The organism is Bradyrhizobium sp. CCGE-LA001 (assembly GCF_000296215.2).
Taxonomy (GTDB): domain Bacteria; phylum Pseudomonadota; class Alphaproteobacteria; order Rhizobiales; family Xanthobacteraceae; genus Bradyrhizobium.
Genome location: NZ_CP013949.1, coordinates 113,761 through 168,673, shown reverse-complemented (window position 1 = coordinate 168,673; position 54,913 = coordinate 113,761). Strand labels below are relative to the sequence as shown.

The 54,913-nt window shown below is 64.9% G+C and carries 56 protein-coding genes and 1 tRNA gene (2 of these 57 running past the window's edge); 33 read left to right on the top strand and 24 right to left on the bottom strand.

The window, feature by feature from the left end; translation table 11 throughout:
• Positions 1-6 carry the 5' end (the start) of a ribonuclease PH gene (rph, locus tag BCCGELA001_RS00775; protein ID WP_008539796.1) on the bottom strand. It extends 708 nt beyond the left edge of the window, so the window shows 6 of its 714 coding nt (coding positions 1-6); it begins with the start codon at positions 4-6; the stop codon falls past the left edge of the window.
• A gap of 169 nt (positions 7-175) precedes the next feature.
• On the opposite strand from rph, the gene hrcA reads away from it, so the two are divergent.
• Positions 176-1,264: a heat-inducible transcriptional repressor HrcA gene (hrcA, locus tag BCCGELA001_RS00770; protein ID WP_060734390.1), complete on the top strand. Its 1,089-nt coding sequence runs from the start codon at positions 176-178 to the stop codon at positions 1,262-1,264.
• Positions 1,265-1,358: 94 nt separating this feature from the next.
• On the top strand, positions 1,359-1,976 hold the full coding sequence (grpE, locus tag BCCGELA001_RS00765) for a nucleotide exchange factor GrpE (protein WP_060734389.1): 618 nt from the start codon (positions 1,359-1,361) through the stop codon (positions 1,974-1,976).
• Between the two features lie 140 nt (positions 1,977-2,116).
• Here the strand turns inward: grpE and pncA are convergent, their stop codons facing one another.
• A complete protein-coding gene (gene pncA / locus BCCGELA001_RS00760; RefSeq protein WP_060734388.1) occupies positions 2,117-2,839 on the bottom strand; it encodes a bifunctional nicotinamidase/pyrazinamidase in 723 nt (240 codons plus the stop codon).
• A 284-nt stretch (positions 2,840-3,123) separates the two neighbouring features.
• Entirely contained in the window at positions 3,124-4,062 is a 939-nt protein-coding gene (locus tag BCCGELA001_RS00755; protein ID WP_060734387.1) for a hypothetical protein, read from the bottom strand.
• A 394-nt stretch (positions 4,063-4,456) separates the two neighbouring features.
• On the opposite strand from BCCGELA001_RS00755, the gene dnaK reads away from it, so the two are divergent.
• The 8 genes from dnaK (at position 4,457) to BCCGELA001_RS00715 (ending at position 11,835) form a co-directional block, all read left to right on the top strand.
• A complete protein-coding gene (gene dnaK / locus BCCGELA001_RS00750; RefSeq protein ID WP_008539807.1) occupies positions 4,457-6,358 on the top strand; it encodes a molecular chaperone DnaK in 1,902 nt (633 codons plus the stop codon).
• Between the two features lie 242 nt (positions 6,359-6,600).
• On the top strand, positions 6,601-7,728 hold the full coding sequence (dnaJ, locus tag BCCGELA001_RS00745) for a molecular chaperone DnaJ (RefSeq protein WP_060734386.1): 1,128 nt from the start codon (positions 6,601-6,603) through the stop codon (positions 7,726-7,728).
• 88 nt (positions 7,729-7,816) lie between these two features.
• Positions 7,817-8,416 carry a class I SAM-dependent methyltransferase gene (locus BCCGELA001_RS00740; RefSeq protein WP_060734385.1) on the top strand — a complete coding sequence of 200 codons (600 nt, stop codon included), beginning with the start codon at positions 7,817-7,819 and terminating at the stop codon, positions 8,414-8,416.
• A gap of 57 nt (positions 8,417-8,473) precedes the next feature.
• Complete coding sequence (locus tag BCCGELA001_RS00735; protein WP_008539820.1) at positions 8,474-9,052, top strand: NADPH-dependent FMN reductase; 579 nt, start codon at positions 8,474-8,476, stop codon at positions 9,050-9,052.
• Between the two features lie 6 nt (positions 9,053-9,058).
• Entirely contained in the window at positions 9,059-9,769 is a 711-nt protein-coding gene (pyrF, locus tag BCCGELA001_RS00730; RefSeq protein ID WP_008539821.1) for an orotidine-5'-phosphate decarboxylase, read from the top strand.
• A 23-nt stretch (positions 9,770-9,792) separates the two neighbouring features.
• Positions 9,793-10,104 carry a DUF1330 domain-containing protein gene (locus BCCGELA001_RS00725; RefSeq protein WP_008539822.1) on the top strand — a complete coding sequence of 104 codons (312 nt, stop codon included), beginning with the start codon at positions 9,793-9,795 and terminating at the stop codon, positions 10,102-10,104.
• Between the two features lie 210 nt (positions 10,105-10,314).
• The gene (gene dapB, locus BCCGELA001_RS00720) at positions 10,315-11,130 is read left to right on the top strand and encodes a 4-hydroxy-tetrahydrodipicolinate reductase (protein ID WP_008539823.1); all 816 of its coding nucleotides are present in this window, start codon (positions 10,315-10,317) and stop codon (positions 11,128-11,130) included.
• Between the two features lie 81 nt (positions 11,131-11,211).
• Positions 11,212-11,835: a 2,3-bisphosphoglycerate-dependent phosphoglycerate mutase gene (locus tag BCCGELA001_RS00715; protein WP_028139417.1), complete on the top strand. Its 624-nt coding sequence runs from the start codon at positions 11,212-11,214 to the stop codon at positions 11,833-11,835.
• 132 nt (positions 11,836-11,967) lie between these two features.
• On the opposite strand, the gene BCCGELA001_RS00710 is transcribed toward BCCGELA001_RS00715, so the two are convergent.
• Both BCCGELA001_RS00710 and BCCGELA001_RS00705 read right to left on the bottom strand, forming a co-directional pair.
• Positions 11,968-12,864 carry a methylated-DNA--[protein]-cysteine S-methyltransferase gene (locus BCCGELA001_RS00710; RefSeq protein WP_008539833.1) on the bottom strand — a complete coding sequence of 299 codons (897 nt, stop codon included), beginning with the start codon at positions 12,862-12,864 and terminating at the stop codon, positions 11,968-11,970.
• A 56-nt stretch (positions 12,865-12,920) separates the two neighbouring features.
• Positions 12,921-13,454 carry a DUF2244 domain-containing protein gene (locus BCCGELA001_RS00705; RefSeq protein ID WP_008539834.1) on the bottom strand — a complete coding sequence of 178 codons (534 nt, stop codon included), beginning with the start codon at positions 13,452-13,454 and terminating at the stop codon, positions 12,921-12,923.
• A gap of 22 nt (positions 13,455-13,476) precedes the next feature.
• Between BCCGELA001_RS00705 and nth the strand changes: the two genes are divergently transcribed.
• Genes nth through BCCGELA001_RS00690 form a run of 3 tightly spaced genes read left to right on the top strand, consistent with a single transcriptional unit; the run spans position 13,477 to position 17,015 of the window.
• A complete protein-coding gene (gene nth / locus BCCGELA001_RS00700; RefSeq protein WP_060734384.1) occupies positions 13,477-14,229 on the top strand; it encodes an endonuclease III in 753 nt (250 codons plus the stop codon).
• A gap of 31 nt (positions 14,230-14,260) precedes the next feature.
• Positions 14,261-15,397, top strand: coding sequence for an HlyD family secretion protein (locus BCCGELA001_RS00695; RefSeq protein WP_060734383.1), 1,137 nt, complete (start codon positions 14,261-14,263; stop codon positions 15,395-15,397).
• Positions 15,384-17,015 (top strand): MFS transporter, encoded by a 1,632-nt coding sequence (locus BCCGELA001_RS00690; RefSeq protein ID WP_060734382.1) that lies wholly within the window; start codon positions 15,384-15,386, stop codon positions 17,013-17,015. Before BCCGELA001_RS00695 ends, BCCGELA001_RS00690 begins: the two co-directional genes overlap by 14 nt.
• 6 nt (positions 17,016-17,021) lie before the next feature.
• Here BCCGELA001_RS00690 and BCCGELA001_RS00685 read toward each other — a convergent pair whose 3' ends face one another.
• The 3 genes from BCCGELA001_RS00685 to BCCGELA001_RS00675 all read right to left on the bottom strand — a co-directional run bounded on the left by BCCGELA001_RS00685 (position 17,022) and on the right by BCCGELA001_RS00675 (position 20,963).
• Positions 17,022-17,762 carry a sulfate transporter family protein gene (locus BCCGELA001_RS00685; protein WP_008539845.1) on the bottom strand — a complete coding sequence of 247 codons (741 nt, stop codon included), beginning with the start codon at positions 17,760-17,762 and terminating at the stop codon, positions 17,022-17,024.
• Positions 17,763-18,001: 239 nt separating this feature from the next.
• Positions 18,002-18,448 carry a nickel-responsive transcriptional regulator NikR gene (nikR, locus tag BCCGELA001_RS00680; RefSeq protein ID WP_008568340.1) on the bottom strand — a complete coding sequence of 149 codons (447 nt, stop codon included), beginning with the start codon at positions 18,446-18,448 and terminating at the stop codon, positions 18,002-18,004.
• Between the two features lie 55 nt (positions 18,449-18,503).
• Positions 18,504-20,963, bottom strand: coding sequence for a heavy metal translocating P-type ATPase (locus BCCGELA001_RS00675; protein ID WP_060734381.1), 2,460 nt, complete (start codon positions 20,961-20,963; stop codon positions 18,504-18,506).
• 59 nt (positions 20,964-21,022) lie between these two features.
• Here BCCGELA001_RS00675 and BCCGELA001_RS00670 point away from each other — a divergent pair, with 59 nt between their 5' ends.
• Positions 21,023-21,298, top strand: coding sequence for a metal-sensitive transcriptional regulator (locus BCCGELA001_RS00670; RefSeq protein WP_007598521.1), 276 nt, complete (start codon positions 21,023-21,025; stop codon positions 21,296-21,298).
• 228 nt (positions 21,299-21,526) lie between these two features.
• Here the strand turns inward: BCCGELA001_RS00670 and BCCGELA001_RS00665 are convergent, their stop codons facing one another.
• Positions 21,527-22,492, bottom strand: coding sequence for a YiiX/YebB-like N1pC/P60 family cysteine hydrolase (locus BCCGELA001_RS00665; RefSeq protein ID WP_060734380.1), 966 nt, complete (start codon positions 22,490-22,492; stop codon positions 21,527-21,529).
• A gap of 192 nt (positions 22,493-22,684) precedes the next feature.
• On the opposite strand from BCCGELA001_RS00665, the gene BCCGELA001_RS00660 reads away from it, so the two are divergent.
• Positions 22,685-24,076 (top strand): flavin monoamine oxidase family protein, encoded by a 1,392-nt coding sequence (locus tag BCCGELA001_RS00660; protein ID WP_060734379.1) that lies wholly within the window; start codon positions 22,685-22,687, stop codon positions 24,074-24,076.
• 147 nt (positions 24,077-24,223) lie between these two features.
• On the opposite strand, the gene BCCGELA001_RS00655 is transcribed toward BCCGELA001_RS00660, so the two are convergent.
• The 5 genes from BCCGELA001_RS00655 to rpmI form a co-directional block, all read right to left on the bottom strand.
• Positions 24,224-24,994 carry a sulfite exporter TauE/SafE family protein gene (locus BCCGELA001_RS00655; protein WP_060734378.1) on the bottom strand — a complete coding sequence of 257 codons (771 nt, stop codon included), beginning with the start codon at positions 24,992-24,994 and terminating at the stop codon, positions 24,224-24,226.
• A gap of 16 nt (positions 24,995-25,010) precedes the next feature.
• A complete protein-coding gene (gene pheT, locus BCCGELA001_RS00650; RefSeq protein ID WP_008539873.1) occupies positions 25,011-27,419 on the bottom strand; it encodes a phenylalanine--tRNA ligase subunit beta in 2,409 nt (802 codons plus the stop codon).
• Positions 27,416-28,498: a phenylalanine--tRNA ligase subunit alpha gene (pheS, locus tag BCCGELA001_RS00645; RefSeq protein WP_060734377.1), complete on the bottom strand. Its 1,083-nt coding sequence runs from the start codon at positions 28,496-28,498 to the stop codon at positions 27,416-27,418. The genes pheT and pheS overlap by 4 nt, the downstream gene beginning before the upstream one ends.
• 213 nt (positions 28,499-28,711) lie before the next feature.
• The gene (gene rplT, locus BCCGELA001_RS00640; protein ID WP_008539880.1) at positions 28,712-29,071 is read right to left on the bottom strand and encodes a 50S ribosomal protein L20; all 360 of its coding nucleotides are present in this window, start codon (positions 29,069-29,071) and stop codon (positions 28,712-28,714) included.
• A gap of 81 nt (positions 29,072-29,152) precedes the next feature.
• The gene (gene rpmI, locus BCCGELA001_RS00635; protein ID WP_008539890.1) at positions 29,153-29,353 is read right to left on the bottom strand and encodes a 50S ribosomal protein L35; all 201 of its coding nucleotides are present in this window, start codon (positions 29,351-29,353) and stop codon (positions 29,153-29,155) included.
• 273 nt (positions 29,354-29,626) lie between these two features.
• Here rpmI and BCCGELA001_RS00630 point away from each other — a divergent pair, with 273 nt between their 5' ends.
• The gene (locus tag BCCGELA001_RS00630) at positions 29,627-30,022 is read left to right on the top strand and encodes a hypothetical protein (RefSeq protein ID WP_008539892.1); all 396 of its coding nucleotides are present in this window, start codon (positions 29,627-29,629) and stop codon (positions 30,020-30,022) included.
• Between the two features lie 63 nt (positions 30,023-30,085).
• On the opposite strand, the gene infC is transcribed toward BCCGELA001_RS00630, so the two are convergent.
• Positions 30,086-30,625: a translation initiation factor IF-3 gene (gene infC / locus BCCGELA001_RS00625; protein ID WP_080648110.1), complete on the bottom strand. Its 540-nt coding sequence runs from the start codon at positions 30,623-30,625 to the stop codon at positions 30,086-30,088.
• A gap of 261 nt (positions 30,626-30,886) precedes the next feature.
• On the opposite strand from infC, the gene BCCGELA001_RS00620 reads away from it, so the two are divergent.
• Positions 30,887-31,687 (top strand): alpha/beta hydrolase, encoded by an 801-nt coding sequence (locus BCCGELA001_RS00620; protein WP_008539896.1) that lies wholly within the window; start codon positions 30,887-30,889, stop codon positions 31,685-31,687.
• 143 nt (positions 31,688-31,830) lie between these two features.
• Positions 31,831-32,298 (top strand): nuclear transport factor 2 family protein, encoded by a 468-nt coding sequence (locus tag BCCGELA001_RS00615; protein WP_008539898.1) that lies wholly within the window; start codon positions 31,831-31,833, stop codon positions 32,296-32,298.
• Positions 32,299-32,309: 11 nt separating this feature from the next.
• Here BCCGELA001_RS00615 and BCCGELA001_RS00610 read toward each other — a convergent pair whose 3' ends face one another.
• From BCCGELA001_RS00610 to BCCGELA001_RS00600, 3 genes are all read right to left on the bottom strand, one after another.
• A complete protein-coding gene (locus BCCGELA001_RS00610; protein ID WP_008539900.1) occupies positions 32,310-33,110 on the bottom strand; it encodes an acyl-CoA thioesterase domain-containing protein in 801 nt (266 codons plus the stop codon).
• A 202-nt stretch (positions 33,111-33,312) separates the two neighbouring features.
• Positions 33,313-34,449, bottom strand: coding sequence for a tRNA epoxyqueuosine(34) reductase QueG (gene queG, locus BCCGELA001_RS00605; protein WP_442855163.1), 1,137 nt, complete (start codon positions 34,447-34,449; stop codon positions 33,313-33,315).
• A gap of 118 nt (positions 34,450-34,567) precedes the next feature.
• Positions 34,568-35,260 (bottom strand): glutathione S-transferase family protein, encoded by a 693-nt coding sequence (locus tag BCCGELA001_RS00600; RefSeq protein WP_008539907.1) that lies wholly within the window; start codon positions 35,258-35,260, stop codon positions 34,568-34,570.
• A gap of 169 nt (positions 35,261-35,429) precedes the next feature.
• Between BCCGELA001_RS00600 and BCCGELA001_RS00595 the strand changes: the two genes are divergently transcribed.
• The 3 genes from BCCGELA001_RS00595 (at position 35,430) to BCCGELA001_RS00585 (ending at position 38,407) form a co-directional block, all read left to right on the top strand.
• Positions 35,430-36,236, top strand: coding sequence for an undecaprenyl-diphosphate phosphatase (locus BCCGELA001_RS00595; RefSeq protein WP_060734375.1), 807 nt, complete (start codon positions 35,430-35,432; stop codon positions 36,234-36,236).
• Between the two features lie 101 nt (positions 36,237-36,337).
• Entirely contained in the window at positions 36,338-37,663 is a 1,326-nt protein-coding gene (locus BCCGELA001_RS00590) for an FAD-binding oxidoreductase (RefSeq protein WP_060734374.1), read from the top strand.
• A gap of 3 nt (positions 37,664-37,666) precedes the next feature.
• Positions 37,667-38,407 carry an SDR family oxidoreductase gene (locus BCCGELA001_RS00585; protein ID WP_060734373.1) on the top strand — a complete coding sequence of 247 codons (741 nt, stop codon included), beginning with the start codon at positions 37,667-37,669 and terminating at the stop codon, positions 38,405-38,407.
• 191 nt (positions 38,408-38,598) lie between these two features.
• On the opposite strand, the gene BCCGELA001_RS00580 is transcribed toward BCCGELA001_RS00585, so the two are convergent.
• Positions 38,599-39,564, bottom strand: a complete 966-nt coding sequence (locus BCCGELA001_RS00580; protein ID WP_008539914.1) for a complex I NDUFA9 subunit family protein — start codon at positions 39,562-39,564, stop codon at positions 38,599-38,601.
• Between the two features lie 151 nt (positions 39,565-39,715).
• Between BCCGELA001_RS00580 and BCCGELA001_RS00575 the strand changes: the two genes are divergently transcribed.
• From BCCGELA001_RS00575 to BCCGELA001_RS00570, 3 genes are all read left to right on the top strand, one after another.
• Positions 39,716-39,802: transfer RNA gene (locus BCCGELA001_RS00575), tRNA-Leu, on the top strand.
• A 388-nt stretch (positions 39,803-40,190) separates the two neighbouring features.
• Positions 40,191-40,508 carry a hypothetical protein gene (locus BCCGELA001_RS36670; protein ID WP_144441075.1) on the top strand — a complete coding sequence of 106 codons (318 nt, stop codon included), beginning with the start codon at positions 40,191-40,193 and terminating at the stop codon, positions 40,506-40,508.
• Between the two features lie 87 nt (positions 40,509-40,595).
• Positions 40,596-40,940 carry a hypothetical protein gene (locus BCCGELA001_RS00570; RefSeq protein ID WP_060737431.1) on the top strand — a complete coding sequence of 115 codons (345 nt, stop codon included), beginning with the start codon at positions 40,596-40,598 and terminating at the stop codon, positions 40,938-40,940.
• A gap of 57 nt (positions 40,941-40,997) precedes the next feature.
• On the opposite strand, the gene BCCGELA001_RS00565 is transcribed toward BCCGELA001_RS00570, so the two are convergent.
• Positions 40,998-42,269: an MFS transporter gene (locus BCCGELA001_RS00565; RefSeq protein WP_060734372.1), complete on the bottom strand. Its 1,272-nt coding sequence runs from the start codon at positions 42,267-42,269 to the stop codon at positions 40,998-41,000.
• A gap of 273 nt (positions 42,270-42,542) precedes the next feature.
• Here BCCGELA001_RS00565 and BCCGELA001_RS00560 point away from each other — a divergent pair, with 273 nt between their 5' ends.
• From BCCGELA001_RS00560 to BCCGELA001_RS00520, 9 genes are all read left to right on the top strand, one after another.
• Positions 42,543-43,865 carry a UbiA family prenyltransferase gene (locus BCCGELA001_RS00560; RefSeq protein WP_060734371.1) on the top strand — a complete coding sequence of 441 codons (1,323 nt, stop codon included), beginning with the start codon at positions 42,543-42,545 and terminating at the stop codon, positions 43,863-43,865.
• A 115-nt stretch (positions 43,866-43,980) separates the two neighbouring features.
• Positions 43,981-44,595: a ribonuclease D gene (locus BCCGELA001_RS00555; RefSeq protein WP_060734370.1), complete on the top strand. Its 615-nt coding sequence runs from the start codon at positions 43,981-43,983 to the stop codon at positions 44,593-44,595.
• A gap of 140 nt (positions 44,596-44,735) precedes the next feature.
• Complete coding sequence (lptC, locus tag BCCGELA001_RS00550; protein ID WP_008539923.1) at positions 44,736-45,476, top strand: LPS export ABC transporter periplasmic protein LptC; 741 nt, start codon at positions 44,736-44,738, stop codon at positions 45,474-45,476.
• Positions 45,477-45,481: 5 nt separating this feature from the next.
• Positions 45,482-46,201 (top strand): LptA/OstA family protein, encoded by a 720-nt coding sequence (locus tag BCCGELA001_RS00545; RefSeq protein ID WP_060737430.1) that lies wholly within the window; start codon positions 45,482-45,484, stop codon positions 46,199-46,201.
• A gap of 217 nt (positions 46,202-46,418) precedes the next feature.
• Complete coding sequence (gene lptB / locus BCCGELA001_RS00540; RefSeq protein ID WP_008566157.1) at positions 46,419-47,405, top strand: LPS export ABC transporter ATP-binding protein; 987 nt, start codon at positions 46,419-46,421, stop codon at positions 47,403-47,405.
• Positions 47,406-47,495: 90 nt separating this feature from the next.
• Positions 47,496-49,115 carry an RNA polymerase factor sigma-54 gene (rpoN, locus tag BCCGELA001_RS00535; RefSeq protein ID WP_060734369.1) on the top strand — a complete coding sequence of 540 codons (1,620 nt, stop codon included), beginning with the start codon at positions 47,496-47,498 and terminating at the stop codon, positions 49,113-49,115.
• A 192-nt stretch (positions 49,116-49,307) separates the two neighbouring features.
• Positions 49,308-49,913 (top strand): ribosome hibernation-promoting factor, HPF/YfiA family, encoded by a 606-nt coding sequence (gene hpf, locus BCCGELA001_RS00530; protein ID WP_008539951.1) that lies wholly within the window; start codon positions 49,308-49,310, stop codon positions 49,911-49,913.
• A gap of 214 nt (positions 49,914-50,127) precedes the next feature.
• A complete protein-coding gene (ptsN, locus tag BCCGELA001_RS00525; RefSeq protein ID WP_008141251.1) occupies positions 50,128-50,589 on the top strand; it encodes a PTS IIA-like nitrogen regulatory protein PtsN in 462 nt (153 codons plus the stop codon).
• Between the two features lie 488 nt (positions 50,590-51,077).
• Positions 51,078-52,001, top strand: coding sequence for an outer membrane protein (locus BCCGELA001_RS00520; RefSeq protein WP_236840808.1), 924 nt, complete (start codon positions 51,078-51,080; stop codon positions 51,999-52,001).
• Between the two features lie 36 nt (positions 52,002-52,037).
• Here the strand turns inward: BCCGELA001_RS00520 and BCCGELA001_RS00515 are convergent, their stop codons facing one another.
• The 4 genes from BCCGELA001_RS00515 to BCCGELA001_RS00500 all read right to left on the bottom strand — a co-directional run.
• A complete protein-coding gene (locus tag BCCGELA001_RS00515; RefSeq protein WP_008539958.1) occupies positions 52,038-52,664 on the bottom strand; it encodes a GNAT family N-acetyltransferase in 627 nt (208 codons plus the stop codon).
• Positions 52,665-52,809: 145 nt separating this feature from the next.
• Entirely contained in the window at positions 52,810-53,082 is a 273-nt protein-coding gene (locus tag BCCGELA001_RS00510; protein WP_007598581.1) for a DUF1150 family protein, read from the bottom strand.
• A 50-nt stretch (positions 53,083-53,132) separates the two neighbouring features.
• Positions 53,133-53,558, bottom strand: coding sequence for an Hsp20 family protein (locus tag BCCGELA001_RS00505; protein WP_008539959.1), 426 nt, complete (start codon positions 53,556-53,558; stop codon positions 53,133-53,135).
• A 329-nt stretch (positions 53,559-53,887) separates the two neighbouring features.
• A protein-coding gene (locus BCCGELA001_RS00500; RefSeq protein WP_008539960.1) for a sn-glycerol-3-phosphate import ATP-binding protein UgpC crosses the window boundary here: on the bottom strand, positions 53,888-54,913 show its 3' portion. Its footprint extends 63 nt past the window's final position; only the last 1,026 of its 1,089 coding nucleotides appear in the window; the start codon falls outside the window, past its right edge — the gene reads right to left on this strand; it ends in the stop codon at positions 53,888-53,890.

Below are 54,913 nucleotides of genomic sequence, written 5' to 3'. Positions count from 1 at the left end.
CCGCATGGGAAATCCTCCAAAACTCGCAGGGGGTAGGCTGTTCGCGGTGCTTGTAGGGGGGGTGAGGGTGGGCGGCAAGGTTTTTTCACCCCCTGATAAGGAGCTCGCCAACGTCACGCTTGTCAGATGCGTCCGGGATGGACAAATTGTCAGTATCTGAGAGGAGTTGCCGTCTGTGGCCCATCACGATCCGATCAATCTGATCGCGCCGCGCGCAGGCCTTGCCCAGCTCAACGAGCGTTCCCGCGACATCTTTCGTCAAATTGTCGAAAGTTACCTCGCGACCGGTGAGCCCGTCGGCTCGCGCAACATTTCCCGCCTGATCGCCATGCCGCTGTCGCCGGCCTCGGTCCGCAACGTCATGGCCGATCTGGAACAGCTCGGCCTGATCTATGCGCCCCATACCTCCGCCGGCCGGTTGCCGACGGAACTGGGCTTGCGCTTCTTCGTCGACGCCTTGATGCAGGTCGGCGACCTCAACGAAGCCGAACGCGCCGCGATCCAGAGCCAGCTGTCCTCCGTCGGCGAGGCGCAGTCGGTCGAGGCGGCGCTGGACCAGGCGCTGATGCGGTTGTCGGGCCTGACCCGCGCCGCCGCCGTCGTGCTGACGCCGAAATCCAATGCGCGGCTGAAGCACATCGAGTTCGTCCGCCTGGAACCGGAAAAGGCGCTGGTGATCCTGGTCGGCGAGGACGGCCAGGTGGAAAACCGCGTGCTGACGCTGCCGCCCGGAGTTCCCTCCTCGGCGATCACCGAGGCCGGCAATTTTCTCAATGCGCGCATCCGCGGCCGCACGCTGGCCGAGGCACGGCTCGAGCTCGAGACCGCGCTCGCCGAAGCCCGTGCCGAGCTCGATCAGCTGACGCAGAAGGTGATCTCAGCCGGTATCGCGAGCTGGTCCGGCGGCGAGAACGAGGACCGCCAGCTCATCGTGCGCGGCCACGCCAATCTGCTGGAAGATCTGCACGCGCTGGAGGATCTGGAGCGCGTTCGCCTGTTGTTCGACGATCTCGAGACCAAGCGCGGTGTCATCGACCTGCTTGGCCGGGCCGAGACCGCCGAGGGCGTGCGCATCTTCATCGGCTCGGAGAACAAGCTGTTCTCCCTGTCGGGCTCCTCGACGATTATCTCGCCCTACCGGGATGCCGCCGGCCACATCGTCGGCGTCCTCGGCGTGATCGGTCCGACGCGGCTGAATTATGCCCGTGTGATCCCGACCGTGGACTACGCCGCCCGCATCGTCAGCCGCCTTCTGGGGGGCTGACCGGCGTTTCCGCCGATCACGGGCGCTTGATTTTCGTAAGCTAAGGCACGATATCCGGGCCAACATCCCTGAAACGAGTTCGAGATTAGAGCCGATGACCGAGCAAGACCGGCAACCTCAAGACACGACTGCAGCGACCGGCGAGCCCGTGGTGTCGAAACCCTACATCATGCCCGATGATCCGGAGCCGGGTTCGGTCGAAACGTTGCAGAAGGAAGCCGCCGAAGCGCGTGACCGCATGCTGCGGACGCTGGCCGAGATGGAGAATCTGCGCAAGCGCACCACCAAGGAAGTCGCCGACGCCCGCCTCTACGGCATCACCGGCTTTGCCCGTGACGTGCTCGACATCGCCGACAATCTCCAGCGGGCGCTCGATGCCGTACCAGCCGAGACGCGTGCTGCGGCCGATCCCGGCCTCATCTCGCTGATCGAAGGCGTCGAGCTCACCGAGCGTTCGCTGCTCAATGCGCTGGAAAAGCACGGCGTGAAGAAGTTCGATCCGCAGGGCCAGAAGTTCGATCCGAATTTCCAGCAGGCGATGTTCGAGGTGCCCGATGCGTCGGTGCCGTCGGGCACCGTGGTGCAGGTCGTGCAGGCCGGCTACACCATCGGTGAGCGCGTGCTGCGTCCTGCGCTGGTCGGCGTCGCTAAGGGCGGCGCGAAGGCCGCACCTGCGGCCAACAACAACGAGTCGAGCGGCGCGCCAAATTGATGGATCCTCATGGTGAGGAGGCGCGCCAGCGCCGTCTCGAACCATGCGGGCCCGGCTGCATCAGCTCGGCCTTCATCCTTCGAGACGCGCGCGAAGTCGCGCGCTCCTCAGGATGAGGGTTTAGCAGCGTTGCGCGCCGCCTACGCACTCACCGCGATATCTGCAGACTGAATCCGCTTCACGCCGGCCTTGCCCATATCGGCCCAGGCCTTTGCCAGCGAGCCCTGCGTGTCGATGCCGCGGCAGGCGTCCTCCACCACGTAGACCTCGAAGCCCGCCTTGCGCGCGTCGAGCGCCGTCCAGGCCACGCAGAAATCCGTCGCCAGCCCTGCGACGAAGACGCGCTTGATCTTGCGCCCCTTCAGATAGCCGGCAAGGCCCGTCGAGGTCTTGCCGTCGGCTTCGAGGAAGGCCGAGTAGCTGTCGACATTCTTGTGAAAGCCCTTGCGGATGATGAGCTCGGCATGTGGGATCGCGAGGTCCTTCGACAGCGCGGCGCCCTCGGTGCCTTGCACGCAATGGTCCGGCCACAGCACCTGCTTGCCGTAAGGAAGATCGACGGTCTCGAACGGTTTCTTGCCGGAATGCGTTGACGCAAACGAGACATGGCCGGGCGTGTGCCAGTCCTGCGTCAGCACCACGTTGGCGAACGCTTTCGCGATCTTGTTGATGACGGGCACCACCTGCTCGCCCTCCTTCACCGCCAGGCTCCCGCCGGGCAGGAAGCAGTTCTGCACGTCGATCACGAGCAGCGCGGACGCATCGTCCGGCTTGATCGATGAAGCTGCAAGCAACGCGGTGGGCGCGAGAGTTGCCATCGCCGTCGTTCCAAGCACTGCCAAGATTTGTCGCCGATCGAGCATCGTTCACCTCCCCTTGCGAGCCAATGGAGGCGAAGCCTAGTTCTGCGCGGCCGCGAACAGAAGCCCGAAAATGCAGCCGGGTCTGGTGAGGGGTGGGCTCGCGAAGCCAAACTCCCTGTCGTCCCGCACAAGCGCGCCCTTAAGGCGCGCGCCGATCCGGGATCCATCCCCCAGGGAGAGGTTTGGCGAAGACTCTTCGTGGGATTGCGACCAACCGCAACCTTGATATCACACGGTATGGATCCCCGCCTTCGCGGGGATGACACCGAATGTGTTCTTCGCACCTACCCCTTCGGCTGAATCCCGTCCCGCACGGCGCGGAAGCGGGCGAAGGCGGGCAGCCACTGGTCGCGCGGGGCGCTGGCAATGATGCGCAGCGAGGCGCCGCCGCTCGAGAAGCGGATCCACTGCACCACCGTCACCGGGACCTTGTCCTTGCCGCTGACGCCGTCGATCCGGGTCTCGAAACCCTGCTGGCCGTTGATGCGGATCGGTTCGGACATGGTGACGCGCGACTCGCGCACGCCCGGAATCTGAAGCGCCGCCTCCTGGGCGAAGCGGGCGCGATCGTCGGCGGCTTGCGGGGTGGCGCCGATCAGCCCGAGGATCATGAACGGCTTCGACTCATAGCCCGCGCTCTCGTCGCCGTCGGCCAGGATGATGCTCGAGCCCGGCGCCAGCGTGCGGATGTCCTTGAACTCGGCGAGATCGGTGATCTTGAACGGCATCAGCCCGATCTGCTCTTCGGCCGAGACCTGCTTGCGGGTCACGGTGCTCGCAAACATCTGGCGCACCGCCTCATCGGTGTAAATCTTGGTCGCGTTCTCCGGGATCTGCACCGCGACATAGCCGGAGAAGCCGGCGCCCGGCACAATCATCGAATAGCGCCGCACCGGGGTCTCGCCGGCCTTGCCGCTTTCGGTGGTGAAATAGGCGAGGCCCGCAGGCGTCTCGATCTTGTCCTGCTTGACGCCATTGGCGCCCGCCGGATTGGAATTGAAGGCGCTCACGACCTCGCCATAGGCGGCCGGGGGCAGCTCGGTGATCAGCACCTTGACGCTGCCGTCCTCGCTCTCAAAGCCCGGAAAAGTTTTTGCCGTATTGAGACCGACCAGCGGCACCATGCCAAGGCGCAGGCCGGGCGGGTAGACGGCGTCGGCAGCAAGCGCCGGAAGCGCGGAGGCAATGAGGGCGAGCGCGGCGAGGGGGCGGATCAGCTTCATGGGCACTCTGATTGGTTCACATTGAGGCCGTTCGATGGTCGCAGACCGGGCCGCTTTGTCGCGCGGAGCAGCGTGGTGCGGCTGCCCGGCCGGCCCGCTTTTTAGCGGGTTTGGCCCTGCCGTAACAGGGTGGGGTAGATGGCCGAGGCGGGGCTTGCCGAGGCCCGGACCCGTTAATAATTTCTCACCCGCAAGGCCGGTGGAGCCCGGATATGATGCTCCAAAACCCAATGTTTTCACGGCAGAAACGTTGCTTCGGTCCTTGCGGGCCCCTCCCCCCCTCCTATATGAGCCTCAATCATCGCAATATCGCGGATGTTTGATCTTAGGGGGTTTCGGTTTGGGTGCCTTCTGGGCCCAGCCAACCTGCCGCAAAAAGAAGGATATCAGGACCATGGGAAAGGTCATTGGGATCGACCTCGGCACCACGAATTCGTGCGTCGCCGTGATGGATGGCAAGAACGCCAAAGTCATCGAGAATTCCGAAGGCATGCGCACGACGCCTTCGATCGTCGCCGTCACGGACGACGGTGAGCGCCTCGTCGGCCAGCCGGCCAAGCGCCAGGCCGTCACCAATCCCGAGCGTACCTTCTTCGCAGTGAAGCGCCTCATCGGCCGCCGCTACGACGACCCGATGGTCGAGAAGGACAAGAAGCTCGTCCCGTACAAGATCGTGAAGGCTTCCAACGGCGACGCCTGGGTCGAGGCCGACGGCCAGACCTACTCGCCCTCGCAGGTCTCGGCGTTCATCTTGCAGAAGATGAAGGAGACCGCGGAAGCCCATCTCGGCCAGAAGGTCGACCAGGCCGTCATCACCGTTCCCGCCTACTTCAACGACGCCCAGCGCCAGGCGACCAAGGACGCCGGCAAGATCGCGGGCCTCGAAGTGCTGCGCATCATCAACGAGCCGACCGCGGCCGCGCTCGCCTATGGCCTCGACAAGACCAAGGCCGGCACCATCGCGGTGTACGATCTCGGCGGCGGCACCTTCGATATCTCCATCCTCGAAATCGGCGACGGCGTGTTCGAGGTGAAGTCGACCAACGGCGACACCTTCCTCGGCGGCGAAGACTTCGACATGCGCCTGGTCGGCTATCTCGCCGACGAGTTCCAGAAGGAGCAGGGCATCAACCTGCGCAACGACAAGCTCGCGTTGCAGCGCCTGAAGGAAGCCGCTGAAAAGGCCAAGATCGAGCTGTCGTCGACGACGCAGACCGAGATCAACCTGCCCTTCATCACCGCGGACCAGACCGGTCCGAAGCATCTGACGATGAAGCTCACCCGCGCCAAGTTCGAGGCGCTGGTCGACGACCTCGTGCAGAAGACCGTCGAGCCCTGCCGCAAGGCGCTGAAGGATGCCGGCGTCACCGCCGGCGAGATCGGCGAAGTCGTGCTGGTCGGCGGCATGTCGCGCATGCCGAAGGTCCAGGAAGTCGTCAAGCAGCTGTTCGGCAAGGAACCGCACAAGGGCGTCAACCCGGACGAAGTCGTGGCGATCGGTGCCGCGATCCAGGCCGGCGTGCTCCAGGGCGACGTCAAGGACGTGCTGCTGCTCGACGTGACCCCGCTGTCGCTGGGCATCGAGACGTTGGGCGGCGTGTTCACCCGCATCATCGACCGCAACACCACGATCCCGACCAAGAAGAGCCAGGTGTTCTCGACGGCTGAAGACAATCAGAATGCCGTCACCATCCGCGTCTTCCAGGGCGAGCGTGAAATGGCGGCCGACAACAAGATGCTCGGCCAGTTCGACCTGATGGGCATTCCGCCGGCTCCGCGCGGCATGCCGCAGATCGAGGTGACCTTCGACATCGACGCCAACGGCATCGTCAACGTCTCGGCCAAGGACAAGGCCACCGGCAAGGAGCAGCAGATTCGCATCCAGGCCTCGGGTGGTCTGTCGGAAGCCGACATCGAGAAGATGGTCAAGGACGCCGAGGCCAATGCCGAGGCGGACAAGAAGCGCCGCGAGGCCGTCACCGCCAAGAACGAGGCGGACGGTCTGGTGCATTCGACCGAGAAGGCTCTGGCCGAGCACGGCTCGAAGGTCGCCGAGAGCGAGCGCCGCGCCATCGAGGATGCCGTCAGCGACCTCAAGGAAGCGCTGAAGGGCGACGATGCCGAGGCGATCAAGGCCAAGACCCAGACGCTGGCCCAGGCTTCGATGAAGCTCGGCGAGGCCATGTACAAGCAGCAGGCCGAGGCCGACGCCAAGAAGGACGCGGCCAAGGACGACGTCGTCGACGCGGAATTCACCGAAGTCGACGACGACAAGAACAACAAGAAGTCCGCTTAAGCCCCAAGAGGGTGATCATGCGGACGGCTTGGACCCCACACGCACCAAAGGCCTCCTCCCTCGCGGGGGAGGCCGTCGTGTCGGGAAGGGCGGGCCCGATGCCCGTTACGATCGATCAATTCCCAGCCGTTATGCTGAACGTCGCCGTGCCCTCTTCCGCCAAGAGGCGGAAGGATTATGTCGTTGCGCAGCGGCATCGTTTCGCTCCGACTTGTTTCGCGATTGGATAGACCGAGCTCATCATGTCCACGTCCACCAAGCGCTGCTACTACGAGACCCTCGAAGTCGAACGCGACGCCGACGAGGGCAAGCTGAAGGCGTCCTTCCGCAAGCTGGCGATGAAATTTCACCCCGACCGCAATCCCGGGGACGACACCAGCGAGGTCAAGTTCAAGGAAATCAACGAGGCCTACGAGGTCCTGAAAGACAGGGACAAGCGCGCGGCCTATGACCGTTACGGCCACGCTGCCTTCGAGCAGGGCGGCGGTGGCGCCGGCTTCGGCGCGGGCTTCGCCTCCTCCTTCTCCGATATTTTCGAAGACCTGTTCGGCATGGCCGGACAGCGCGGCCGCGGCGGCCGCGAGCGTGGCGCCGACCTGCGCTACAACATGGAGATCACGCTCGAGGAAGCTTTTGGCGGCAAGACCGCGCAGATCGAGATCCCGGTCTCGGTCACCTGCGAGGCCTGCTCGGGCATCGGCGCCAAGGCCGGCACCAAGCCGAAGACCTGCTCGACCTGCGGCGGTGCCGGCCGCGTGCGGCAGTCGCAGGGCTTCTTCACGCTCGAGCGCACCTGCCCCGGCTGCCAGGGTCGCGGCCAGATGATCGAGGATGCCTGCCCGTCCTGCTCGGGACAGGGCCGGGTCACCCGCGAGCGCACGCTGTCGGTCAACATTCCGCAAGGCGTCGAGGACGGCACGCGGATCAGGCTCGCCGGCGAGGGCGAGGCAGGGGTCCGCGGCGGCCCGCCCGGCGACCTCTACATCTTCCTGTCGCTGGCCCAGCACCAGTTCTTCCAGCGCGATGGTGCCGACCTGCATTGCCGCGTGCCGATCTCGATGGTGACGGCCGCCCTCGGCGGCGAATTCGAGGTGCCGACCATCGAGAAGACCAAGACCAAGGTGAAGGTGCCGGCCGGAACCCAGTCGGGCCGTCGATTCCGCATCGCATCAAAGGGCATGCCGGTGCTGCGCTCGCGCCAGATGGGCGACATGTATGTCCAGGTCGTGGTCGAGACCCCGCAGAACCTCACCAAGAAGCAGCAGGAATTGCTGGCCGAGTTCGACAAGCTCTCGTCCGGCAACACGCAGCCGGAATCCGAAGGCTTCTTCGCCAAGGTCAAGGATTTCTTCGGTAATCGAGCGAGTTGACGCGTCTTGACCGTGCCGCCTTCGGTCTATACGTCTTTATGACCATTTTCTGACACGCCGCGGTCCCGCGGTCCCGTCCGGTCCTGACATGCCCTTGCCATCGTCCGCGCGTGCGTTGAAGAAGCCTCGTCTTGACGACGAGGTGCGGTTTCTCCGGTCGTGGATCGAAAAGCCGCTGCACATGGGCGCGGTGATGCCGTCGGGCAAGCTCCTGGCCCGGACAATGGCCCATTACGTCGATATCGACTCGGACGCCCCCGTGGTCGAGCTCGGACCCGGCACCGGCGCCATCACCTCGGCCCTGATCGAGCGCGGCGTCGACCAGAAGCGTCTCGTCCTCGTCGAATACAATCCCGGCTTCTGTGCGCTGCTGCGCGACCGCTATCCGCAAGCCAAGGTGGTGCAGGGCGATGCCTATCGCCTGCGCGACACGCTGTGGAACGTCTTGAGCGCGCCGGCTTCCGCCGTTGTCTCCGGCCTGCCACTCGTCACGAAGCCGATGCTGACCCGGCTGCGGCTCATCCGCGACGCCTTCACGGCGCTGGCGCCTGGCGCGCCGTTCATCCAGTTCACCTACGCGGTGGTGCCGCCGATCCCGAAATCGCTGCACGGCGTGTCCACAGAGGCCTCGGAACGGATCTGGATGAACCTTCCGCCGGCCCGCGTCTGGGTGTATCGCAAGGACTAATTCTGCCGGCATCTCTCTTTGCCCGGCGGGCTCGTTTCGCCGAACGCATTGGATTGGATGTCAGCTCCCAAGATCCTGGTCATTCCCGGCTCGCTGCGCACCGGCTCGCACAATGCGAAGCTGGCGGCGGTCGCGGCCTATGAATTCGCCCAGGCCGGCGTCGACGTCACCCGCATCTCGCTCGCCGATTTCCCGCTGCCGATCTATGACGGCGATCTCCAGGCCAAGTCCGGCGTGCCCAAGCACGCGATCAATCTCAAGCGCATGATCGGCGCGCATCACGGCGTGCTGTTCGTCACGCCGGAATACAACGCCTCGGTGCCGCCGCTGCTGAAGAACGCGATCGACTGGGTCAGCCGCGTGCACGAGCTGCACGAGGCGCGCGGCGACGTCTTCCGCGACCGCGCCTTCGCGCTCGCCGGCGCCTCGCAGAGCCGGCTTGGCGCCGCCCGCGCGCTCCAGGCGTTGCGCCTGATCCTGACCTCCTGCCACGCCAATGTGATCCCGAGCCAGCTCACGCTCGCCTTTGCCGACCAGGCCTATGACGATATGGACAGGCTCAAGAACGAGGCGGATATCGCCGCGTTGAAGGAGCTGGTGCGGCAGTTGATCGACATTTCCCAACGCATGATGTGAGGTGACATGACGCCAGCCGAGATCGCTCCGAAGGACCGCCTCATCGTTGCGCTCGACGTGCCGAGCGTCGATGCCGCGGAAGCAATGGTCGGCAGGCTCGGCGACAGCGTCACGTTTTACAAGATCGGCTATCAGCTCGCCTATGCCGGCGGCCTTCCGCTGATCGGCAAGCTCGCCGACAAGGGCAAAAAAATCTTCGCCGATCTCAAGATGCATGACATCGGCAACACGGTCACGCGTGGCGTGGAGAGTGTCGCCAAGCTTGGCGCAACCTTCGTCACGGTGCACGCCTATCCGCAGACCATGAAGGGTGCCGTCGAAGGGCGTGGCAGCGCCAGCCTGAAGATTCTCGCCGTGACCGTGCTGACCTCCTACAACGACGACGATCTGCACGCAGCCGGCTACCGGCTCGGCGTCTCCGAGCTGGTCGAGGCGCGGGCGCAGCAGGCACAGGTGCTCGGCATCGACGGCCTTGTCTCGTCGCCGGAAGAAGTCGGCAGCCTTCGCAAGATCGTCGGCCACCAGATGCGCCTCGTCACGCCCGGCATCCGGCCGGCCGGCTCGGCGAGCGGCGACCAGAAGCGCATCATGACGCCGGGCCGTGCCATCAGTGCCGGTGCCGATTATCTCGTCGTCGGACGGCCGGTGATGGAAGCGGCAGACCCCAAGGCAGTCGCGGAAGCGATCCAACATGAGATCGCCGAGGCTCTCGGCTAACCAACAACACAGGGAGAACAACGATGGCAAAAGGCTACTGGATCGGACGCGTCGACGTGAGCAGTGACGAGGGCTACAAGCCCTATGCCGTCGCCAACGGCCCGATCTTCAAGAAATGGGGCGGCCGCTTCGTCGTGCGGGCCGGCAAGTTCACCACCCTCGAAGGTGCCAGCCGTACCCGCAATGTCGTGATCGAATTCCCGGACTACGAGACCGCGCTCGCCTGCTACAACTCGCCAGAATACCAGGCCAACATCAAGGTGCGCCAGCCGCACTCCGTCGCCGACCTCATCATCATCGAGGGCTATGACGGCCCGCAGCCGCAGGACGGTTGAGGCACGACATCGGCCTGCATGGTTCGAGACGCCCGCTTGCGCGGGCTCCTCACCATGAGGGCCTGACATCTCGCCGCGAAACGCGCCCTTATCCTGAGGGCCCGCCGTAGGCGGGCGTCTCGAAGGATGGCCGCGGGCGACCATGCCCGATCCCCCTCGGTTGCCGGAACTGCCTCCCCCCGCTACAACGGCTCCGAAGAGGATCACACCATGTCGGACATGCGCTTGATTGTTGCTGGGGCGGGCGGCCGGATGGGCCGCGCGCTGGTGCGGGCAATTGCCGAGAGCAAAGGCGCGGTGCTGGCGGGTGCGCTGGAGGCGCCGGGCTCGGAGCTGCTCGGCAAGGATGCCGGCGTGCTCGCGGGCCTGCCGGCCAACGGCATCAAGCTCTCAGCCGATCTCTGGGCGATGTCGAAGGAGGCCGACGGCATTCTCGACTTCACCGTGCCCGCGGCGACCATCGCCAATGTCGCGATCGCCGCCGAGCGCGGCATCGTGCATGTCGTCGGCACGACCGGGCTGTCGGGCTCCGACAATGCCGTGATCAAGAGCGTCACCAACCGCGCCATCGTGGTGCAATCCGGCAATATGAGCCTCGGCGTCAATCTGCTCGCCGCCGTGGTCAAGCGCGTTGCCAAGGCGCTCGACCCGACTTTCGACATCGAGATCGTCGAGACCCATCACCGCATGAAAGTCGACGCACCCTCCGGCACGGCGCTGATGCTCGGCCAGGCGGCGGCCGCCGGCCGCGGCGTCACGCTCGATGACCATTCCGAGCGTGGTCGTGACGGCATCACCGGCGCGCGTCGGCCGGGCCACATCGGCTTTGCCTCCTTGCGCGGCGGCACGGTGGCCGGCGATCACAGCGTCACCTTCCTCGGCCCGTTCGAGCGGCTGACGCTGTCGCATCAGGCCGAGGACCGCATGCTGTTCGCCCATGGCGCGCTGAAGGCGGCGCTGTGGGCGCATGGCAAGAAGCCGGGACACTACTCCATGGCCGACGTGCTCGGCCTGTCTGACATCTGAACCAGAGCATGATCCGGAAAAGTGCGAAGCGGTTTTCCGATCAGATCATGCTCAAACGACAACGGTAACGGAAAGCAGTTGATGAGCGAACGTCTTCTCGTGCTCGTGCGCCACGGCCAGAGCGAATGGAATCTGAAGAACCTGTTCACGGGCTGGAAGGACCCTGACCTCACCGAGCTCGGCGTGAAGGAAGCCACGGAAGCCGGCCGCAAGCTGAAGGCGCAGGGGCTCGTGTTCGACGTCGCCTACACTTCGGTGCTGACGCGTGCGCAGCACACGCTCGACCTCATCCTCGGCGAGCTCGGACAGGAGGGCCTGCCGACCACGAAGAACCTCGCGCTGAACGAGCGCGACTATGGCGATCTTTCCGGCCTCAACAAGGACGACGCCCGCAAGAAATGGGGCGAGGACCAGGTGCTGATCTGGCGCCGCTCCTACGACGTGCCGCCGCCCGGCGGCGAGAGCCTGAAGGACACGCTCGCGCGCGCGCTGCCGTACTACGTGCAGGAAATCCTGCCCGGCGTGCTCAACGGCAAGCGCACCCTGGTCGCCGCCCACGGCAACTCGCTGCGCGCACTGATCATGGTGCTGGAAAAGCTCTCGCCGGAGGGCATCTTGAAGCGCGAGCTCGCGACCGGCGTGCCGATCATCTACCGCTTGAATGCGGATTCGACGGTGGCCTCGAAGCTGGATCTGGCGGGCTAGGCTTTCGCCAAGAGCACGTTGCCGTAGGGTGGGCAAAGCGTAGCGTGCCCACGCGCCGTCAGCGACTTGAGAGAGATGGTGGGCACGGTGCTATGCGCCTTTGCCCACCCTACGGCAGTGTGCTCGTTGCACTTACTGCAATCCCAGCCGCCCGGCTTCCCAGCCCAGCATCGCCTGCTTGCGGGTGATGCCCCAATGGTAGCCGGTGAGTGTGCCGCTCTTGCCGAGTGCGCGGTGGCAGGGGACGACGAACGAGACCGGGTTCTTGCCGACGGCAGCACCGACGGCGCGCGACGCCTTCGGGCTGTTGATGTTGCAGGCGATGTCGGAATAGGACACCGCGCGGCCCATCGGGATCTTCAGCAGCGTCTCCCACACCCGCACCTCGAAATCGGTGCCGATCAGGACCACCCGCAGCGGCTGGTCCGGCCGCCATAGTTTCGAATCGAAGATGCGCGCTGCGAGCGGTGCGGTGCCTTCGTGATCCTCGACATAGGTCGCGTTCGGCCAGCGCCGTGTCATGTCGGCGAGCGCGATCTTCTCCTCGCCATGATCGGCGAAGGCCAGGCCTGACAATCCACGGTCGGTGGCGATGACGATCGCGGTGCCGAACGGCGAGGGATGGAAGCCGTAGCGCAGCGTCAAACCGGCGCCGCCGTTCTTCCATTCGCCCGGCGACATCGCCTCGTGGGTGACGAAGAGATCGTGCAGGCGGCCGGGACCCGACAGGCCGGAGTCGAGGGCTGCATCGAGGATGCTGGCGGAATCCCGCAGCAGCCCCTTGGCGTGGTCCAGAGTGAGCGCCTGCATGAACGCCTTCGGCGTGATCGAGGCCCAGCGGCGGAACAGATGGTGCAGCTCATCCGGCGTGACGCCGGCCGCATCCGCCATCGCCTCGATGGTCGGCTGCGCGCGCCAGTTCTCCGAGATGAACGCGATCGCCCGGCGCACGGAATCATAGTCGCGCAGTGCGGCGTTCTGGGGGCCCGGCTTGGCCAGGCGCTGGTCATGTATCGCGAGTGTCATCATGACCGGAAATGTAGGCGCGGCCGGGGAGCGAAACCACCCGATTTCCGACCCGCCGATCAGCTCACCGGATTGTAGGTCGGGCCGCGCCTGGCGGCGTTCAGGGCCTCAACCAAGCCTTTGTAAAAGCTTGCTTTTTCTTCCGGGCCGAGGAAGCGCGCGATCTGGATCTGGTGGCCGCGCGAGATCAGATAGAGATGCTCGATGCCAAAGTCCTCGTCGACCTCCATGTCGAGCCGGACCCAGAGCGGGTTGAACGTCCATTCGGCGACCTGGCCGCGATGGCTGACGCGGCGGACGCGCAATTCGGAAGGGGTCACCACGATCTCCTCGCGGGCCCGCGCGGCGCGGAAATTGGCCTTGAAGGCCCACCAGATCACGAGAACGTCGAGGCCGAAGAAGAAGAGCACCGGCCACGCCCCCATCATCAGGAAGGCCAGGCCCGTGACGAAGCTGACGACGCTGACGAACAGCATCACCGCGAGGAAGCCGGTGCGGTTCAGCGAGCGATGCGGCGTCAGCAGCGCGGAGAAGATCTGCACGTCGCGCGGGTCCTCGGAAGCGCCGGGCTCAATTTCATTGCCTGTGCTCATCGTCCCTCAGTATATCCCGATCATGGCGAAAATCACCCGCAAGCCGGCGCCGCGCAAAGCGGCCGTGCCGAAGAAAAAGGCAAAAGCGGTCGTCGCGAAGCCGAACGCGCCCGCCAAGAAGGCGCTCAAGGCGACAAGGCCCTGGACCCCTGCCGAAATCCACGAGGCCTTCAGCCGTTTCCGCAAGGCCAATCCGGAACCGAAGGGCGAGCTCGAGCACGTCAATCCGTTCACGCTGCTTGTTGCCGTGGTGCTGTCGGCGCAGGCGACCGATGCCGGCGTCAACAAGGCGACGCGCGCGTTGTTCGAGGTCGCCGACACGCCTCAGAAGATGCTCGATCTCGGCGAGGAGCGCCTGCGTGAGTACATCAAGACCATCGGGCTCTATCGCACCAAGGCGAAGAACGTGATCGCGCTGTCGGCGAAGGTGCTCAATGATTTCGGCGGCGAGGTGCCGCGCACGCGCGCCGAGATCGAATCGCTGCCCGGCGCCGGCCGCAAGACGGCGAACGTCGTGCTCAACATGGCCTTCGGCGAGCACACGATGGCCGTCGACACGCACGTCTTCCGCGTCGGCAACCGCACCGGGCTTGCGCCGGGCAAGACACCACTCGAAGTCGAGCTCGGTCTCGAAAAGGTGATCCCGGCCGAGTTCATGCTGCACGCTCATCATTGGTTGATCCTGCACGGCCGCTATACTTGCCTCGCGCGCAAGCCGCGCTGCGAGGTCTGCCTGATCAACGATCTCTGCCGGTGGCCGGAGAAGACCGTGTGAGATCGCGGCGAGTCCGCTTTGGGGTGAAGTCGTGAGTCAACAAGAACAAGTTCCGTCGTCACCGGTCCCCACATCGCAGGCCCCGCCGCCCAGGCCCACCCAGCGCCCGGCCCCTTCGCTCTGGAGCCGGCTCGCGATCCCGCTGCTCGCGGTGATCGTGGCGCTCGGCTTCGTCGCGCTGGCGACGCTGCGTTTCGACGAGTGGGTCGGCAATGCAGTGGTGCAGACCACCAATGACGCCTATGTCCGTGCCGAGCTGACGCGGCTGTCGAGCCGCGTCTCGGGTGAGGTGCTCAAGGTAGGCGTCACCGACTTCCAGCGCGTCAAGGCCGGCGATCTCCTGATCCAGATCGACCCCGCCGATTACGAGGCGCAGGTCGCGCAGGCCGAGGCGTCAGTGGCTGCCGCGCAAGCCGCGCTCGACAATCTCGCCAACCAGATCGAGCTGCAATATGCGACGATCGCGCAGGCCCAGGCCGCGCGGCTCTCGGCCGAAGCCATGGAGGTCGAGGCCAAGCAGGAGCAGGAACGCCAACAGTCGTTGTCGCAGACCGAATCCGGCACGCGGCAGCGGCTCGAGCAGGCGGTTGCCGCCTACGCCAAGGCGCAGGCCGACGTGCGCGCCAGCCGCGCCGTGATCGCCGCCCAACAGCACCAGCTAGAAGTCCTGCAAGGCAACAGGAAGCAGCGCGCCGCCGATGTCGAGGCGGCCAAGGCAACGCTGGCGAGCGCGAAGCTGAAGCTTGGATATACCAAGATAACAGCGCCGTTCGACGGCGTCGTCGGCGAACGACAGGTGCAGCCGGGCGACTATGTCAATATCGGCAGCAATCTCATCAACGTGGTGCCGCTGCCGAAAGTGTATGTGATCGCGAACTACAAGGAGACCCAGCTCACGCATGTGCGGCCGGGCCAGCCGGTCGAGATCACCGTTGACAGTTTCCCGCGCGAGACGCTGCGCGGCCGGGTCGAGCGCATCGCGCCGGCGACCGGCGCGCAGGTGGCGCTGCTGCCGCCGGACAATGCGACCGGCAACTTCACCAAGGTGGTGCAGCGCATTCCCGTGCGGATCCAGTTCGACGAGGGTCAGCCGCTGCTGGCGCGGCTGGTGCCGGGCATGTCGGTCATCACCCGCATCGATACGAAGGCTGCGAATGGCGGAAAATGACGCCGCTGGCCGCGAGGAGCCGCTCTCGCGCGGCGGCGTCGCGCCACGGCCGCTCTTTGCGGTGGCGGCGGTGCTGCTCGGCTCGTTTCTCGCCAATTTCGACAGCCGCCTGACCACGGTCGGCCTGCCGGACCTGCGCGGCGCGTTCTCATTCTCCTTCGACGAGGGCGCCTGGCTCTCCACCGCCGGCATCGGCTCGCAGATATTCATCGCGCCCGCCGTGGCATGGCTTGCCACCGTGTTCGGCCTGCGCCGCGTGCTCGGCATCCCCAGCCTCGTCTATGCCGCCGTCTCGTTCATCATTCCGTTCGTGCCCGATTATACGACCCTGCTCGCGCTCAGCGTCGTGCACGGCCTCCTGCTCGGCACCTTCGTGCCGGCGACGCTGATGATCGTGTTTCGCAATCTGCCGATCCGCTGGTGGCTGCCGGCGATCTCGATCTATGCGATCCGCGTCGGCTTCGCCCTGGACAGCTCGACCTCGCTGGTCGGCTTCTATGTCGACCATCTCGGCTGGCAATGGCTGTACTGGCAGGGCGTGGTGATCGCGCCGATGATGGGGCTGATGGTTTATCTCGGCACGCCCAACGAGCCGGTGAACCGCGCGCTGCTGCGAGAGGCCGATTGGGGCGGCATGCTGCTGCTGGGCGCCTCCGTCGCGATGATCTATGCGGGGCTCGACCAGGGCAACCGGCTGGACTGGCTCGGCTCCGGCACGGTGATGGCGCTGCTCGCCAGCGGTGCGGCGCTGTTCGTGGCCTTCCTCCTCAACGAGTCCCTGGTGAGACGACCCTGGGCACATGTCAGCGTGCTGTTCTCGCGCAATATCGGCTTGGGGCTGCTGCTGATCCTGCTCTACACGCTGACGAGCCTGTCCAATGCCTCGCTGGTGCCGAATTTCCTGGCCACCATTGGCTTGCTGAGGCCGGAGCAGAGCGGCATGCTGCTGCTCACGTATGGCGCCCTGCCGATGTTCGTGCTGGTGCCGGTCTCGATCTGGCTGCTCAGGCACTTCGATACGCGCACGGTGCTGGTGGTGGGATTTGCCTCATTCGCCGCGGCCAATCTCTGGGGCACGCAGCTCACCCACGCCTGGGCGCGCGAGAATTTCATAGGCATCGTGCTGCTGCAGTCGATCGGGCAGTCGCTGACCTTGCTGCCGCTGATCATCACGCTGCTGTCGAACTCCGATCCGAGCCGCGCCACGTCCTTTGCCGCCTATATCCAGATCATGCGGCTCGGCGGCGCCGAGATCGGCGTAGCGCTGATGGGGACGTGGCTGCGCGTGCGCGAGCAAGTCCATTCCTTCTATCTCGGTCAGAACCTGAACGTCGGCGACGCCGATGTGATGCAGCGGCTGAAACAGCTCGCCGACCATTTCGCGGCCCATGGCACAGGATCGGCGCAGGCGCGCGCGGTCGGCACGCTCGCGGGCGTCGTCCAGCGCGAGGCCAATGTGCTCGCCTATATCGACGGCTTCTGGCTGTGCTTCTGGCTGGCGATGGCCGCTCTCGTTGTCCTCGCGCTCGTCACCCGTGCGCCAACGGGCCCGTTCACCCCGGCGCCGTTCGGCTTCGCCAGGATGCTCCTGCGCAAATGCGGGGTGACGGCGACGTAAGCACCGTCACCTCATCTGCCGCGCCGGCTCGATCAGCTCGGGGCGCGGGCCGGACAGGCGCTTGTGCATGTGGACCATGAAAGCCATGGCGAAGATCGGCGTCGCCAGATTGACGACCGGGATCGAGACGAAGGCCGCAATGAACAGGCCGGCCGTGAAGATCGTTGCGGCGTTGTCGCGCCGCATCGCCTTGGCTTCCGCCGGTGGGCGAAAGCGCATCGCGGCGAGCTCGAAATATTCGCGGCCTAGCAGCCAGGCCGCGGCGATGAAGAAGATCAGGAAACCGGCGCCGGCGAACAGCACCAGCGGCAGCGCGATCAGATAGATCAGGATCGTCAGCAGCGCGGTCTTGACGCCCTCGAAGATCGCCTGGCTGAACGGCAGCGCCGCGCCGGGCCGCTCGGCGGGATAATGCTCGCGCTCGACGATGTCGGCGACATCATCAACGAACAGGCTCGCCACCAGTGAGGTGATCGCGGGCATCAGGAAGACGCCGCCGAACACCACGCCGAGGCCCGCCGCGATCGAGACGATCCAGGAGAGGATTTCGATGGACGAATGCCAGCCCGGTCCGAGCAGGCCCTCCAGCCAGACCCCACCGGAAGTCGCAAACCAGCTGAGCAGCCGCTGCAGGCCGATCGCCAGCACGATGATCAGCACCAGCGCCAGCCCGATCGACCGCCACAGGATCGAGCGCATCGGCGGCGAGATCATTTGCGATAGCGCCTTGATGGCGGCATCCAGCATGGGGCACCCCTGAGGTCAACACGTTGCGAGAGGTAGAGATGCACGGCGGTTTCGGCAAGGGACCCTTCCCTTCTCTCCTTGTGGGAGAAGGTGGCGCGAAGCGCCGGATGAGGGGTTCTCTCCGCGAACTCAAGACGAATGTGCTCGCGGAGACAAACCCCTCACCCGTCTCGCCGCTGTCGCGGCGAGCCACCCTCTCCCACAAGGGGAGAGGGATTCGCACCGTCTACGCGGCCGAATTACTCATGCCGATGCCCGTGCTTGCGCCCCTTCGCCTGCTTGCCTTCCCCGGTCGGGATCATCACCACGCGCCCGTAGCGCACGCCGCGTTCGGCGATGATGTGGTCGGCGAAGTGCTTGACCTCGGAAGCTGCGCCGCGCAGCGCGGTCATCTCCATGCAATTGTTGTCGTCGAGATGGACGTGCAGGGTCGCCAGCGCGAGGTCGTGATGGCCGTGGAATTCCTGCACCAGGCGTTTTGAGAGATCGCGGGCGGCGTGGTCGTAGACATAGACGAGGCCGGCGACGCATTGACCGGTCTGCGCGGTGTCTTCAGTACTCTGCTGCAAGCCGGCGCGTGCGAGATCTCGAATGATCTCGGAGCGGTTCTGGTAGCCGCGGGCCTCGGCTGCGGCGTCAATCTCCGCCAGGAGGTCGTCCTCGATCGTGATCGTAATCCGCTGCATCAGGTCCTCTCCGCATATCGCCGAATGGGCCTGTTCTACACGGATTTTGCCGCGCTCACAGCCGCGTCGCACGCAGCCGCAGCGCATTCCCGACCACGCTCACTGAGGACAGCGCCATGGCTGCTGCGGCAATGATCGGCGAAAGGAGCAGGCCGAACGCCGGATAGAGGATGCCGGCCGCGATCGGAATGCCGGCGGCGTTGTAGATGAAGGCGAAGAACAGGTTCTGGCGGATGTTGCTCATGGTCGCCTGCGACAGTTTTCGCGCCCGCACGATGCCGGTGAGGTCGCCCTTGAGCAGCGTCACGCCCGCGCTCTCCATCGCCACATCCGTGCCGGTGCCCATGGCGATGCCGACCTCGGCTGCCGCCAGCGCCGGCGCGTCGTTGACGCCGTCGCCGGCCATTGCGACGCTGCGGCCGGCCTTTTGCAGCCTGGTGACCACCGCGCTCTTCTGGTCCGGCAGCACCTCGGCCTCGACCTCGGCGATGCCGAGCCGGCGCGCCACCGCCTCGGCCGTCGTGCGATTGTCGCCGGTCAGCATGATCACCTTGATGCCTTCGGCCGCGAGCGCCTTCAGCGCCTCCGGCGTCGAAGCCTTGACCGGATCGGCGATCGCGAACAGACCGGCAAGCCGGCCGTCGACGGCCATGTTGATCACCGTGGCGCCGTCGCCGCGCAGCCGTTCGGCCTCGGTGTCGAGCGGCTTGGTGTCGATGCCGATCGACGTCAGATATCTGGCATTGCCCAGCACGATGGTCCTGCCGTCGACCCTGCCGGTTGCGCCCTTGCCGGTCGGCGAATCGAATTGCTCGACCTGACCGGGCGTGAGCTGTTTCTCTTTCGCCGCGCGCACGATGGCATCTGCCAGGGGATGCTCGCTCGCGCGCTCGACGCTCGCCGCCATACGAAGGATGTCGTCTTCGGCGAAGCCGGCGGCCGGGACGATCGACACCACCTTGGGCTTGCCCTCGGTCAGCGTGCCGGTCTTGTCGACCACCAGCGTGTCGATCTTCTCCATCTGCTCCAGCGCCTCGGCGTTCTTGATCAGAACGCCGGCCTGCGCGCCGCGCCCGACACCAACCATGATCGACATCGGGGTCGCGAGGCCCAGCGCACAGGGGCAGGCGATGATCAGAACGCTCACCGCCGCGACCAGGCCGAAAGCCAGCCGCGGTTCCGGCCCGAACCAGGTCCACGCGGCGAAGGCAGCCATGGCGACGACGATCACGGTGGGCACGAACCAGCCGGCGACCTGGTCGGCGAGGCGCTGGATCGGCGCGCGCGAGCGCTGCGCGTCCGCGACCATCTGCACGATCTGCGACAGCAGCGTTTCGCGCCCGACCTTGTCGGCGCGCATGATGAAGCTTCCGGACTGGTTGAGCGTACCTGCGATCACCTTTGCCCCGGTCTCCTTGGTGACCGGCATGGATTCGCCTGTCACCAACGATTCGTCGAGCGAGGAACGGCCTTCGAGAATGATGCCGTCGACGGGCACTTTCTCGCCGGGGCGGACGCGCAGGGAATCCCCGGCATGAAGCGAGTCGATCTCGACTTCGTGCTCGCTGCCATCGGCATCGACACGGCGCGCGGTCTTCGGCGCGAGCTGCAGCAGCGCCTTGATCGCGCCCGATGTCGCATCGCGGGCGCGCAGCTCCAGCACCTGGCCGAGCAGCACCAGCACGGTGATCACGGCGGCCGCTTCGAAATAGACGGCGACTGCGCCCTCATGGCCGCGGAAATTGGCGGGGAAGATCTGCGGCGCGACGGTGCCGACGATGCTGTAGAGGTAGGCGACCCCCGTGCCCATCGCGATCAGCGTGAACATGTTGAGGTTGCGCGTCACCAGCGACTGCCAGCCGCGAACGAAGAAGGGCCAGCCGGCCCACAGGACCACGGGCGTGGCGAAGACCAGCTGGATCCAGTTCGAGAGCGTCTGATCGATCCAGCTGTGCGGTCCTGCGAGATGACCGCCCATCTCCAGTACGACCGCCGGCAGCGCCAGCGCGCCGCCGATCCAGAACCGCCGCGTCATGTCGGCGAGCTCCGGATTGGGCCCGGTCTCGAGGCTCGCCACTTCCGGCTCGAGTGCCATGCCGCAGATCGGGCAGCTGCCGGGTCCAACCTGGCGGATCTCCGGATGCATCGGGCAGGTGTAGATCGTGCCCGCGGGCATCTCGGGCTCGGGCGCCTTGTCCTTGGCGAGATATTTGGCGGGATCGGCAGCGAACTTGGTGCGGCATCCGGCCGAGCAGAAATGGAAGGTCTCGCCGTGATGCTCGAACCGGTGCTTCGAGGTGGCAGGATCGACCGTCATGCCGCAGACGGGGTCCTTGACCTTGCCTCCGGCATCACCGTGGTCATGACCGTGATGGTGGGCATGGCCGGAATGATCGGCATGTCCGCCGCAGCAGGACGAGGCCGCGGGCTTGGCGAGCGGTGCCGTTTTCGCTGAGCAGCCGCATCCGGAATCAGTTTTCCCGTTGTGATGATGCTCTTGGTCCGCGTCGTTCATTCCCATGCTCCGGTCTTCTCGGGCTTGCAACCCATACCCGGTAGGGGTATATAGACCCCATGCGCAAGGACATCAAGGCATCTGTGGGAAAACGTCTCGGCCGGATCGAGGGCCAGGTTCGCGGCCTGTCGAAAATGGTGGAGGAAGACCGCTACTGCATCGACATCGTCACGCAGATCTCGGCGGTGCGCGCCGCGCTGCGCCGGGTCGAGGAGGAGGTCCTGAAGGACCACGTCGCCCATTGCGTCGAGCACGCCATCGCGAGCGGCGACAAGGCCGATCAACGCGAGAAGATCGCGGAGCTGATGGCGGTGATCGGACGGGCGGAGCGGTAATACCCGTCATCGGGCCGCGCTACGCGCGGACCCGTTGGCTCGCAATGACGGTGGTTAGAGTGAGATCGGGCCACACCCTAGGTGTCGTCCCGGCGAAGGCCGGGACCCATAAACCCAGGGAGAGATTTGGCGGAGATGAGGAGTTGATCGTACGCCGGTAGCAAGACCGCGTGCGATGGATAGATCACGCGGTATGGGGCCCGGCCTTCGCCGGGACGACACCGTGACTTAAGCCGCGATCTCCCGCATCCGCGCGCGGTGCATCGCGAGCTCGCTCAGCAGCACGAAATGCTCGGAGCATGCGACCGAAGCCGTCGCGGGCTGCGCGCCTACTTCTTCAACCGGAACCTCTGCCGGCGTTTCTTCGTCAATCGCCTCAGGAACGAGCGGCGGCGCACGGAGCGTTTCTGGAAACACACTGAATGTGCCCGCTACCTCCTCGAGCGGCTTTTGCTTGTCGGCCCAGTGCAAGGCTGTGTAGTCGAAGCCGTGCACGATGGTGGGTTTGACGACTTCGAAATAGGGCGAGATGTCGAAGTCGCGGGGCATGTAGAGCGAGGAATCGCGGATGTGCAGGATCTCGCGGCGGGCGGCGCGGCTGCCGGCCTTGGTAATCTTCGGCAGGATCGGATAGCGCACGGCGTCGAACGCCTGCGCGATCAAGGCCGAGCAGATGATCTTGGTCGGGTCGCCCGAGCCGAGCGCGATCATGCGGCGCCGCCAGCGTTGCGGTATCGGCAGCGGGAACAGGTAGCGCATGAGGTCGACGATGTTCTTGGTGTCGTAGCCGAAGCCGATGCGGTTGATGGCATAGCGGCAGACCGTGGTGCGGTCCTCATAGGACAGCCCGACCGGGCGGCAGAGGCGGGTGTGATAGGGGAAATATTTCGACAGCGGCGCGGAGGTGACGCCTTCGCCGATATTGGCCTCGATCAGCACATGCGGTTCGCCATCGGCCTCTTCCGCGCCCTCGATCGGACCGACATAGAGCGCCGCATGCGACCAGGTCGACTGCGTCAGATATTTGATGATGCCGGAGATGCGGTTGTTGCCTTCGACCAGCAGCACGTCGCCGGCCTCGACGACGCCGCGCAGGTGCTCCGGGTCGCTCGGCGTGAACGGCTCGTAGCCCGGCACCTCCTTCGAGAGGTACGCGGCAATCAGCTTGCCGACTGAGTCCAGGACCGTCCCCATTTCAAACTCCCCCCACGACCTTTTCCGGCCGTCTTTTTCCCTTCTCTATCATGGTCGAAACGTGTTGCAATTCGGTTCATCACTCTGTGAGATCAAGCACGATTGATTCACCATGATGGTTGCTGCGCAACATCAGATTCGGCAAGGTTCGCGGGCTGTTCCCGTTCGCCGCAAGTCCCCGGAAACCATGACATGACAATCACGCGCCGCAGTTTCCTTTCGGCGTCGGCGGCCCTTGCCGCGATGCCGGTCCTGCGCGCAACCGCGGCGCCCCTGCCGCGCGAGGCCGATATCGTCGTGATTGGTGCGGGGGCCGCGGGAATTGCGGCGGCGCGGCGGATCATGGCGGCGGGTCGCAAGGTCGTGGTGGTGGAAGCCGCAGGCGAGATCGGCGGGCGCTGCATCACGGATAGCAGGACCTTCGACGTGCCGTTCGACCGCGGCGCGCGCTGGATGCACAATCCCGACACCAATCCGATGATTCGGCTGGCGCGCAGCGCGGGTCTCGATGTGCTGCCGGCGCCCTCGGGCCAGAAGATGCGCATCGGCCGCCGCAACGCCCGCGCCGGCGAGACCGAGGAATTTCTGGCCGCTCTAGTCCGCGCCAACCGCGCCATCGACGAGGCCGCACGCGGCAAGCTGGATACTTCCTGCGCCTCAGTGCTGCCGAAGGATCTCGGTGACTGGGCCGGCGCAGCCGAATTCATGCTGGGCGCTGGCTTTGCCGGCAAGGATCTGAAGGAGCTGTCAGCGATCGACAAGGCCCGCGCGCAGGACCGCACCGGCGCGATCGCGTGCCGCCAGGGCTTGGGGACCTTGATCACGAAGCTCGGCGAGCAGGCGCCGGTGGCGCTGGCGACGCCGGCGAGCCGGATCGTCTGGAGCAATCGCGACGTCGCCGTGGAGACGCCCAGCGGCAAGATCGCTGCCCGCGCCGCCATCGTCACGGTCTCGACCAACGTGCTGATGTCGGGCGCAATCAAGTTCGCGCCCGACATTCCCAAGCGCACGCTCGATGCGGCATCGAAGCTCACCCTCGGCAGCTACGATCACATCGTGCTGCAATTGCCGGGCAATCCGCTCGGGCTCGCGCGCGACGACATTCTCATCGAGCAGAGCAATTCGACGCGCACCGCGCTGATGTTCGCCAATATCGGCGGCTCCTGGCTGTGCTCGATCGATGTCGGCGGCTCGTTCGGCCGCGATCTCTCCGAGCAGGGCGAGAAGGCGATGACGGCCTTCGCCAAGGAATGGATCACGAAGCTGTTCGGCAGCGAGGCTGCGGCCGCCGTGCAGAAGACCAGTGCGACGCGCTGGAATGCCTCGCCCTATGTCATGGGCGCGATGTCGGCGTCTTCGCCCGGCGGCCAGCTCTCGCGAAGGGCTTTGGCGGAGCCGATCGGCAACGTGTTCCTCGCCGGCGAAGCGACGCACGAGACGCTCTGGGGTACCGTCGATGGCGCCTGGGAGAGCGGCGAACGCGCGGCGGATTCAGCCTTGCGCAAGATCGGCGCGCTCAAATCCGATCCGGCGGACCTGCCTACACAGTCGACGAAGAAGCGGCGGGCGCCGCGGCAGAATTGATTTCGTCGTCCTGGACAAGCGGAGCGCAGATCCAGGACCCATTACCCCAGGGAGTAGTTTGACGAAGACTCGTCGTTGCGAGCAGTTGCTATAAGCGTTGACCGGGGTAATGGGTCCTGGCTTTCGCTAGGACGACAACGGAGGAAGCTACCGCAAAATCCCGTCCAGCACGGGCAGCCCGGCGATCACGGCCGTCGCGATCAGCGCGTAGCAGATGCCGCGAAACACCTTCTCGCTGGCACGGCCGAACAGTGACGCGCCGAACGCCACGCCGAGCGCATAGACCGGGCCGACGATCAGTGACAGCACGAGCGACTCCCGGGAGATCAGGCCCGTGGTGGCGTAGCTGACCATCGAGAAGAAATCCGACGCGCCGAAGAACAGCACGATGTTGGCACGCGCGACGATCGGGGCGATCGGGCGGCCGAGCCAATAGCCGACGATCGGTGGGCCGCCGGTCTGCGCCAGGCCGCTGCAAAAGCCCGAGAGGCCGCCGATGCCGACCGAGAGCCAGGCGTGGTCCTTGCCGCGATAGCGCCAGCCCGACAGCAGCAGCAGCAGCAGCGCCGCGACGAAGCAGGAGATGATCCAGCGCGTGGTGACGGGCTCGAGCACGCTGAGGAAATAGGTCCCGACAGGCACGCCGATCAGGGCGCCCAGCACGATCACGGCGGTGGCTTTGCGGTCCGCCTTGCGCCACGCATCGGGCAACAGCGGCGCGGCCGCGACGAAATCGATCACGAGCAGCAGGGCGGCAACCAGCCGCGGCGCCGCGATGCTGCTCGCCAGCGGCATGAAGATCAGCGCCGAGCCGAAGCCGGAGAAGCCGCGCGCGGTGCCTGAAACGAAAGCGACGGCGCAGAGCGCCATCGCAATGGTGAGGCTGACGTCCTTCGGAAGAAAGTCGGTAAGACTCATGCTCCGTTCTTCGGCGTCATGCTCGCAAGACGCCGCCGGTCTTCTTCGTGACCTCGGCCACGATCTTGGTGCCGACGGCCTCGATCTCCTGGTCCGTCAGCGTCTTCTCGCGGGGCTGGAGCGTCACCGCGATCGCGATCGACTTCTTGCCGTCATCGATGCCCTTGCCCTCGTAGACGTCGAAGACGTTGACGCCGGTGATCAGCTTCTTGTCGACGCCCTGCGCGGCTCGCACGATGTCGCCCGCCTTCACCGTGCGGTCGACGATGAAGGCAAAGTCGCGCGAGACGGGCTGGAATGCCGAGAGCTCGACCAGGGGCTTGGCGCGGGTCGGCTTCTTCTTGGCCTCGGGAATGCGATCGAGGATCACCTCGAACACCATCAGCGGGCCGTCGGCGCCGAGCGCTTCCAGCGCACGCGGATGCATCTCGCCGAAATAACCGAGCACGTTTTGCGGGCCGATCTGGATCGTGCCGGAGCGCCCCGGATGCAGCCAGCCGGGACCGCCGGCGACGATCTGCAGCGCCTGCATCGGCGCACCGGCGGCAGCCAGCACCGCTAGTGCGTCGGCCTTGACGTCGAACACGTCGGCCTGCGCCGAGCCGGACCAGTGCCGTCCCAGACCTTCAGAGGAGGAAAGGCCGCGACGTACGCCGCTCGCCGCCATGAACTGATCCTGCGGGCGGTCGCCCTTGAACAATTGGCCGACCTCGAACAGCACGACATCGCCAAAGCCGCGATCGGCGTTGGCCTGCGCCGCGGCGATCAGGCCGGCCAACAGGGTCGGGCGCATGTCCGACAGATCCGAGGCGATCGGGTTGGCCACTTCAAGCTCGCGCTGACCGCCGCCGAACAATTGGGCCGCAGGCTTTGCGATGAACGACCACGTCACGGCCTCGACCATGCCGCGGCTTGCGAGCGCCCGCCGCGCGCGGCGGGTGCGGAGCTGGAGCGGGGTCAGCACCGGCTTGCGCGCATCCTCGCCGCGCTCGAACGGCGTCATCGGCACCTTGTCGACGCCGAAGATGCGCACGATCTCCTCGACGATGTCGGCCTTGCCGTGCACGTCGGAGCGCCAGGACGGCACTGCCACCTTCACGACTGGGCCGGGGCCCGCCATCATGAAGCCGAGATGGTTCAGGATACGCTTCATCTCGATTTGCGGCACCTCGATGCCGGACAGGCGCTTGACCTCCGTGATGGGGAATTCGATCAGGCGGTCGTCGCCGAAGGTCTTGCCGACCACGAATGTCTCGGACGGCGCGCCACCGCACATCTCCATCACCAGCTTGGTCGCGAGCTCCAGGCCCGGCACCATGAAGGCCGGATCGACGCCGCGCTCGAAGCGGTAGCGCGCGTCCGAATTGATGCCGAGCTTGCGGCCGGTCTGGGCGATGTTGATCTCGTTCCACAGCGCCGATTCGATCAGCACGTCGGTGGTATCGTCGTCGCAGCCCGAGGCCTCGCCGCCCATGATGCCGGCGAGCGACTCGACGCCGTGCTCGTCGGCGATCACGCAGATCGAGGGGTCGAGATTGTAGGTGCGGCCGTCGAGCGCGAGCAGGCTCTCGCCCTCGCGGGCGCGGCGCACGACGAGATTGCCCGTCACCTTCTTGGCATCGAACACGTGCAGCGGCCGCGCGCGATCGAAGGTCATGAAATTGGTGATGTCGACCAGTGCGTTGATCGGGCGCAGCCCGATCGCGGTCAGCCGCTTCTGCAGCCATTCCGGCGACGGCTTGTTCTTGACACCGCGCACAAGGCGGAGCGCGAAGCCCGGGCACAGCGTGGAATCCTCGACCGTGACCTTCACCGGGCACGGAAATTCGCCCTTGATCGGCTTGATGGTGGGATCCCTGAACTTGCCCATGTCGGCCGCGGCAAGATCGCGCGCGATGCCGTGCACGCCGGTGCAGTCCTGCCGGTTCGGTGTCAGATTGATCTCGACCACGGGATCGCCGAGCGCGGCCCATTCGGCATAGCCGGTGCCGATCGGGGCGTCCGCCGGCAATTCCATGATGCCGTCATGGTCGTTGGAGATCTGCAGCTCCGCCGCCGAGCAGAGCATGCCGCGGCTCTCGACGCCGCGAATGGTGCCGACACCGAGCGTGATGTCCTTGCCGGGAATGTAGGTGCCCGGCGGCGAGAAGACGCTGACGAGGCCGGCGCGCGCATTCGGCGCGCCGCACACGACCTGCACCGGCGCGCCACCGTCGCCGGTGTCGACCATGCAGACCCGCAGGCGATCGGCGTTGGGATGCTGCTCGGCCGAGATCACCTTCGCGATGGTGAAAGGCTTGAGCGCCTTCGCCTTGTCCTCGATGTTCTCGACCTCGAGCCCGATCATGGTGAGCTTCTCGGCGAGCTTTTCCAGCGGCTCGTCGGTGTCGAGATGATCCTTCAGCCAGGAGAGGGTGAATTTCACGAGCTCAGCCCTCCGGCAAGCGTTGGCACTTCGAGCGGCTTGAAGCCGTAGTGGCTCAGCCAGCGGACGTCGCTGTCGAACAGCTGGCGCAGATCGGCGATGCCGTATTTCAGCATGGCGATGCGGTCGATGCCCATGCCCCAGGCAAAGCCCTGATACTCGTCGGGATCGATGCCGCAGGCGCGCAGCACGTTCGGGTGCACCATGCCGCAGCCGAGGATCTCCAGCCAGTCCTCGCCCTCGCCGAAGCGGATCTCGCCCTTGTCGCGGCGACACTGGATGTCGACTTCCAGCGATGGCTCGGTGAACGGGAAGAACGAGGGACGGAAGCGCATGTTGATGTGATCGACCTCGAAGAACGCCTTGCAGAACTCGTGCAGGATCCATTTGAGGTGGCCGAGATGCGAGGTCTTGTCGATGACGAGGCCTTCGACCTGGTGGAATTGCGGCGTGTGGGTCGCATCCGAATCGATGCGGTAGGTGCGGCCCGGGCAGATCACGCGGATCGGCGGCTTCTGGCTCAGCATGGTGCGCACCTGCACCGGCGAGGTGTGGGTTCGCAGCAGCATGCGCGAGCCGTCCTCCTTCGGATGGAAGAAGAACGTGTCGTGCATCTCGCGCGCCGGATGGCCTTCCGGGAAGTTCAGCTTGGTGAAATTGTAATCGTCGGTCTCGATGTCGGGACCTTCGGCGACCGAGAAGCCCATGTCGGCGAAGATCGTGGTCAGCTCGTCCCAGACCTGGCTCAGCGGGTGGATGCGGCCGGCCTCCGCCGCGGCATCGCGCAGCGGCAGGGTAACGTCGACGGTCTCCGCGGCAAGCCGCGCATCGAGCGCGGCCGACTTCAACACGTCGCGCCGTGCGGCGAGCGCTCCGGTGACCTCGTCCTTGGCCTGGTTGATCGCGGCGCCTTGCGTCTTGCGCTCGTCCGGCGACATCTTGCCGAGCGTTGCGAGCAAGGCTGAGATCGAGCCCTTCTTGCCGAGCGTTGCGACGCGCACGGCCTCGAGCGCGGCCTCGTCGGTGGCCGCGGCGATGTCGGCGATGATCTGGGTTTGAAGCTGGGCAAGATCGGTCATGGCAATCCCTTTTGGCCAGGATGCTGAGCCGATGATCCTAGCCCGTCACGCCCGGCCCAAAGCGCGAAGCGCGTCTTCGCGTTGATTCGCCGGGCATCCACGTCGGAGAAGTGTATGCGCGAGAGATGACGGCCGGGGCGATGAAAGCGCGACACGCGCCCTCTGCCCGGGCCATCACAAGCTGAACGCTGCGCAGAGCGCAGTGGGAGCAGCTTACGCCGCCAGCGCGGCCTTGGCCTTCTCGGCGATCGCCTGGAACGACGCAGGCTCGTTGATCGCGAGATCCGACAGCACCTTGCGGTCCACGGTGATGCCCGACTTGGCCATGCCGTCGATAAACTTGCTGTAGGTCAGGCCGAACGGACGGACGGCAGCGTTGATGCGCTGGATCCAGAGCGCGCGGAAGGTGCGCTTCTTGCGCTTGCGGTCACGGAAGGCATATTGCATCGCCTTCTCGACGGCCGGCTTGGCGGCGCGGATGGTGTTCTTGCGGCGGCCATAGAAGCCCTTGGCGGCCTTGTAGACTTTCTTGTGCTTGGCGTGGGCGGTCACACCGCGTTTGACGCGAGACATGACAAAAATCCTTCAGAGATGACTTCGGTTGTCGGATCGCCGCGCGATGCGCGGCACGGTTGGCAGTGATCGTGGACGCGATCAGGCGTTCGGCAAGAAGTACTTCTTGACGTTGTCGCCGTCGGTCTTGAACAGCACGCGGGTGCCGCGGAGCTGACGGATCTGCTTCTTCGTCCGCTTGATCATGCCGTGACGCTTGCCACGCTGGGCGTGCATCACTTTGCCGGTGGCAGTCACCTTGAAGCGCTTTTTAGCGCCCGATTTGGTCTTCAGCTTGGGCATTTGGCTCTCCTATGGCCACAATAGAAATCCGCCCGTGAGGGCGGCTGGCCGTCTAAAATGCTCGTTAGAGCGTTGATTGTGCTCAGGTTTCGCGAACAAGCGCGAAACCCGCACGAGACACCGCCACGGCAGCCCTTAATCAGCCGGGCGATGAAGGCTGGGCTTATGACAGAGGACGGGCCGATTGGCAACGATGAACCGCCGGAACCTGCCCGCCGACTATTGGAGGTCGCCACCCCAATGTCCACGCCTTCATGTCCGGAGCAGGACCCAATGCGCTATTTCCCGCGATCTATTTCCGCTTTCGCCCGCCCGCGCCGCCTGGCGCTGCTCGCCGTGCTGGCCGCCGCCATGATGCCCTCGGCCGCCGATGCCCGCGTCGCCGGTTATGACGGCATCTGGAACGTCACCTTTGCCACCACGCGCGGCAATTGCAGCTCCGGCTACAGCGTTCCCTTCAGCGTCACAGGCAGTCGCGTCTCCTCGGCCGGCGGTGGCCGGGTCTCGGGCAAGGTCAACCGGTCCGGCGCCGTCGCCGTGCAGGTCTCGGTCGGCGCCTCCCATGCGACCGGCGGCGGCCGGCTCGCCGGCGTGAACGGCGCAGGCTCGTGGAAGGGCATCATTTCCGGCGACCCGTGCAGCGGCACCTGGCAAGCGACGCGGACCTGACACGCAAACGGCCCGCCGGAGATCCGGACGGGCCGTTGAACTCTCAGTCCTGACAAACCGGCGTCAGCGCGGTGCCAACACCATGACCACCTGGCGACCTTCGAACCGTGCGTCCTGCTCGACCTTGGCGAGCTCGGCGACGTCGGTCTTGATCTTGTCCAGAAGCTTGGTGCCGATCTCCTGGTGCGCCATTTCGCGGCCGCGATAGCGCAGCGTGATCTTGACCTTGTCGCCCTCTTCGAAGAACCGCTGCATCGCGCGCATCTTCACGTCGTAATCGTGATCGTCGATCATCGGGCGGAGCTTGATCTCCTTGATCTCGACGGTCTTCTGCCGCTTGCGGGCTTCGGCGGCCTTTTTCTGAGCCGAATATTTATACTTCCCGTAGTCCATGATCTTGCAGACGGGAGGGCTGACATTCGGGGAAATCTCGACCAGATCCATGCCAGCTTCCTGGGCCATCCGGATGGCCAAGACGGTCTCGACCGTGCCCTTATTGTCACCGGTCTGATCGATCAGCTGGATCTGCGCATTGCGAATATCGTCATTGATGCGCGGCCCGTCTTTGCTGGCAGCGGGCGGAGCTTTATTAGGACGGCGAATGGGTGGTTCTCCAAAGTTGTGAAAGAAGCGGCTATCTTGAAGGAAGATGCGTTTGCCGGCAAGCAAGTCGCTCGTGTGAGACGCGAAAAACCCTCAAATGCGAGGCATTTTGGTCACGCCCCTTTCCCACGCCGACCGACATAGACACCTTGCCCCTGTTCCGCAAGCGTCCCAAAGGTCAATGCAGGGTCAATGCCGGGTCGGGCCGCGCGACAACGTCCGTCCGAACGGCTCAAACCGCACAGCCAGAGTAAACGTTCCATGACTGATGCAATTCCCGATAGCGTGCTCGAGTTCATCACCGTCGGCGAAGGTCCGTCGGCGCGTCGGATCGCGGTGCGCCGGCGTAGCGGAAAGGGCCCCGGGCTGGTCTGGCTCGGCGGATTCAAGTCGGACATGCAGGGCGGCAAGGCCGTGGCGCTGGAGGGCTGGGCCAGGGAGCATGGCCGCGCCGTGGTCCGGTTCGACTATTCCGGTCACGGCGAATCCGGCGGCGAATTCGTCGATGGAACCATCGGGCGTTGGCTGGAGGATAGCATGGCGGTGTTCGAGCGCTTCTGCGCCGGCCCGCAGGTTCTGATCGGCTCCTCGATGGGCGGCTGGATGGCGCTGCTGCTCGCGCGCGAGATCAGGAAGCGGCAAGAAAAGGGGCAGGCCAGAGGGTCGCTCGCGGGTCTCGTCCTGATCGCGCCGGCGCCCGACTTCACCGAGGAGCTGATGTGGAAGAATTTCCCTCCTTCGGTGAAGAAGGAGATCGAGACCACAGGCGTCTGGATGCGGCCGTCGGAATATGGCGACGGCTCGCCCTATCCGATCACGCGAAACCTGATCGAAGAGGGGCGCAATCATCTCTTGCTCGGCAGCGCCATCGATCTCGGCTGCCCCGTCCGCATCCTGCAAGGCGCGAAGGACCCTGACGTGCCGTGGCAGCACGCTTTCGCCTTGACGCATCGTCTGCCCGCCGACGACGTCGTGCTGACCATGATCCAGGACGGTGATCACCGCTTGTCGCGCCCGCAGGACATCGCGCGCATTCTTGCGGCGGTGGCGGAGATCGGGTGAAGTGTCTCCAAACAGTCGGTGTCATCGCCCGACTTGATCGGGCGATCCAGTATTCCAGAGACAGTCGTGATTGAGGCGCGAGGTCGCGGCGTACTGGATGCCCCGGTCAAGCCGGGGCATGACCGAGAACGGGAGAAACGCCAATGACCACCACCGCCATGCTGCGCGCTTTCTGCGACGCGGTCGAACAGCGCAACGGGCGCGCCTTCGCTGAGCTGTTCACCGAGGATGGCGTCTATCACGACGTTTTCTACGGCGCCTTCGTCGGCCGCGCCAAGATCGCCGAGCTGATCGACGACTGGTTCTATCGCACGGCGACCGATTTCCGCTGGGACATGCACGCCCCCGTCACCGACGGCACCACGCTCTATGCGCGCTACACCTTCAGCTATCGTTCGACACTGCCGGAAGCGAACGGCGCGCGGGCGATGTTCGAGGGTGTGGCGATCATGACGCTGAAGGACGGCAGGATCACGAGCTATCACGAGGTCGCCAACACCGCGCCGGCCTTCGTCGACCTAAAATTTGCACCGGAGCGCATCGCGAAGATCGTCGCCAAGCAGGGCGCGGAGCTGAAAGCGCGGCCGGAGATGCAGCGGCATCTGGCGTAGCTCTCTGACGGTTACGGCGGCGGAGGCTTCGCCATCGGCTTGCGCTGCGCCAGCGCGGCGACGGCCGCGGTGCCGATCGGGCCCTGTTCGTCATAGAGCCAGCATTCGCCAATGGCGACGCCATCGGTGGCGTGATGGTTCACCACCTCGAAGCCGATCCAGTTCGTCACCGGCAGGCGGTGCAGATAGATCGTGACGTCGCTGTTGATGTAGCCGAGCCCCTTGTCGCCGGCATTCGCGAACGGGCTGGCAAAGTCGGCACCGACGGCGACATGGACGAACGGCGTCATCGGCACGCCTGCGACGAGCTCGCGCACTTCGCTCATCCAGAGTTTTCGCGGTCCAAGCGAGCCCATATGGCCGACGATGGGACGCGTCGCCCATTTGCCGTTCATGCCGAGCCTGGGATCGGTGGGTTTCGGAATGTCTGATGGCTTCGGCACGTCCCAGTTCGGCGGCGACCAGACATTGCCGTCAGGATTTTGCGTCCGCCGCAGCAGCTGGCACGACGCGCGTGCCATGCTGACACCGCCGGAGACGAACTCCGCCTCCACCACGCGGATGCGCATTCCGTCGCGCACGAGGCGCGTCGTCACTTGAATCGGCTTGTCGATGGTCGGCAGCCGAAACATGTCGACGGTGAGCCGCGCCGGCACGAATTCGGGTCCGGAATGGCGCTCCTCGATGGCGAAGCCGAGCAGGCCGATGATGACGCGTCCGTGCAGCGATCTCGGATCCCACGGACCATTGGCCACTTCCGTCGGATGGAATGTATCGCCGTCGCGGGTGAAGAAGGGGATGTTTGTTGTCATGACGCGCGACTTTGCGGGAACGTGCGGGGAAATCAAGTGCGGTAGGGCCATCGCGAGAGTCAGGAGCGCATGCTCTCGCCATTACAACAGGTGTCATCGCCCGGCTTGACCGGGCGATCCAGTACTCCGAGACGGCAAAGGCTTGATCGATAGGCCGCGGCGTACTGGATGCCCCGGTCAAGCCGGGGCATGACACCGAGAGTTAGGAAGCGGCCTGCCACTCCTCACGCACATTATCGTCATGCTCGTTTCCGGTCGCATCAGCCTTCATCGCCGCAAACTCATCCCGCTTCACCAACTGTCCCAGCGCCCACACCGCAGCGCCACGCACCAGAGGACTCGCATCCTCCAGCAATCGCCGCGCCTCTTCCGCCAGCACCGGGTCGCCCGAATTGCCGATCGCAATCAGCACATTCCGTACGAACCGGTCGCGGCCGATGCGCTTGACCGGGGATTTCGTGAACAGCGCACGGAACGCCGCGTCGTCCAGCCGTGCGAGCTCAGCGAGAGAAGGCGCGCGCAATGCGTCGCGTGCGGCGAGTTTCGCTTCGCGTCCCTCCTGCGCGAACTTGTTCCACGGGCATGCGGCGAGACAATCATCGCAACCATAGATGCGATTGCCGATGGCCTTGCGGAATTCGCGCGGGATCGGTCCCTTGTTCTCGATGGTGAGATAGGAGATGCAGCGCCGCGCATCGAGCTTGTAGGGCGCGGGAAATGCCGCGGTCGGGCAGATGTCGAGACAGGCCCGGCACGAGCCGCAATGGTCGATCTCGGCCTCGTCACGCGGCAGGTCGAGCGTGGTGTAGATCGCGCCTAGGAATAGCCATGAGCCGAACTCGCGCGAGACGAGATTGGTGTGCTTGCCCTGCCAGCCGAGGCCTGCGGTCTGCGCCAAGGGTTTCTCCATCACCGCCGCGGTGTCGACGAACACCTTCACCTCCGATGGCGCGGTTGCGACCAGCCAGCGCGCAAGCGCCTTCAGCCGCTTCTTGATGAGATCGTGATAATCATCGCCCTGTGCATAGACCGAGATCGCCGCGTGTGTGCGCTGCTCCAGGATCGCGAGCGGATCCTGGTCGGGGCCGTAATTGACGCCAAGCATGATCACAGAGCGCACGTCTTGCCACAGCCCGCGCGGATCGACGCGGCGCTCCGGCTGCGCCGCGAGCCAATCCATGTCGCCATGGCCACCCGAGGCGATGAATTCGAGGAAGTATTTTCCCGCGTTCTCGATCGTGCCAGGTGCGGTGATGCCGATGCAGTCGAAGCCGAGCGCGCGCGCTTCGCGTGCAAGCGCGGTACGAAGCTCATCAATGTCGATGCTGGGTTTAATCACCGATGCATCCACACGCGTCATGGCCGGGCTTGTCCCGGCCATCCACGTTCTTGTGTAGTCCTCATCGAGACAGGAAGGGCGTGGATGCCCGGGACGAGCCCGGGCATGACGCGCACCATCAGAAATCCAGGTCCACGTAGGTCCGCGATGCCGGCACGCCGGCCAGCCATTCGCTCAAGAGCGGACGGAACGACGGGCGGGATTTCACCCGCGCGTACCACGCCTTTGCTGCGTCGTCCTCGCTCCATGGCACGTCGCCCAGATAATCGATCGCCGAGAGATGCGCCGCGGCGGCGAGATCCGCGTAAGTGAGCCGGTCGCCGGCGAGGAAGTTACGCGTCTGCGCCAGCCAACCGATATAGGCCAGATGATAGCGCACGTTGGCCTTGGCGGCGCGCATCACGTCGGCCGAAGGCGGGCCGCCGCCGTCCTCCTCGTTCATGAACCGCTTGTAGATGCGCTCGGTGACGAGAGGATGCGAGACCTCTTCGAAGAACTTTTCGTTGAACCAGGCCATCAGCCGGCGCACCTCGACGCGCTCGGCAATCGTCTCCGGCATCAGGCGCTTTGGGCCCATCTCGGCACCGTAGGCCTCGTCGACATATTCGGCGATGATCGCCGCGCCCGGGATCGGCGGCTGTTCGTCGTCCACCATCACGGGCGTCGTGCCGGCCGCATTCAGCAGCAGAAACGCCTCGCGCCGCTCCCAGCTGCGCTCCTCGACCAGCTTCAGGTCGAGCCCGTATTCACCCACGATCAGGCGGATGAAGCGCGAATGCGGACAGAACGGATGATGAAACAGCGTAAACATGAAGCCTTTGACTATTTGATGGTGCTTAAGATTCCATCAATGTTTGTGCGGCGCCACACTAGTCCTTCAAAACCGCGAAGCAAGGCCGTGATTTGGCATTTTGCGATTGCGGCATGGGGGCGAATAGGCGAGAAGAGCCCCGCTTTTCCAGCCGAAATGGACCGTAAATATGTCAGATGCAATACGGGCAGTGATCCTCGGCATCATCGAGGGCGTGACCGAGTTCCTTCCCGTGTCCTCGACCGGTCACCTGCTGCTTGCCGAGCGCTTCTTTCACCTCGGCGAAGGTGCCTTCTGGGATTCGTTTACGGTTCTGATCCAGCTCGGCGCGATCCTCGCGATCGTCGGGCTGTATTTCAGGAAGCTGTGGGACGTGGTCATCGGCTTCTTCAGCGGCGATGCCGATGCTCGCCGCTTCGTGATCGGCGTGCTGGTCGCATTCCTGCCGGCTGTCATCGTCGGCCTCGCCGCCGGCAAATACATCAAGCTCCTGCTGTTCAATCCGTGGGTCATCTGCTTCACGCTGATCGTCGGTGGCGCCATCCTGCTCTGGGTCGACAAGCTCGAGCTCAAGCCGCGCGAGCATGATGCCACGAAGTTTCCGCTGCTGATGTATCTCTATATCGGCATCGCGCAGTGCGTGGCGATGATCCCGGGCGTGTCGCGTTCCGGCGCCAGCATCGTGGCCGCAATGCTCCTCGGCGCTGACAAGCGCGCGGCGGCGGAGTTTTCCTTCTTCCTCGCCATCCCCACCATGATCGGCGCGTTCGCCTACGATTTCTACAAGAGCCGCGCCGAGATGACGATGGATAACATGAACATCGTCGCGATCGGCTTCGTGGTGTCATTCATCACCGCGATCATCGTGGTGAAGACGTTTTTGACCTATGTCACCCGGCACGGTTTCCTGCTGTTCGCCTGGTGGCGCGTCATCGTCGGCACGCTCGGCCTGATCGCGCTGGCGCTCGGGCATTAACCTCTCGGGCTACACTTCCACCTCGCCTTCAACGCAAAATAAGCTTTTGATCGGTAGTCAGTTTCCAACGCCGGGCGCGCGCCCGGCACAGGAGCTGAGCCATGACCCTCGTCAGCGGCTGGGGGCGCTTCCCGGTCGTCGATAGCGACGTGCTGCGTCCGCGCTCGTTCGCGGCGGTCGGCGAGGCCGTCGAAGCCGGCACGATCGCGCGCGGCAACGGCCGCGCCTATGGCGATGCCGCGATTGGAACCGTCCGGACCGTCACGATGACCGGCTTCGACCGGGTCAGGTCGTTTGATCCCGCAACCGGCCGTATCCGCCTCGAAGCCGGCATGCTGCTCGCGGACCTGGTAGAGACGTTCGGTCCGCGCGGCTTCCTGCCCTTCGTCGTGCCCGGCACGCGCTTCGTGTCGATCGGCGGCGCCATCGCGGCCGACGTGCACGGCAAGAACCATCATTGCGAGGGCGGCTTTGGCCGCTATGTCGACAGCATCCTGCTGCGCACCGGGCAGGGCGAGGTGATCGAAGCCTCGCGCGAACAGAATTCCGATGCCTTCTTCGCGACGATCGGCGGCATGGGCCTGACCGGAATCATCCTGGAAGCGACGATGCGGCTGCGCCCGGTCGAAACCGGATGGATTCGCGAGCGGGTGATCTGTGCATCCGATCTCGACGCGGCGATGCGCGCGCTCGATGCGGGCGATAGCGCGACCTATTCGGTGGCGTGGATCGATTGCGTCGCGCGCGGCAAGGATTTCGGCCGTTCGCTGATCTATCTCGGTGAGCATGCCGGCAAGGACGAGCTCACGGAGGGTGCCGCTGCATTTCCTGTCGGTAAGGATCCCGGCCTCGGCGTGCCCGTCGATCTGCCCGCGATGACGCTGAATCGCTATAGCATCCGCGCTTTCAACGAGATGTACTACCGCATGGGCGCACGCCGCGCCGGCGGCAGCCGCCTGGTCTCGCTCTATCCCTATTTCTTTCCGCTCGACAGCATTGCCGACTGGAATCGCATCTATGGCAGGCGCGGCTTCCTCCAGCATCAATGCGTGATCCCGGAAGCCGGCGCGCGCGCTGTGCTGGGCGACATCCTCGAACGCGTCGCACTGCGTGGCGATGCTTCCTTTCTCGCAGTGTTGAAGAAGCTCGGCCAGGGCGACGGCATCCTGTCGTTCCCGCTGCCCGGCTACACGCTGGCGCTGGATTTCCCCGTACAGGGCGACATCCTGAATTTCCTCGACGAGATCGATCGTTTCGTCGTCGCCGCCGGCGGGCGGCTCTATCTTGCCAAGGATGCGCGCCAGTCGCGCGCGACCTTCGCGGCCGGCTATCCCGCCTTGCAACGCTTCAACGCGATCCGCAAATCGCTCGATCCTGCCGGCAACATCCGCTCGAAGCTGTCACAACGTCTGTTTGATGAGGTCTAGGCCGTGACGTCACGCAAATCCGCGATCGTGCTGGGTGGTTCCTCCGACATCGGCCGCGCCACCGCGCGCGCCTTCGCCAAGGCGGGATACGATGTCGCGCTTGCGGGCCGCGACGTCGCCGCGCTGGAGCCTGATGCTGCCGATCTGCGCGCGCGCTACAATGTCGAGGTGGGTCTGCACAAATTCGATGTGCTCGACACCGCCTCGTTCGATGGCTTCGTCGCCGGCCTCCCAGCGCTGCCGGACGTCGTCATCTCGATCGTCGGTCTTTTGGGCGTGCAGCAAACTGCCGAGAGCGATCTCGCTCATGCCGCCACGATCATGCGCTCCAACTACGAGGGCCCGTCGCTGATCCTCGGTCTGTTCGCCGAAAAGTTTCTGGCCCGCGGCAGCGGCACGCTGGTCGGCGTGTCCTCCGTCGCCGGCGATCGCGGCCGCGCCTCGAACTATGTCTATGGTTCGGCGAAAGCCGGCTTCTCCGCCTTCCTGTCGGGCTTGCGTGCCCGCGCCAGCAGCAGTGGCGTCCACGTCGTCACCGTCAAGCCGGGCTTCGTGCGTACCAAGATGACGGAAGGCATGAAGCTGATCGGCCCGCTCACGGTGGAGGCGCCTGTGGTCGGCGATGCGATCCTCGCCGCGGTCGAGAAGAAGACCGACGTCGTCTATGTCAGCGCCAAATGGCGCCTCGTGATGCTGATCATCAAGACGCTGCCGGAAGCGGTGTTCAAGAAGCTGAAGTTTTGAGGCTGTTACCGCGCCGGCGGTCCGCCCCGTGGCCCCGCTCGCCCCACGAACTCGTCATGCCCGGCCTTGTGCCGGGCATCCACGTTCTTGGTCCCGAGCGAAGAAAGACGTGGATGGCCGGGTCATAGGCGAGCAAAGCGACGCCGTTCTTCGAACGGCTATGCCCGGCCATGACGACGGAGAGAGACGCCTCACACGCTCATACGCTGGAACTGGCCCTGCGGGCGGAAGCGCCAGAGATATTGCGGAGCGATGGCTTCCAGCGAGTCCGGCGTGATGCCGAGCCCCTCCAGCGTCAGGCTTGCCGCCTTGGCCGCATCCGACACGACATTGTCGCGCTCGAGCATCGTGACCTGGTCCGCCGTCAGCTTGAACGCGCCCGGCGCGAATTGCAGGACAGCGGCCTGGAAGCGGGCGAGGCTGAACGACAGCGGGACCAGCATCCGCTCGCGGTCGGTGATCTCCAAGATGGTCTCGATGATCTCGCGCATGGTCAGCACTTCCGGCCCGCCGAGCTCGTAGGTCGCCCCCGCTGTCGCCTTACCGTCGACGGCCTCGGCAATCGCAGTGGCGACGTCGCCGACATAGACCGGCTGCATCCTGGTATCGCCGCCGATCAGCGGCAGCACCGGCGACATCCGGGCAAGCGCGGCAAAGCGGTTGGTGAACTGGTCCTCGGGGCCGAACATCACGGATGGGCGGAAGATCGTCGCCGACGGCACCGCTGCCCTGACCGCGGCTTCGCCGGCCGCCTTGGCCTTGGCGTAGCTCGAGGGCGATTCGGCGTCGGCGCCGATTGCGGAGACGTGGATCAGCTCGGCGCCGGCCGCGGCCGCCGCCTTGGCGACGGTCTCGGCCCCCCGGGCCTGGACGGCGTCGAAGGTCTGCGCACCGCTTTCGGTCAGGACCCCCACGAGGTTGATGACGACATGCGAATCACGCAGCGCCGCCGCGACCGAGGCCGGATAGCGCAAATTGGCCTGCACCGTGTGGACCTGCCCGACCTTGCCGGACGGCTGGAGGTATCCGGCCAGTTCCGGCCGCCGCACCGCGACCCGGATCCGGTAATCCCGCTTGCACAGGGCGCGGACGACATTGCGGCCCAAAAACCCCGATCCGCCGAAAACCGTGACGAGCGTGTCCAGATTCGATGCCATGGGGTCGGTTCCTGCAGGAAGGGTAAGGTGTTGTCAGGCTTGTATCGGGCCGGTTTGCGATGCGCAATCGGCATCCCGAGGCCGGCCGCAAGCATGAATTGACAACCGCGTCACCGAACCGTAGTAACCGCCTCCGTGCCCCAAACGGCATGCCCAGGTGGTGGAATTGGTAGACGCGCTGGCTTCAGGTGCCAGTGGCTTAACGGCCGTGAAGGTTCGAGTCCTTTCCTGGGCACCAAGGTTTGTTTAAGGCCTTGATCGTTCGTCAAGTGATTGAGAATTGATGGTTTTCGGCCGCCCGTTCGTTCAAGCGGGCGGCGGTGACAATAATTCTGTGGGCGATGCAGGTTGTAGTGGCGGAAGGCCGGCGGGTGAACTGCGCTTCGCCCAAATGTCACGCTACCGCTTCGCCACGGAGCTGACCCGTGTTGGGCTTGGTGGCGGCAGCCCATTTCTTCCGCACGCAAAGCGATATTTCGGTACGCTGTCGCTTGGTCTTAGAGCCGCCCTGAGGTCATTATCGGTGTCTTCGGTAGCAAGCGCTCGAACGCAAGCGCCCTCTCGATGTAGCGCACGCATCGACGCATCGATCATCTGCCCGGTCGCGGGCGGTGTAGGCGTCGCTTTTGCTTGAAGCTGTTCGTAGCCGCCAAGCGAGCGTTGGCCTGCGCGACTACCTCGACACTGCTGGCGAGGGTAAAATAGCTGTGCTCGAAGGTTGCGAGCACTTGTTTGTCTCGCTCCTCCTTTGCGGCCAGCCGTGCGGCCCTGCAACGGTCAGCCAGCTCGCGGTATTCTCGCGCGGTTCTCATGACAACCAAGCCATCATCGGTGCGGACGTTCCTGCGCCGCGCGACTTTGAATTAACCTGCATTAGCGAGTTTTCGCAGGCTGCAAGAAAAGCAGGAACAGCGAAGAATACGCCCCGTTACCCGAATCCATGACGATCATTGCTTTCCTCCCCTGACTGACCCGGTCACCATTGTGGCCGGGTCCTTTGTCAGGAGCGGGTGCAGACGCAGGCACAAGCTATGAAATGGATGCTGGTTGTTCTGGTCGGCGGCGTCTCGCCCGTCAACACCGATCTGGTCTTCGACAAGTTCAGCGACTGTCTCGCCGCTGAGGAGCAGATGCGACAGCATTATGCTGATGCTTTCGACGCTTGGGATCGCATGGCTGCGGCAAGGATCGATCGGCGGAGGGACTACAAGAAGGCCCGTGATGTAGAAGCCAAGCGGCTATTGAGCAATGTGGGGACGTGTGTCCCGCATGGTGGCGGCGATCAGAGGCCTGTCACGACGCAGCAGCAGCCTCCTGCTCCATCATCGCAGCAGCCCGCCGCAACACCGTCGCCGCAGCCAACGCCGCGAGGCTAACCGATTGCATGGGCCATGCTTGCGCCATGGGTGCCCTCATCGAGCATCGGCCCGCCCTCACACCACGCTCCTCCCCGCCCGCTCCGCCACCGCCTTCTGCACGAAATACATCATCACCAGGGTGACGATCGTCGTCGTGACGACGACGTAGCCGATCCGCTCGAAATGCAGCAGCGAGCCGTCCGGCGCCTGCGCGATGATCGCGGCGGCGAGCACCGAGCCGAGGCCGCCGGAGAGCTGTTGCAGCGAGGCGCTGACTGCGCTGAACGAGCCGCGCTGGCTCGGGTCGGGAATCGCCGAGATCAGCGCCTGCGACGGGATCATGCGCGAGAAGATGCCGACGAACATCAGCACGTTGACGGTGATGGCGGTCGTCAGCGAGACGTGGCCGAGATGGGTGTAGATCAGCACCATGACGACGGTCATCGCGCAGCCGAACACGAAGGTCGGATATTTGCCGAACGCGTCGCTGGCGCGGCCGACCAGCGGTCCCGTGACGATGCTGAACAGGCCGGAGACGAGATAGATCGTCGGCAGATGCGCGATGTCGATGCCGAGATTGTGCACGGTGAAGGCGCTGGAGAACGGCATCAGCATGTAGCCGCCGGTCGCCAGCAGTGTCGTGACGGCGAAGGCCAGCGTATAGCGCGGCTCGCCGATGGTCGCCACCAGATGGCGGAACGGATTCCTGTCCTGCTTCAGCTTCAGATGCGCGTCGACCGGCTCCATCGCGAAGGCGATGATGGCGATCGCGGCGATCGACAGCACGACGATCGCAAAAAAGCAGACATGCCAATTCCAGTGATTGGCGAGAAACAGCCCGGCGGGAATGCCGAGCACCTGGCTTGCCGCAAACGCGGTCTGGATGAAACCCATCACGCGGCCGCGCAGATGCAGCGCGAACAGGTCGGTGACGATCGCAAGCACGACCGATCCGATCACACCGCCGAACAATCCGGTCACGATCCGGCCGATCAGCAGCACATGATAGTTAGGCGCCATCGCGCAGAGCAGGGTCCCCAGCGTGAAGCCGACATAGAAGAACAGCAAGAGCCGCTTGCGATCGAAGCGATCGGCAAAGCCGGCGGCGAGGATGCCGGATAACCCCGCGCTGAACGCGTAGGCCGACACCGCGACGCCGAACTGCCCGGCCGTGATGTTGAGCGCCGGCATCAGGATGGCGCCGAGCGGCGACATGATGATGAAGTCGAGGATGATCGTGAACTGCGTGAATGCGAGCAGCGCGATCAGGAGCGCCTGGTAGCGCGAGAAGCCGCGCTGGCGCTCTCTTGAGTCGTCGATCGGCGCGGCGAGCGTCGGTTCGGTCATTGGCACCTGATTCACGGTCAGCGGGGCGGAATGGGAACTGGGCAGATAAGGTGGGCTTGGACGATGTCCACGGGGCACAAGGCAAAAGCTCTGCTGGCTCAGGTCGCTCGCGCCGGATTGTGGGATCCGGGCAACAGGCCTCCGGCAGGCGCCGTCCGCCGCTCCGGGTGGATTAAGCCGGCCTTAGCGAATGTCCTCTAGGCTCGCGACCGTCCATTTCCCTGCTCCCCGGCCGGATGCCGGTCATTTTGCGGTCAGTAAGAGCGTTTTCGGATGGAGCAGCCTGCCCGCCAGTACAACTCCGAGGCCCCCGCGTCGCCAGCAATTGCGGCTGCGCGGACGCTCGTGATCGATCTCGAAGGCGCGCTGCTGCGCTCCGAGCTGCTGATGGAAGCGCTGTTCAGCGCGCCCGCTCGCATGTTGGCCCGCTTCGGCGCAGGCGGAGAGGCGGGGATGGCCGCGCTCACGCGCATCCTGGCCAAGGCCGAGATCGACTACGCCCATCTGCCCTATGATTCCGACGTCCTGAACCGGGCGCTGGTGGCGCGGGCGCGAGGCGAGAAGATCTATCTCCTCGCCGGACGTTTCCCCGGTCACGCCGCTGCGATCGCCGCGCATCTTGGCTTCGACGGCGTCGTGACGCCGGCCGAGCTCGCCGCGGGCGACGCGCTGCCGTTCGATCGCGGCGCGATCGAGCGGATCGACCGCCGCCGCGAAAGCCGCGTCAGCTTCAAGACCTGGGTCAAGGCGCTGCGCGCCTATCAATACGCCAAGAACACGCTGGTGTTCGTGCCCGCCGTCACCGCCCATCAGATGAACCTGCCGACACTTGGCTATGCGCTACTGGCGTTCATGGCGTTCTCGGCCTGCGCCTCGGGCGCCTATCTGATGAACGATCTGTTGGATCTCGCGGCCGACCGGCAGCATCCGACCAAGCGCCACCGCGCGCTCGCGGCCGGCGACCTGCCGATCTCGTCGGCGCTGATGGCCATCCCGGCGCTGTGGCTGTTTGCGCTCGTCGCCAGCCTCTGCATCTCGCCACTTTTCCTCGGCGTGCTCGGTGCCTATCTCGTCACCACGATCGCCTATTCGCTCGCGCTCAAGCGCAAGATGCTGGTCGACGTCGTGACGCTGTCGGGCCTCTACGCGCTGCGCATCATCGCCGGCGCGGTCGGCGTCGGCGTCGTGCTGTCGGAATGGCTGCTGATCTTCTCGCTGTTCGTGTTCACCTCGCTGGCGCTGATCAAGCGCTTCAGCGAGCTCAGCATGCGCGAGAGCGCAGGCCTCGCCGATCCCTCCAACCGCGATTACAGGATCACCGACCTGCACATCATCGCCGCGATGGCGGCGGCGAGTGCGATGAACGCGGTGACCGTGTTCTCGCTCTACGTCTCCTCCTCCGCGGTGACGCCGCTCTACAGCCGCCCCTGGATGCTGTGGCTGCTCACCCCGCTGCTGCTGTACTGGTTCGGCCGCGCCCTGATGATGGCGCACCGCCGCGAGATTCCTGACGACCCCATCATCTATGCCTTCCGCGACGGTCCGAGCCGCACCGCGGTCGCGGCGATGATCTGCATCATGCTGGCGGCGATTTGACCCGAGCCCGTAAGGTTCCGGCCGGCGCTTGCGCGCCCCGCCGCGAGTGGGTACATCGCGAGCCATGCGGATTAGCCCAGTCTGCCGACAGACCGATTCGAGGTTTTGAAACGCCATGACCGTACGCCTGCATCGCGGCGACCTGCCCGACCTCACGCGCTACACCGGAGCGGTGGCGATCGACACCGAGACCATGGGGCTCAATCCGCACCGTGACCGGCTCTGCGTGGTGCAGCTCTCGCCCGGCGACGGCAGCGCCGACGTGGTGCAGATTCCCAAGGGCCATACCGACGCGCCGAACCTGAAGGCCCTGCTCGCCAATCCCGCCATCACGAAGATCTTCCACTTCGCGCGCTTCGACGTCGCGGTGCTGTACCAGACCTTCGGCGTCATGACAGGGCCGATTTATTGCACCAAGATTGCCTCGCGCCTGACCCGCACCTACACCGATCGCCACGGCCTGAAGGACCTCGTGCGCGAGGTGCTCAACATCGACCTCTCCAAGCAGCAGCAGTCCAGTGACTGGGGTTCCGACAGCCTGACGGAGCCGCAGCTCGCCTACGCCGCGTCGGACGTGCTGCATCTGCATGCGCTGCGCGAGCGGCTCGATGCCATGCTGGTGCGGGAAGGCCGCAGCCAGCTGGCGCAGTCCTGTTTCGACTTCCTGCCGACGCGCGCCTTGCTCGACCTCCAGGGCTGGGCGGAAGAGGACATTTTCGCGCATTCCTGACGCCGCGCTGGCTCGCTAGGTTCAGGGTTGTCGCCCCGTTTCGGACACTTTCGTAACGGCCTGTCCGGCTGCATATTTCGGCGCCGCCGGGTACAATGGGGCGTCCTGCAACCCGACCAGGCGGCACCTCAGGAGCTCAGGTGAATTCGGCCCAGAATCCCACTTACGACGCCGCGCTTGCGGCGAAGTTTGCCAGCGCGGCGCGCCACAGCCGCCTGGTGCGGATTCTGCGCGTCGCGGTGCCGGGGGCGGTGCTGCTGTCCATGGCCGCCATCGTCGGCGTGTCGATCTTCAATCCGTTCCGCATGCTGATGCCGAAGCTGCCGCTCGATTCCGGAAGCCTCGTGGTGTCAGGCACCAAGATCACGATGGAATCGCCGCATCTGGCCGGCTTCACGCCGGATCAGCGGCCCTATGAGCTCTGGGCCAAGACCGCGACCCAGGACATCACCGATCCCGATCACGTCGATCTCTCCGACCTGCGCGCAAAGGTGCTGATGGAGGATCAATCCAACCTGTTCCTCGACGCCCGCACCGGCCGCTTCGACAACAAGCAGCAGCAGCTCGATCTGCGCAAGGACATCCTCCTGCGCACCTCGAGCGGCTACGAGGCGCGGCTGAACTCCGCCTTCGTCGACATGAACAAGGGCACCGTGACGTCGGATGAACGCGTCGACGTCAAGCTGACCAACGGCACGCTGAGCGCCGACCGGCTGCGGATCACGGAAGGCGGCGAGCTCATCCGCTTCGAGGGCAACGTGGTGATGCACCTCGACAAGCTGGACGATCCCGCGGCCGCTCAGCCTGTGCCTCAAGCCGAGCCCGCGCCCCTGCCCGCGAAGACGCGGACGCCTCAGAACAAATCTGCCAACTCGAAGTGATTTTCATGAACGTTTTCTTCTCGCGCAACGACAGCAAGCGCAGCGTGATCATCCGCGCCGCCGCGCTGATCGTCGCCGCCGCTGCACTGGACGCCGGCGGAGCCGCCCTTGCGCAGACCTCGATGCAAGGCGTGCCGAACGCGATGCAGGGTTTTACGCAAAACCGCGATCAGCCGATCCAGATCGAGGCCGCCTCGCTCGAGATGCGCGACAAGAAGAAGGAGGCGACCTTCGCCGGCAATGTGAAGGTCGTGCAAGGCGACACCACCATGACCTCGAAGACGCTGGTGGTGTTCTACGACTCCGGCGGCGACAAGCCCGCCGCGCCGCAACCCGGGGCGAAGGGCGCGAAGGCGCCGATGCAGTCGGCCACGCCGGGCCCGGGCGGCAGCTCCTCGATCAAGCGGCTGGAAGCACGCGGCAATGTCGTGGTCACCCAGAAGGACCAGGTGGTCACAGGCGAGACCGCCGTGTTCGACACCAGGACCAATCTGATCACCATGCTCGGCGGCGGCGGCGGCCAAGTGGTCCTGACGCAGTGCAAGAACGTCATGCGCGGCGATCGGCTGACCGTCGACATGACCACCGGGGTGTCGCGCGTGGAATCCGACACCGGCCGGGTCCAGGTCCTGCTGCCGCAGGGCGCCGGCAGCGACTGTGGTCAGGGGGCCAAGTCCGGCGCGGCGCCGCCAGTGCAGATCCCTGGTACAAGTAAACAAAAGTAAATTCAGGCACTTGTCTCCGATCGACCCGAGACGAGGTTGAAGCTTGCCCGGCGAGACTGTATTTAGCGCGCAGGGCTTTCGAAGCGGGGTTCGCCGCTTTTCGGGCGTGTTTCACTGGGCATGAGACATCCCTTTACTCCTGCTGCACCGGCGAATCGCCGCCGGGCGGCAGATCGCGTGAGCGCCGCGGACAACCGCGCAAGGCTAGAAGGCGGGGATGGTCGATCTCTTCAGCATGTTCCGTCGGCGCCCCGCCAAGCGCGGCCGGCCAGGATTTGCGCGTCAGGACATCACCACGCTCGGCGACGGCGCCGGCGGCCTCGTGACCAGTCCCATCAGGGATCAGCCGGCGCGCGTGGTCGACCAGTTCCAGCCTGACTACGAGGCCCACTATCAGGCCGATCCGCGCCCGCAGGCGGTTCACCCCGTCAGAAACGCCGCCGCGTCCAACGGCGCCGGCGGGCCGCAGCTGCTGAAGCGGCCGGGCTTCCTGGCCGTGCATGGCGTGAAGAAGTCGTTCGGCAGCCGCCAGGTCGTGCGCGGCGTCAGCATCTATGTGCGGCGCGGCGAAGCGGTTGGCCTGCTCGGCCCGAACGGCGCCGGCAAGACCACCGTGTTCTACATGATCACGGGCCTGATCAAGGCCGATCACGGCGCGATCGAGCTCGATGGCCATGACGTGACGAAGCTTCCCATGTATCAGCGCGCGCGGCTCGGCATCGGCTATCTGCCGCAGGAAGCCTCGATCTTTCGCGGCCTCACCGTCGAGCAGAACATCCGCGCCGTGCTTGAAGTGGTCGAGCCCTCGCGCAAGAAGCGCGAGCAGCAGCTCGATTCGCTGCTCGACGAGTTCAACATCACGCGACTGCGGAAGTCGCCGTCGATCGCGCTGTCCGGCGGTGAGCGGCGCCGCGTCGAGATCGCGCGCGCGCTAGCGACGCGTCCGAATTACATGCTGCTCGACGAGCCCTTTGCCGGCATCGATCCGATCGCGGTCGGCGACATCCAGGACCTCGTCCGCCACCTCACCAATCGCGGCATCGGCGTCTTGATCACCGACCACAACGTCCGCGAGACGCTCGGCCTCACCGATCGCGCCTACATCGTCTATGCCGGTGAAATCTTGACCGAGGGGACCCCGGATGAGATCGTTGCCGATCCGGACGTCCGCCGCCTTTACCTTGGCGAGGAGTTCCGCCTCTAGCCCGTTTTTCCAATTCGTCAAGGCGTGTACATCGGGCCCGGACTAGGATAAGCAAAAATCGGACCAATTTTTGGGAACGGTTCTTGCTTCATGGCGCTTACGCAGAGATTAGAGTTCCGGCAATCGCAGTCGCTGGTCATGACGCCGCAGCTGATGCAGGCGATCAAGCTGCTGCAATTGTCCAACCTCGATCTCACCACCTTCGTCGAGGAGGAACTCGAGCGTAACCCCCTTCTGGAGCGCGCCAACGACGAGGCCGGCAGCGGCGAGGCGCCGGCTGAGGCCGGCCAGTTCAGCGATGGCGATGAGGGCGGCAGCCAGGGCGATGACGGCTTTGGCGGCAGCGCGGAGGGCTTCGAGCCCGGCCAGGAAGAATGGATGAGCAAGGATCTCGGCACCCGCGCCGAGATCGAGCAAACCCTGGACACCGGCCTCGACAACGTCTTCTCCGAGGAGCCGGCCGAGGCGGCGGCGCGCAATGCCCAGGACGCTGCGCCGACCACCTACACCGAGTGGGGCGGCGGCGCCTCCGGCGACGAGGATTACAATCTCGAGGCGTTCGTCGCCGCCGAGATGACGCTGTCAGACCACCTTGCCGAGCAGCTCTCGGTCGCCTTCACCGCGCCGGCACAGCGCATGATCGGCCAGTATTTGATCGACCTCGTCGACGAGGCCGGCTATCTGCCGCCGGATCTCGGCCAAGCCCCCGAACGTCTCGGCGCATCGCAAGCGGACGTCGAGGGCGTCCTCGCCGTGCTGCAAAAATTCGATCCGCCCGGCGTCTGCGCGCGCAATTTGAGCGAATGCCTGGCGATCCAGCTGCGCGAGCTCGACCGCTACGACCCGGCGATGCAGGCCTTGGTCGAGCATCTCGATCTCCTCGCCAAACGGGACATCGCGTCCTTACGCAAGCTCTGCGGCGTCGACGACGAGGACATCGCCGACATGATCGGCGAGATCCGCCGGCTCAATCCGAAGCCCGGCATGAAGTTTGGATCGGCGCGGCTCCAGACCATGGTGCCGGACGTCTACGTCCGCCCCGGTCCGGACGGCGGCTGGCATGTCGAGCTGAACAGCGACACCTTGCCGCGTGTGCTGGTCAACCAGACCTACTATTCCGAGCTATCGAAGAAGATCGGCAAGGACGGCGACAAGTCCTACTTCACCGATGCGCTCCAGAACGCGACCTGGCTCGTGCGCGCGCTCGACCAGCGCGCCCGCACCATCCTGAAGGTCGCCACCGAGATCGTGCGCCAGCAGGACGGCTTCTTCACCCATGGCGTCGCGCATCTGCGGCCGCTCAATCTGAAGGCCGTCGCCGACGCCATCCAGATGCATGAATCCACGGTGTCGCGCGTGACCGCCAACAAATACATGGCGACCAATCGCGGCACGTTCGAGCTGAAATATTTCTTCACGGCCTCGATCGCCTCGGCCGACGGCGGCGAAGCGCATTCCGCCGAAGCCGTCCGCCATCACATCAAGCAGCTGATCGATTCGGAAGACCCCGCGGCGATCCTGTCGGACGACACCATCGTGGAACGCTTGCGCGGCTCGGGCATTGATATTGCCCGCCGCACGGTCGCGAAGTACCGCGAAGCCATGCGCATACCCTCCTCGGTGCAACGCCGCCGTGACAAGCAGAGCGCTCTTGGTAACGTCCTCTCCACCGCAATGTCCGATCGCTCCCGCAACACCGAACCGGCCTGATTGCACTGGCGCGGAATCGCGCTACTCTCGGCTCCCCTTTGCAACCGATCCAAGCACGCGCATGAACCGGACAAGTGCACAGCGGTTTCCCCTCTCGACGAACGCGGAACGTGGTGCAGATCATGCGCAGGGAACGACCTCGGCTGCGACGACGCGTCGTCGCAGCCGAGGAGCAAACCAAGCGAGGCATCCATGACTCTTCGGATTTCGGGCAAGAGCATCAGCGTCGGTGAGGCCCTGCGCGGCCGCGTTGCCGGCCGCACCGACGAGGTGCTGCGCAAATATTTCGACGGCAATTATTCCGGCCATATCACGCTGAGCAAGGACGGCTTCGGCTTCCGCACCGATTGCGCCCTGCATCTCGATTCGGGAATCACGCTGGAAGCCGATTCGAACGCGCCGGATGCCTATGCCAGCGCCGACCAGGCCCTGGTGATGATCGAAAAGCGGCTGCGCCGCTACAAGAACCGGCTCAAGGACCGCTCCGCCCGCAAGGCCCATGCCGCCTCCGAGGCGATGGCTGCGCTCGATGCGACGGCTTATGTGCTGGAAGCGCCCGGAGAGGGCGAAGAGGAAGTCACCGGCTACAGCCCCGTCATCATCGCGGAGCAAACCACCTCGCTGAAGCAGCTCTCGGTCAGCGAAGCCGTCATGGAACTCGACCTCAGCGGCGCACCTTGCCTGGTATTCCAGCATGGCTCGTCAGGCCGGGTGAACATCATTTACCGCCGCGCGGATGGCAATGTGGGCTGGGTTGATCCCCCCGGCGCCAAGGTCGACGGCAAGGCGGACGGCTAGGCCGAAGGGCCCGTACGATCCCGGACCTTAACAATGACCCGTGGCAAAGCCGCACGCGGGAGTTGGCACCGGGATTGCGTTGGAGTAGAAGCGCCCCACATCAGGATCGGGGCTAAGTCCCCCTCCTGCTTCATGTTATTGACGCCGGCCCCGCTTGGTCTTCCAAGATGGCCAAATCGGAACCTGACGGTTTAATTCACCTCGGAAAGCTTCCATGCCGATTACCGATCTGGTCGCACCCGAGGCGATTCTCCCGGCATTGAAAGTCAACAGCAAGAAGCAGGCCTTGCAGGAGCTCGCTGCCAAGGCCGCCGAGCTGACCGGCCAGAACGAGCGCTCCGTGTTCGAGGTGCTGCTCCAGCGCGAGAAGCTCGGCACCACCGCGGTCGGCTACGGCGTCGCCATTCCCCACGGCAAGCTGCCGAAGCTGGAGAAGATCTTCGGCCTGTTCGCCCGGCTCGACCGCCCGATCGATTTCGAGGCGATGGACGGCCAGCCGGTCGATCTGGTCTTCCTGCTGCTCGCCCCCGAAGGCGCCGGCGCCGATCACCTCAAGGCGCTCGCCCGCATCGCCCGCCTGCTGCGCGACCAGGACATCGCCAAGAAGCTCCGCGCCTCGCGCGATGCCCAGGCGATCTATTCGGTGCTGGCCCTGCCGCCGGCGACGGCGGCGTAATCGTCAGTCGCTGACTGCGAGAGCGGCGAGCGTCTTAACTCACGCTCGTGCCCCGGACCCAGCGCAGCGCTCTTCAGCGGTGCGCTGCAGAGCCGGGGCCCATGTCACCCCCATGTCACCGCATCTCCTCGTGCTGCCTTCCAGGTCCCGGCTCTGCGCAGCAGCGTTGCACGCTGCAGCGCGTCCGGGACACGAGACTTGAGCGCGCTGTAGCCTCGCACTCCGTCATTGCGAGCGCAGCGAAGCAATCCAGAATGCCCACGGAGGGATTCTGGATAGCTTCGTCGCAAGTGTTTCTCGCGATGACGATGCGGAAAGGGCATCCGCGACAAAAAAGCGCGACGCGTGCGTTTGCGCCGTGCGCGGTTGCGGTGTCGTGCGCTTTCCTTGTCGAAAGCTAAGCTCAGAGCGTCGTTGTCACGCTCGAAGCGCCATGTTGCCGCGCTTTGTGCTCACCTCTCACAAACTGCATTTCCAAAAGTATCTAGGTGTTGCTGGCCGAGTACAGCGGGCCTGAATCAGCCGATGTATCTTACCGGTGTTTTCTATTGCTGATTGTCGGGGGAATGATGATGAAGCGACTGCTACTGGCGACGTCGGCTCTGATTGTCGCAGGCTCCGCTCAGGCCGCGGACTTGGGTGCCCGTCCCTATACGAAGGCGCCGATCGCGGCGGCCGTGCCTTTCAGCTGGACCGGCTGCTATGTCGGCGGTCATGTCGGCGGCGGTGCGAGCCGAACGGGTTTCACGGATCCTGGCATCGGAACGGGAGCGCTTATCTCGCCCGCAATGACCATCGGCAATGTGCCTGGTGATCGCATTGGGGTGAACGGCGACGTCGGAATTGTAGGCGGCGTTCAGGCTGGTTGCGACTATCAATTTGCCAGTAACTGGGTGCTCGGGATTGCCGGCGATTTCACGGCCACCGATCTTCACGGCACGGCCAACGATCCGTTCTTCGCCGGCAAGACCGGCGCGCCCGCCACTCTATCGAGCCGCACCGATTGGGTCGCCAGCATCACGGGTCGGCTCGGCTACACATGGGATCGCGTCCTCGTCTATGGCAAGGGCGGCGTCGGATTTGCGCATGACCGGTACAGCCTGAACAATTTCCCGTCGATCGGCGGTTTCGTTTGTCCCGGCGTGGGATTCCTCGTTTTTGATCCCTGTAATTCAAGTGCCAGCACCGATCGCGTGGGCTGGGTGGCAGGTGCCGGTGTCGAATGGGCCTTCGCTCCCAACTGGTCGGCCTTGATCGAGTACACTCACTACGGCTTCGACAGCAAGCGCGTGGGGTTCACCAATTCGGTCGCCCCCACCACCGCATTGATCGATATCCGTCAGGACATCGACATCGTGAAGGTGGGCATCAACTATCGGTTCGGCGGATCGCCCGTCGTCGCGAAGTACTGATTGATCGCGTAAGCAGACAAAGGGAGCGGCCGGGGATCAACCCCGAGCCGCTTCCATGCGTTTCACGATGCGCTGCCCGATCGGGCTCTTCAACCAGGCCTGGAAACCGGGCCTGTCCCAGGTCATCCGACGCAGCACCAGAAGCGATCCATCCGTGTGCGATCGCACGGGATTGTCGGGTTCTGGCTCGAGCGTCCAGCCGAGCTTCGACAGATATTCAATGGTCGTCTGGTTTCGTTCCAGCACGAACGCGCGGATGCGGCTCAGCTCGAGATCGTCGAACACAAATTTGAGCAGCGGGATGAAAGTGTTCACCGTGGCGCCGGCATTGCGGTGCTCCTTTTCTCCGATCACGGCGCTGACCAGCGCTTCGCTTGCCACCGCATCGATGTCGAGGCGGATGAAGCCGACATGCGCGCGGCTGCCCCGTTCGAAGATTCCGAGCAGTAGTCGTTCGCGCTGGTCGAAGGATCTGATGTACTCGACGATGTCGGCCTTGGTCATCGCACGCGGCGACGTGTTGAGCACGTGCACCGTCCAGGGATCGGAGAGCCAGTCCGCCCAGCGCTGCGAGGCATCATCGCGCTTGATCGTGCGCAGGAAATAGCGCCCGGCCGGAAACCACAATTGTTGTTTGGCGAGGCGTTCGGCTTTGGGCGGCATGCCGCATCTAAGCAGCTTCGAGTCAGGTGAGCAATTTGAGAGCGCGCGGTGCAGATCGAGTTGATCCTGCGCACCTGCTCAGACGCAAACGGGCACGCTTTCGCGTGCCCGTTCGAAACTCTGTCCGCGCGGAAAGCGCGTGTGCTCAGTGCACGCTGACCGCTTGCAGCTCATTGCTCCAGGCGTTGGCAATCGCGGCTTCGCGGCTGTCGGTCAGCATGATCGGCGTGCCGTCGGCGGCGTGGAGCGCGAAAAGCTTGAGGCCCGGCGCGATCTTGGGCGCCTCGGGGAACAGGCCCGGCACGTCCTCTGAACGGATCTGTTTCACATAGGCGATATGGCCTTCGCCCAGGGTTGCCAGCGTCTCCGGAGAGACATTCTTGGCTTCGTATTCGAACGCAACGTGACCTTCACTCATGGTCTCGACTCCTCTGGAACACTAAGCGGTCGAGTCCGCTACTCGTTCCATTATTCGTGCTCATTGATAGCGATTGTCTTAACGATCCTCTCCGGTTCAGGCCGGGCAAGATCAATCGACAACAGCCCGTTCTTCAGATCCGCGCCCAGCACCAGCATCCCCTCCGCCAGCACGAAAGTGCGCTGGAAGTGGCGCGCGGCGATGCCGCGATGGATGTATTGCCGGGTCTTGTCGTCCTGCTGCCGCCCGCGGATCACGAGCTGGTTTTCCTCAATGGTTACATCGAGTTGGTCGCGGGTGAATCCGGCGACCGCCAGCGTGATGCGCAAACGCTCGGGCTGGTTGTCCGCGCCGCTGCACCTCTCGATATTGTAGGGAGGATAGCCGTCGGCGCCTTTGACGACCCGATCGAGCACGCGCTCGATCTCGTCGAAGCCCAGCAGGAAGGGACTGGAGAGCGTTGGAACACGAGACATAGTTTACAAAGTCCTCTCGAAGCGACTTTGGTGCATCAGGGCCCGCGAGCGGCACCCCTTGATCAGCAATATGGGCACGTTCCCCTGCGGGTTCAAGCAGGTAGCGGGAGGCTGTGGATGGTCCGATTCCACCATCGATAGGCGCGACATAGCTCAAGTGCGTCATGGCCGGGCTCGTCCCGGCCATCCACGACCTTGCTCGCGGCACTGAGAACGTGGATGCCGGGGCAATCCGGGCAGGGCGAATTCGCGAGAAATTTCTCCAATGAAAACAGGCCCCGGTCTACTGTGCATGGGGTTGTTTTCATACTCTGATTTTCGGAACCCGCTCAGGCCTCGAGTCGCTTCCGCCCGTCGCCGCTGAACAAATGCAGCTTCGCCCGCGCTGCGGCGACGCGAATCTTCTGGCCGATGGCGGGCGCTTCTGTTCCGGGAATGCGGACGATGATTTCGCCGGGCGGCAGCTCGCCCGGGGTAGCGGCGACGCGCTGGTCTTCCTCGGCGCGCGCGCCGTAGATGAAGGTTTCCGCGCCCACGCGCTCGATCGCCTCCACGGTCAGCGGCAAGGCGACGCCGCCGGCCGGGGTCTGGTCGGTGATGACGAAGTCTTCCGGGCGGATGCCGAGGATGCCGGCGTCAGCGGCGTTGCTGCCGGCGAGCTGCGATCTGATCTCCTCGGGACGTGTCGACATCAGATTCATCGGCGGCGCGCCGATAAAGGAGGCGACGAAGGTCGTCGCCGGCTTCTCGTAGATCGCCAGGGGATTGCCGACCTGCTCGACCTCGCCGCCATTCATCACCACCAGAATGTCGGCGAGCGTCATCGCCTCGAGCTGATCGTGCGTAACGTAGATCGACGTCGTGTTGAGGCGACGCTGCAACTTGCGGATCTCGACGCGCATCGCGATGCGCAGCTTTGCGTCGAGATTGGAGAGCGGCTCGTCGAACAGAAACACCTTCGGTTGGCGCACGATGGCGCGGCCCATGGCAACGCGCTGGCGCTGGCCGCCGGAGAGCTGGCGCGGCTTGCGCTCCAGCATGGCGGACAGTTCGAGCACGCGCGCGGCTTCCTCGACGCGGGTCTTGATCTCGGCCTCCGCCATGCCGCGGTTGCGCAGGCCATAGGCCATGTTGTTGTAGACGCTCATATGCGGATAGAGCGCGTAGTTCTGGAACACCATCGCGATGTCGCGATCGGCCGGCTCGATTCCGTTGACCACGCGCCCGCCGATGTCGATCTCGCCGCCGGTGACGGTCTCCAGCCCCGCCACCATGCGCAGCAGTGTGGACTTGCCGCAGCCGGAAGGGCCGACCAGCACGCAGAACTGTCCGTCGCCGACATCGACGTCGACGCC

Bases quoted from the DNA above. Each gene is read 5' to 3' on its own strand.
- ptsN (WP_008141251.1), top strand. From the start codon at position 50,128: ATGCCGATTACCGATCTGGTCGCACCCGAGGCGATTCTCCCGGCATTG.
- BCCGELA001_RS00610 (WP_008539900.1), bottom strand. From the start codon at position 33,110: ATGACAACAAACATCCCCTTCTTCACCCGCGACGGCGATACATTCCAT.
- BCCGELA001_RS00590 (WP_060734374.1), top strand. From the start codon at position 36,338: ATGACCCTCGTCAGCGGCTGGGGGCGCTTCCCGGTCGTCGATAGCGAC.
- BCCGELA001_RS00710 (WP_008539833.1), bottom strand. From the start codon at position 12,864: ATGATGACACTCGCGATACATGACCAGCGCCTGGCCAAGCCGGGCCCC.
- BCCGELA001_RS00685 (WP_008539845.1), bottom strand. From the start codon at position 17,762: ATGCTGGATGCCGCCATCAAGGCGCTATCGCAAATGATCTCGCCGCCG.
- BCCGELA001_RS00555 (WP_060734370.1), top strand. From the start codon at position 43,981: ATGACCGTACGCCTGCATCGCGGCGACCTGCCCGACCTCACGCGCTAC.
- rpmI (WP_008539890.1), bottom strand. From the start codon at position 29,353: ATGCCCAAGCTGAAGACCAAATCGGGCGCTAAAAAGCGCTTCAAGGTG.
- BCCGELA001_RS00735 (WP_008539820.1), top strand. From the start codon at position 8,474: ATGTCAGCTCCCAAGATCCTGGTCATTCCCGGCTCGCTGCGCACCGGC.
- BCCGELA001_RS00670 (WP_007598521.1), top strand. From the start codon at position 21,023: ATGCGCAAGGACATCAAGGCATCTGTGGGAAAACGTCTCGGCCGGATC.
- BCCGELA001_RS00505 (WP_008539959.1), bottom strand. From the start codon at position 53,558: ATGTCTCGTGTTCCAACGCTCTCCAGTCCCTTCCTGCTGGGCTTCGAC.
- pncA (WP_060734388.1), bottom strand. From the start codon at position 2,839: ATGCTCGATCGGCGACAAATCTTGGCAGTGCTTGGAACGACGGCGATG.
- BCCGELA001_RS00740 (WP_060734385.1), top strand. From the start codon at position 7,817: ATGCCCTTGCCATCGTCCGCGCGTGCGTTGAAGAAGCCTCGTCTTGAC.
- BCCGELA001_RS00675 (WP_060734381.1), bottom strand. From the start codon at position 20,963: ATGAACGACGCGGACCAAGAGCATCATCACAACGGGAAAACTGATTCC.
- BCCGELA001_RS00600 (WP_008539907.1), bottom strand. From the start codon at position 35,260: ATGTTTACGCTGTTTCATCATCCGTTCTGTCCGCATTCGCGCTTCATC.
- rplT (WP_008539880.1), bottom strand. From the start codon at position 29,071: ATGTCTCGCGTCAAACGCGGTGTGACCGCCCACGCCAAGCACAAGAAA.
- BCCGELA001_RS00715 (WP_028139417.1), top strand. From the start codon at position 11,212: ATGAGCGAACGTCTTCTCGTGCTCGTGCGCCACGGCCAGAGCGAATGG.
- nth (WP_060734384.1), top strand. From the start codon at position 13,477: ATGGCGAAAATCACCCGCAAGCCGGCGCCGCGCAAAGCGGCCGTGCCG.
- BCCGELA001_RS00545 (WP_060737430.1), top strand. From the start codon at position 45,482: ATGAACGTTTTCTTCTCGCGCAACGACAGCAAGCGCAGCGTGATCATC.
- BCCGELA001_RS00595 (WP_060734375.1), top strand. From the start codon at position 35,430: ATGTCAGATGCAATACGGGCAGTGATCCTCGGCATCATCGAGGGCGTG.
- BCCGELA001_RS00615 (WP_008539898.1), top strand. From the start codon at position 31,831: ATGACCACCACCGCCATGCTGCGCGCTTTCTGCGACGCGGTCGAACAG.
- BCCGELA001_RS00515 (WP_008539958.1), bottom strand. From the start codon at position 52,664: ATGCCGCCCAAAGCCGAACGCCTCGCCAAACAACAATTGTGGTTTCCG.
- BCCGELA001_RS00565 (WP_060734372.1), bottom strand. From the start codon at position 42,269: ATGACCGAACCGACGCTCGCCGCGCCGATCGACGACTCAAGAGAGCGC.
- BCCGELA001_RS00620 (WP_008539896.1), top strand. From the start codon at position 30,887: ATGACTGATGCAATTCCCGATAGCGTGCTCGAGTTCATCACCGTCGGC.
- BCCGELA001_RS00630 (WP_008539892.1), top strand. From the start codon at position 29,627: ATGCGCTATTTCCCGCGATCTATTTCCGCTTTCGCCCGCCCGCGCCGC.
- BCCGELA001_RS00755 (WP_060734387.1), bottom strand. From the start codon at position 4,062: ATGAAGCTGATCCGCCCCCTCGCCGCGCTCGCCCTCATTGCCTCCGCG.
- BCCGELA001_RS00665 (WP_060734380.1), bottom strand. From the start codon at position 22,492: ATGGGGACGGTCCTGGACTCAGTCGGCAAGCTGATTGCCGCGTACCTC.
- pheS (WP_060734377.1), bottom strand. From the start codon at position 28,498: ATGACCGATCTTGCCCAGCTTCAAACCCAGATCATCGCCGACATCGCC.
- dnaJ (WP_060734386.1), top strand. From the start codon at position 6,601: ATGTCCACGTCCACCAAGCGCTGCTACTACGAGACCCTCGAAGTCGAA.
- lptB (WP_008566157.1), top strand. From the start codon at position 46,419: ATGGTCGATCTCTTCAGCATGTTCCGTCGGCGCCCCGCCAAGCGCGGC.
- dnaK (WP_008539807.1), top strand. From the start codon at position 4,457: ATGGGAAAGGTCATTGGGATCGACCTCGGCACCACGAATTCGTGCGTC.
- BCCGELA001_RS00580 (WP_008539914.1), bottom strand. From the start codon at position 39,564: ATGGCATCGAATCTGGACACGCTCGTCACGGTTTTCGGCGGATCGGGG.
- BCCGELA001_RS00725 (WP_008539822.1), top strand. From the start codon at position 9,793: ATGGCAAAAGGCTACTGGATCGGACGCGTCGACGTGAGCAGTGACGAG.
- nikR (WP_008568340.1), bottom strand. From the start codon at position 18,448: ATGCAGCGGATTACGATCACGATCGAGGACGACCTCCTGGCGGAGATT.
- BCCGELA001_RS00655 (WP_060734378.1), bottom strand. From the start codon at position 24,994: ATGAGTCTTACCGACTTTCTTCCGAAGGACGTCAGCCTCACCATTGCG.
- grpE (WP_060734389.1), top strand. From the start codon at position 1,359: ATGACCGAGCAAGACCGGCAACCTCAAGACACGACTGCAGCGACCGGC.
- hpf (WP_008539951.1), top strand. From the start codon at position 49,308: ATGACTCTTCGGATTTCGGGCAAGAGCATCAGCGTCGGTGAGGCCCTG.
- BCCGELA001_RS00660 (WP_060734379.1), top strand. From the start codon at position 22,685: ATGACAATCACGCGCCGCAGTTTCCTTTCGGCGTCGGCGGCCCTTGCC.
- rpoN (WP_060734369.1), top strand. From the start codon at position 47,496: ATGGCGCTTACGCAGAGATTAGAGTTCCGGCAATCGCAGTCGCTGGTC.
- BCCGELA001_RS00510 (WP_007598581.1), bottom strand. From the start codon at position 53,082: ATGAGTGAAGGTCACGTTGCGTTCGAATACGAAGCCAAGAATGTCTCT.
- BCCGELA001_RS00705 (WP_008539834.1), bottom strand. From the start codon at position 13,454: ATGAGCACAGGCAATGAAATTGAGCCCGGCGCTTCCGAGGACCCGCGC.
- BCCGELA001_RS00560 (WP_060734371.1), top strand. From the start codon at position 42,543: ATGGAGCAGCCTGCCCGCCAGTACAACTCCGAGGCCCCCGCGTCGCCA.
- BCCGELA001_RS00570 (WP_060737431.1), top strand. From the start codon at position 40,596: ATGAAATGGATGCTGGTTGTTCTGGTCGGCGGCGTCTCGCCCGTCAAC.
- dapB (WP_008539823.1), top strand. From the start codon at position 10,315: ATGTCGGACATGCGCTTGATTGTTGCTGGGGCGGGCGGCCGGATGGGC.
- BCCGELA001_RS00690 (WP_060734382.1), top strand. From the start codon at position 15,384: ATGGCGGAAAATGACGCCGCTGGCCGCGAGGAGCCGCTCTCGCGCGGC.
- pyrF (WP_008539821.1), top strand. From the start codon at position 9,059: ATGACGCCAGCCGAGATCGCTCCGAAGGACCGCCTCATCGTTGCGCTC.